The following is a 55,775-nucleotide window of genomic DNA, read 5'->3' on the forward strand; positions in this document are numbered from 1 at the left end:
GGCGGCGGTGAGTGGAACATCGAAACCAGCGGCAAAGAGGACGACATGTTCTCGCCCTTTGTGCACAAGCCCTTCCAGCAGGCCATCGATCAGGGGCTGATCCCGCCCCATCTGAATACCATTGCCGGCACCTGGGGCGCGATGCATGACACGGGCGAGCTGACCTACATGAACCTCATCCATCTGGCCGAGATTGATGGGACCGACCCCGACAGCCTGACACGTGGCGAGATCGAAGGCCGCCGTCAGACCATGCTGGCCATCGAGGCGCTGCGCCGGTTCATGCCGGGATGCGAGAACGCGCGGCTTCGGAATTTCGGGATGACCATCGGTATTCGCGACACCCGCAAGATCGATGCGGTCTACAACATGACCGAAAACGACGCCCGCCATCAGGGCCGGTTCGAGGACACGATCGGCATCTACCCCGAATTCATCGACGGCTATGGCATTCTGATCCTGCCGACCACGGGGCGGTATATGCAGGTCCCCTACCGCTCGATGCTGCCCAGGGGCGTCAAGGGCCTGCTGGTCGCTGGGCGGTCGCATGGTGCGGACCGGGTGGCCCATGCCGCCACGCGCAACATGGCCTGCTGCGCCGTCATGGGCCAGGGTGCGGGCATTGCGGCGGCCATGGCACTGAAAAGCAATCAGAGCCTGGACCAATTGAACCTGGCACCTGTTCACACGGAACTAGAGCGTCAGGGGGTCAGGATTCACTGATGGACAGGATTCCGACAATAGACATCTCGCCGCTGTCCGATCCCGGCAGCGCAGCCTTTGCCGCAACGGTACAAGGCATAATTGAGGCCTGCACAGGAATCGGGTTTCTGTCCATCACCGGGACAGGTGTGTCCCAGCAGACGGTGGATCAGGTCCGTCAGACCACACGAGAGATCTTTGCCATCAATGAAGCCCGCAAATGGGATCAGGCCATCACGCGCGAGAATTATCGCGGTTATATCCCGATGGGTTTTTTCACACCGAATGACGGATCCGGCAAAGCCGACAAATACGAGGGTTACAAGCTGCACCACGAGGTTGCCGCCACCGACCCCGTGCGCAGTGAATGTGCCCTGTACGGCCCAAATCTGTGGCCCGCCGAAGTTCCCCGCGCCAAAGAGGTCATCCTGGATTATTGGCGTCAATTGGATCAGGTCACTGATGTGTTGTTGGGCGCATTGGAATCCGGCCTGAACTTGACCTCTGGCATTTTGCGCGACGCGTTCCGCAACCCGATGACCAATATGACATTGCTGCACTATCCCCCGCAGGCCGCGGAAGAAGCGGGCTATGGCATCCATCCGCACAAGGATACGGACGCACTGACCATCATCGCGCCCGATCCGGTGGGCGGGCTCGAGGTGCAGACCCGCAGCGGCAAGTGGATTTCACCGGACTGCCCACTCGGTGGTTTCGTGGTGAATATCGGCGACATGCTGGAACTTTGGTCAGGCGGGCGATTGAAATCCACGCCACATCGGGTGGTCAACCGGTCGGGCAAGGAACGGTATTCTTTCCCTTATTTCGCCGTACCCCGCCATGACGTCATTGTTGAACCGTTGTTGCCCGCCCTGCCCGGTTTCGACCGCCCGGCGGTTCATTGTGGGCACTGGTCGGCAGAAATCTGGCGCACCAACTGGCCCGATGAAGCCGCAGAAGAAGACACCCCTGAACTGGGGACGTTGCACGATTGAAACGGGCAAAGCCCGTGCCCATGAAGCGCTTGCATCATGGGCTTTGATGCGCCAAGAACGCCTGCAAAGGCCTGAACAAGGGGATCACGATGGCTTTGCCGGTAAAGGATCAGCTGAGATACTGGGGCGTCGCCGCTGCGGTTTTTGTTTTGATCCTCTGGGCTTTGGGGGATGTCCTGCTGCCCTTCGTCATAGGCGGAGCAATTGCGTATTTCCTTGATCCCGTTGCGGATCGGCTGGAGAGGTTGGGCCTGTCGCGCATCGCAGCCACAGCCATCATCACCGTCATCGGGATTTTGGGGTTTATATTGGCGATCCTGATGGTCGTGCCCGCCCTGATTACTCAATTGCTGGATCTGATCGACGTTCTGCCTGACCTTTTCAAGCAATTGCGCGGGTTCATTGAAAAACAATTCCCGTCGCTGCTGGACCGGGAATCAAACACTCATCAGATGCTGGTGTCCTTCGGTGACATGCTGAAGTCCAAGACCGGGGATGTTCTGCAAACGGTTCTTGCCTCACTCGGGTCCGCGATAAACATTGTTGTCCTTCTGGTGATCGTGCCCGTCGTGGCTGTTTACCTGCTGCTGGACTGGGATCGCATGGTCGCTCGCATCGGAGAGCTCCTGCCGCGTGACCACGCCCCCACCATCAGGCGGCTGGCCGGTGAGATTGACGCCGTGCTGGCCTCTTTCGTGCGCGGGATGGGAACGGTCTGCCTGATCCTAGGTACTTACTATGCCGTCGCGCTGATGCTTGCCGGTCTGCAATTCGGCCTGATCGTAGGGTTCATCGCGGGGCTGGTCACGTTCATCCCCTATCTGGGCGCCCTGATCGGAGGCTCATTGGCCATCGGGCTGGCGCTATTTCAGTTTTGGGGTGATTGGGCACATGTCGGACTGATCGCGGGGATCTTTGCCATCGGGCAGGTCACCGAGGGGAATTTCCTGACACCCAAACTGGTAGGCAGCTCTGTCGGGCTGCACCCGGTCTGGCTGCTGCTGGCACTGTCGGTCTTTGGGGCCTTGTTCGGCTTTGTCGGCATGCTGATCGCCGTGCCCGTGGCCGCAGCATTGGGCGTGCTGGCCCGATTTGCCACATCGCTGTACTTGGACAGCCGACTTTATACCGGTCTTGAACGTCAGGATCAGGAAACCGAGTAAATGGCCCGACAACTCAGCTTTGATCTGCCCGCCAAAACTGCGCTCGGGCGAGAGGACTTTTTTGTGTCGCCTGCCAATGCCTTGGCCGTGGCGATGATCTCGGCCACATCCTGGCCGGGAAACAAGCTTGTTCTGACCGGCCCGGCTGGCGCGGGCAAAACCCATCTGGCGCATGTCTGGGCCGCGGAAACCGGCGGGCGCATCATTCAGGCTGCGGATTTGCGGTATGACGACGTGCCGGATCTGGCACGCAGGCCGATTGCCGTCGAAGACGTGCCCATGATCGCCGACGATCCCGACCAGCAGAAAACGCTGTTTCACCTGCATAATCTGGTTCTGGCCGAAGGGAACGCCCTGCTTATGACTGGTCGGCTGGCCCCGAAATTCTGGGAATTGCCACTGGCCGACCTGCAAAGCCGGGTCGAAGGCGCTCATCACGTGGCGCTGGATCCGCCCGACGATGCGTTGCTGGGTGCGGTTCTGGCCAAACTGTTCGTAGATCGGCAGCTGAACCCCGGCCCCGAGGTAATCGCCTATCTGGTCAAACACATGGATCGTCGATTTGAAACTGCGGCCGACGTAGTGGAGCAACTGGATCAATTGGCCCTTATGGAAAAGCGCGACATCACCCGTTCCCTGGCCGTGCGGGTTCTGAACATGAGCCCGGACGAGATCGAGACGGGTGATTGACCCGCACCCGCCAATTTCGCATCCTCACACAGCATTATCTGGAAGACACATGGATCAGACCGCTGCAACCGACATCCCTGACTGGGGACCTTTCGGAAAGCCACTGTTCGACGAGCCTGGAACCCGGGCATTGTCGCGTGTCGGAGTTGTCGATGTCGGATCCAACTCGGTCCGGATGGTCATCTTTGACGGTGCGGCCCGATCGCCGGCCTATTTCTACAATGAAAAGGTCATGTGCGAATTGGGCGCGGGCCTGTCCGAGACCGGGCGACTGAACCCGCGTGGGCGCGAACGGGCACTGGCGGCGCTGCGGCGGTTTCAGAATCTGGCGGTTGATCTGGAATTGCCGGGCCTGCATGTCGTGGCCACGGCAGCTGTGCGCGAGGCCAAGGACGGGCCGGATTTCTGCGATCAGGTCAAGGCAGAGACCGGGCTGCACGTGGAAGTCATCGACGGGGAAGAAGAAGCCCGTTTATCAGCTCAGGGAGTGCTGCTGGGATGGCCCGGAGCCTATGGCCTGATCTGCGACATCGGCGGGTCGTCGATGGAACTGGCCGAGATCGGAGACGGTCAGGTCGGCCGCCGCCTGACTTCGGCCCTCGGGCCGCTGAAACTGCGCGATATCAAGGGCGGACGGCGCGCACGCAAGGCCCATATCAAAAGCACGATGGAACAGCTGCGCGATCAAATGGGTCCGCAGCGGGATCGTCTGTTTCTGGTTGGCGGCAGCTGGCGGGCCTTTGCCCGGCTGGACATGCTGCGGCGGGGCTATCCGCTGAACGTGCTGCATGAATACCGGATGACGACAAAACAGGTTCGTGAAACGATCAAGTTCATTGAAAAGAACGATCATGAAAAGCTGCGCAGCCAGGCCGGTGTATCCAGCTCGCGGATGTCGCTCATCCCCTACGCGATGGATGTTCTGGCCCGGCTGATCCGAACGTTCAAACCGAAGGACATCGCCATATCCAGCTATGGGATCCGTGAGGGATTGCTGTATGAACAGATGTCGCAGGAGTTGCGCGACCGGGACCCGTTGATCGAAGCCAGCCTTTTTTCCGAATCCAAGGATGCCCGCCTGCCCGGATTTGGCAGAAACCTCTATGATTTCGTGATGCCGCTGTTCAAATCAGCGCCCCCCAGCAGCGTTCGACTGATCAAGGCTGCATGCCTACTGCACGATGTCAGCTGGCGTGCTCATCCCGATTACCGGGCCGAAGTCTGTTTCGACAACGTCACCCGCGCCAATCTGGGTGGCTTGAAGCATTCAGAACGTGTCTTTATCGGGCTTGCCTTGCAGCACCGGTATCGCAACAAACGCGAGGGAAACCGCTTTGCGCCCCTGTATGATCTGCTGGACGAAAAAGGCCAGAAAGACGCCGAGATTCTGGGCAAGGCCATGCGCTTTGGCGCGATGCTGTGGATGCACAATGACGCCAATATGGGGCGTCTGAAATTCTATCCCAAAAAGCGGGAGTTGGAGCTGTACCTGCCCGAAGCAGCAGCCCCCCTGTTCAGCGAAGTTGCCGAAGCGCGCCTTAATTCACTGGCGAACGCCCTGAAATCCGATACGCGCGTGATCATCAAGGGCTGACCCTCGATCCGATCAGATATCAGTTGCCCCTTCGGGCAATTCTTCACCTTCATTTTCAGGCTCTGCCGGATCCTCGGCCTGTTTCCTGCGGATGATGATATCGCCATTGGGCAAGATCTCGGGCGCTTCATAAGCGCTCCAATCCTTGATCTCGGCCCCCAGCTCGGCCAGTGCGGGGCCCATTTCCCGCAAGAACGACTGCATTGCCGGGCCAAACTCATCCGCAAGGCCCAGCAGATCATCCAGTGCCGGTTCCATTTCCTTGCGCAGACCTTCGAAAAACAGCTCGGCCCCCTGCTCCATCAGGGATTTGCTGTTGTCTTCCTGCGAAAGGGCGGGCGCGGCGATGCCGGCAGTGATCATGCTGATCAGCAAAACGTGTTTCATACCTAGAATATAGCGCCCCAGCCGCAGGCGTGAAAGGTCACAGGTCGATGTCCAGTGTGACCGGGAAATGATCCGACGCCGTCAGCAGCGCCTGTCGCAGGTCCGGTGCGGACCAACAGGCCGCGTCGCGAAACGGATGCCAAATGCGCCAGGCCGAGCGGTATGCACGCAGATCCTGGGTTATCATTATGTAATCCAGAAGAGCCTCGAGAAACCTGCCTTCTTCCGGGCGGGCAAAGCGCGCCGTGGAGGGTATCGATCCGGGGCGAAAACCATGAGCCGTCACCGCGTGCGGGTCGAACAAACCTGCCTCCAGCAAAATCTCGACCGAAGAGCGGCCGAACAGATGCTCGAACTCATCCAGCCCGGGGCCGTCGTTCAGGTCTCCCAGCAGAATGACGGGTTCCTGGCTGGCAACGTGCATCTCGACCCGCCTGGCCAGCCAGACCGCCTGCGCCAGTTGCTTGCGGCGGTTGGCAATCGAGATCCGGATCGCCTCATCCCGCGACCCGGCCCCATGCGGAGCCTTGGATTTCAAATGAGCTCCGATCAGCCGGACGTCGTGTCCCGACTGCGTCGTCACCGCCAATTCCATCGGTGGTTTGGAAAACCGCACGACATCCTCGGTCGCATCAATATCCAGATCGATTCTGAACGCACCATCGAACCGGGGGGCCAAGGGGTCGTCGATGTCACCCTTGGGATCATGGCGCACGGTGAGAATGGTCCTGTCGTAGAGCAGCGCCAGCTCTTGATGGGTGTCGTTGGCAAATCCCATCACCGCGTCAGAGATGCGCAGATCGAACGCCTCGGCAAAGGTTTGCAGGGCCCGCACCGTGTTCTGGCGTTTGCCGGTGTTCGGAGCCTCGACAATCAATACCGCATCCGCGTCAATCGCGATCAGCACTTTTGCAATCGCCTCGACCTGCTGCGCCTTGGTGACATCATGCCGACCGGACCAGGTGTCATCGACGATCAGATTGTCGTTTTGATCAAAAAGATTGGCAAACCATTCGATATTGTAGGTCGCCAGCCGCATCCTGTCAGGCCCGCGCGCCGTTGATCTCATCCCAGGCGCGGTTGATGTCGATCATCTTTTTCTCGGCCAGTCTGATCGCCTCTTCCGGGACACCGCGCGCCATCATGGCGTCCGGGTGCGTTTCGCGGACCAGCCTTCGCCAGACTTTGCGGATATCGGGCAAGGGCATGTCCTGCGGCACGCCCAGAACCGTGTAAGGATCTTTTGGCGCATCCGGCACAAATCGCGCCCGCAATGCTTTGAATTGAGCGTCGGACTGCCCGAAGATCTTGCTCACTTCCTCCAAGAACGCGTTCTCATTGGGATGGTAGAACCCATCGGCCATGGCGATGTGAAACAGCCCCTCCATCAGGTCGCAAAGCGTGGTGCTGTCTTCGGCGAACATCCGGGCGATCTTGCGGGCATAATCCTGATACCCCGCCACATCCGTGCGCGCCATGTTGAAGACCCGCGCGGCATCTTCTTCGTCTTCGCGCGCGATCTGGAACACATCGCGGAAGGCAGTGACTTCATCTCGTGTCACCTGACCGTCTGCCTTGGCCATTTTGGCGCCCAGGGCAATCACCGCAATCGTGAACGCCACCGATCGTTCCGGAGGTGTTCGCAGCTTTTCAAAAACTGCGGCCAGGCTTTCGCCTTGGGCCAGCGCGCTGAGCGCATCGGATATGCGGGTCCAGATCGACATGGGCGTACACTAGCGTCACAATTCGGGACTGTCAGGTGCGACAGATCATTCAGGTGAAAGAATTTTCTGCATCAGCACAAGATCCAGCCATTGACCCCATTTGAACCCTACTTCGGGCATGCGACCAACCTGTGAAAAGCCCAGCGCCGCGTGAAACGCCACGGCGCCCGGATTGGCCGAGGAAATGCCTGCAACCAAAACATGCACACCGTCGGTTCGTGCGGCCGCCTCAAGCGCTTGCATCAAAGCACGCCCAACGCCTTTTCCGCGCGCATCCGGTGACAGCTGGATCGAGTGTTCGCGCGTTTGCGCGTATCCGGGGCCCGCACGAAACCGGGCATAGGTGGCAAAACCAACAACTTGCCCATCATGTTCGGCGACCAGGAATCCGGTGCCCCGCGCCGTAATATCCTCGGTGATTTGCGTCGTGCTGCGCTCATCGGTCGTGAAGGTGATCAAGGACTCGCGGATGATCGCATTGGTGATCCTGGCGATTGCGGGCGCATCCGCCGCCATGGCCGGGCGAATGATCATTCCAGCACCCGGACCCCATGAGGCGTCTCGAACTCCGCCCTGAGCGCGGCCGGACCGGTGTCGAACACCACCTGATCCAATGCACCAAGATGTCTGGCCAGCGTCAACGCATCCGGGTGGTACACAACCAAACGCTGCAGCCGACAGCCGCTGTTTTGCAGCATGTCGGCCGGGTGAAGGTCGCCCTGCCATTCGATGAGTGCGGGAAACAAATTGTCGAACGGCAAGCGCCCGGTTGGTGGAACCGCCATGCGCCACCGCAGCGCGCCCCGGGTCAGGTCGATCGGTTGCCCGACACCATCGGGAAACACCGCAAGCGAAGCTTCGATATCCTCGACCCGGCAAATCCAGTTGGTCAGACGCGGGCTGCCCTCGAAACGGTCCAGATCGAACCACCGCGTTCTGCCAGGTCTTTGCGCCTGCGGGTCGATCGCAATCGCCTCCAGATAGAGCCCGCCCCTGAGGCCCAGCAACTTGTTGTATGTCCCGAACGTCTCGTGCTTGCCGCCGGGTTGCAGCGCAACGCCAAGCGCTTGTTCGATATGGGCAGATGCGTCTTCCAGCGTTTCACCCGCGACGGCCAGATGATCCAGTAACATGTGCCACCTCCTGCAAGTTTACGGCCAGACCCTTGCGGATCTGGCCGTATGTTTCCGCCAAAGAGGCGCGATCACAAGATGTTTCGACGAAAAACCCGACCTTCGTCAGCCGCGCGCTTCGCTGATCAGGCGCAGGATGTCCTGAGCGGCCTCGGGAATGTTGGTGCCCGGGCCAAAGATGGCCTTGACCCCATGATCATAAAGGAACTGGTAATCCTGCTGCGGGATCACCCCGCCGCAGATCACGATGATGTCATCGGCCCCGGCCTTTTTCAGCTCTTCCACCAGTTGCGGAGCCAGTGTCTTGTGCCCTGCCGCCTGCGAGGAAATACCGACCACATGCACGTCATTGTCCACCGCGTCCTGCGCAGCCTCGGCCGGGGTCTGGAACAAGGGGCCAACGTCTACGTCAAACCCGATATCGGCGAACGCGGTGGCAATCACCTTGGCCCCACGGTCATGACCGTCCTGCCCCATCTTGACCACCAGCAGACGGGGGCGACGGCCTTCGGCCTCGGCGAATTCCTCGATGGATTTCTGGATCGCGGCAAAGCCTTCGTCACCCTCATAGGCCGCGCCATAAACGCCGGCGAGGGTTTTCACTTCGGCGCGGTGGCGGCCGAATTCCTTTTCCATTGCCATGCTGATCTCTCCTACGGATGCGCGGGCGCGGGCGGCCTCGACCGCAGCAGCCAGCAGGTTTCCGCCCTCTTGGGCAGCCTTGGTCAAAGCGTCCAGCGCCTGTTGGCAAGCAGCCTCGTCACGGGTTGCACGGATAAGTTCTAATCGCGCGACCTGAGCTTCGCGCACGGCCACATTGTCGACGTCCAGAATATCGATCGGATCTTCCTGTTCCTTGCGATATTTGTTGACCCCGACGATCACCTCTTCGCCGCGGTCGATCATGGCCTGCCGGCGCGCGGCGCTTTCCTCGATGCGCAGCTTGGGCATACCACTGGCCACGGCCTTGGTCATGCCGCCCATTTCCTCTACCTCTTCCATCAGGGCCCAGGCTTTTTCGATCAGCTCATTGGTCAGGCTTTCGACGTAGTAGGACCCCGCCAGCGGGTCGACCACATCGGTCACGCCGGTCTCTTCCTGCAACACCAGCTGCGTGTTCCGGGCGATACGCGCCGAAAAGTCGGTGGGCAGCGCGATCGCCTCGTCCAGAGCGTTTGTGTGCAAGGATTGCGTCCCGCCCAGAACTGCGCTCATCGCCTCATAGGCGGTGCGGATCACGTTGTTGTAAGGGTCCTGTTCCTGCAACGAAACACCTGACGTCTGGCAGTGGGTGCGCAGCATTTTTGACCGTTCGGATTTCGCGCCGAACTCAGTCATGACCCGGTGCCAAAGCGTGCGCGCGGCGCGCAGTTTGGCGATCTCCATGAAAAAGTTCATGCCGATGGCAAAGAAGAACGACAGCCGGCCTGCGAACTTGTCCACGTCCATCCCGGCCTGTGTCGCTGCACGGACATATTCGCGCCCGTCGGCCAGGGTATAGGCCAGCTCCTGCACTAGGTTCGCGCCGGCCTCTTGCATGTGATAGCCCGAGATCGAGATTGAGTTGAATTTAGGCATCTCGTTCGACGTGAACTCGATAATGTCCGAGATGATCCGCATCGACGGTTCGGGCGGATAAATATAGGTGTTGCGCACCATGAACTCTTTCAGAATGTCATTCTGAATGGTGCCCGACAAAACAGATTTGTCGTGACCCTGCTCTTCACCCGCGACGATGAAACTCGCCAGAATCGGGATCACAGCACCGTTCATGGTCATCGAGACAGAAACCTTGTCCAGCGGGATGCCATCGAACAGGATCTTCATGTCCTCGACACTGTCGATGGCCACACCGGCCTTGCCCACGTCACCGACGACACGCGGGTGGTCGCTGTCATAGCCGCGGTGGGTGGCCAGATCGAAGGCAACTGAAACACCCTGCTGGCCCGCCGCCAGGTTGCGGCGATAGAAGGCGTTGGATTCTTCGGCGGTCGAAAAGCCCGCATATTGACGGATCGTCCACGGACGGCCCGCATACATCGTGGCCTTCACACCGCGTGTAAACGGACCAAAGCCCGGCAGCGAACCCATATGCGGCAAACCGGCGGTGTCTTCTTGCGTATAGAGCGGTTTGACCGCAATGCCTTCCAGCGTCTCTTTGGTCAGGTCGTCCAGCGGACGTCCGCGCAGCTCTTTCTCGGCCAGCGCTTTCCAATCCTTGGTGTCGGTCATTTCGGTTTCCTCTTGTCAATTCGGATGGCGGCAGTCGAAAGCTTCCGCATTGAGGTCTTGCGCTTGGCCGTTTCATTCAGCCGCAAGCGCGACATTTTGAGTGTTTGGTACAAATCGTCGGTCGCAATCGGTGGCACAGAGGCTATATTCGAAGGAACAGGAGGCCACATGACACGCACGCTTGCCTTTGTTTTCTTGGCACTAATCCCGATGTCTGTCTGGGCGGCGGATGGCACGGCGACGACGGATGACAGTTTTGTCCGCCCGGTAGGTGACAGCGAACTCAGCGAGTTTCTTTGGGTCAACCGACCTATCGTAGTCTTTGCCGACACGCCGGCGGACCCGCGGTTCCAGCAACAGATCGACATGCTGCTCGAAGGCGAAGCCGCAATGCGTGAGCGTGACGTGGTGGTTCTGACCGATACCGACCCATCGGCGCGGTCGCCGATCCGGTCACAGCTGCGCCCGCGTGGGTTCCAGATGGTATTCGTCGACAAGGACGGCGTGGTCAAACTGCGCAAACCTTCTCCGTGGAGTGTGCGCGAGATTGGCCGGTCCATCGACAAGACACCCCTGCGCGAACGCGAAATCCGCGAACGCCGCGAAGGCGGCTGAACGCTTTCGCCACCCCGAAAGACCCCGGCACGGAATGCCGGAGGCTTTGACTGGTATGGCAAAAGCGCAGTCATGATCACTCGAACTCGATGATCACTTCGTCCACGGCGAGGCTGTCGCCGGGGCCTGCATTGATCTTGGCAACGGTGCCCTTCCTCTCGGCGCGCAGGATGTTTTCCATCTTCATCGCCTCGATGGTGCACAGCGCCTGGCCTTCCTGCACCTCTTGCCCCACTTCGACGTCGATCTTCACGACCAGGCCGGGCATCGGGCACAGCAGCATTTTCGAAGTGTCCGGCGGCAGTTTTTCAGGCATCAGACGCGCCAGTTCGGCCTGGCGCGGAGTGCGTATCTGCACCTTGAGATCCGCGCCGCGGTTACGGATGCGGAACCCGCCCGAGATCTTGCCCACCTTCATGACCAGCGGCGCGTCATCGACCGTCATGACAGCAAGCTGATCACCCGGTGTCCAATCACCCGTCACCCGCATTTCCTGACCGTCGTCAAACCTGATCGTGGCCCCATCCTGGTCCGCGTCAACCTTGACGGGCCACTGGATCTCGCGCCCGAAGGAGACGACCCAATCGGTGCCGACCTTGCGTTCGTGATTGTCCATCCGGCCCGACACGCGGGACCGGCGAATTTCAGCGACGCGATGCATGGCCGCGCAGGACGCCGCAATCCGGCGCAGGTCTGCCTCGGCCAGTTCGACGCCCTCGAACCCGTCGGGGTATTCCTCGGCGATGAAGGCCGTGGTCATATCGCCGCTGATGAATTTCGGATGATCCATCACGGCGGACAGGAACGGCAGGTTGTGGCCAATGCCCTCAACCTCGAAACTGTCCAGCGCCACGCGCATCGCCTCGATCGCCTGATCACGGGTCGGAGCCCAGGTACACAGTTTGGCAATCATCGGGTCGTAATACATGCTGATCTCACCGCCTTCATAGACGCCGGTGTCATTTCGAACGGCAACATCGCCTTCGGGCGCATCCCCCTGCCATTTGCCGTTGGCCAGCATCGGTCCGGCTGCCGTCTCCTGAGGCGGGCGATACCGGGTCAGACGGCCAATCGAGGGCAGGAAGCCGCGATACGGATCCTCGGCGTACAGGCGGTTTTCGATCGCCCATCCGGTCAGTGACACGTCGTCCTGCGTGATCGACAGCTTTTCACCCGCTGCCACGCGGATCATCTGTTCGACCAGATCAACACCTGTGATCAGTTCGGTAACAGGGTGTTCCACCTGCAAGCGCGTGTTCATTTCAAGGAAATAGAAGTTCTTTTCACCGTCAACGATGAACTCGACTGTGCCTGCGCTGGAATAGCCCACGGCCTTGGCCAGCGCCACGGCCTGTTCCCCCATGGCCTTGCGCGTCGCTTCGTCCAGAAACGGCGACGGCGCCTCTTCCACGACTTTCTGGTTACGGCGCTGGATCGAGCATTCGCGCTCGCCCAGGTAGATACCGTTTCCATGACTGTCGCAAAGAACCTGAATTTCGATGTGACGCGGTTGGGTCACAAATTTCTCGATGAAGATCCGGTCATCCCCGAACGAGCTTGCGGCTTCGTTCTTTGACGACTGGAAGCCCTCGCGCGCTTCGTCATCATTCCACGCGATCCGCATACCCTTGCCACCGCCCCCGGCGCTGGCCTTGATCATGACAGGATAGCCGATCTGGTTCGAGATTTTGACCGCCTCTTCCGCGTCTTCGATCAGCCCCATGTATCCGGGAACTGTCGACACGTTTGCTTCCTGAGCGATTTTCTTCGAGGTAATCTTGTCGCCCATCGCCTCGATCGCGCCTTTCGGAGGACCGACAAACGCCACGCCTTCGGCTTCCAGCGCCTCGGCAAACTTGGCGTTTTCGGACAGGAAGCCATAACCGGGATGGACCGCCTGCGCGCCGCTCTGGCGGATGGCGTCCATGACCTTGTCGATCACGATGTAAGACTGGTTTGCAGGTGGCGGGCCGATATGAATGGCTTCGTCCGCCATCGACACATGCAGCGCGTTCTTGTCCGCGTCCGAGAAAATGGCGACGGTGCCGATACCCATCTTGCGGGCGGTCTTGATAACCCGGCAGGCGATCTCGCCCCGGTTGGCGATCAGGATCTTATTGAACATGGAACGTCCTTTGGCTTGGTGTTCTGGAAACGCAAAACGCCGCCGCAGGGAACAATCCCCACGACGGCGTGATGCGCGATGACGGGCGGGACGACATGCGCCCCGCAAAATATGCGTTAGTTACAGGTATTCTGCGTTTTGCAGTACAGCACGTTGCCCGCCGCACCGACTGCTGCGCCAAACAACGGGTCCGCGCTGAGGACCGCTGCCCCCACTGCCCCGGCACCTCCGCCGAGGATTGCCTGTTCGCCCGTGGTGTCTCCGCAGGCGGCCAGGCCCGCGCAGGTCGCCGCAGCAAGGATGAAGCGTGAGAATCGCATTGTATCTGCCCTTTTTGGTTTCTTGGTTCTTTAGAGGTCAGATGCGCGAAACACGCCCTGTTATTCAATATCAACGGACGCGCAGGCGAATTTTGTGCGGGATTTTGCCTTTTTTTGTCCGTTACTGGCAAAAAGAAAAACGCGGACAGGACTATGTGGGGAACACAAGCCTGCCCGCGCAAGGAAGGGGTACGGAATAGTAGGTGCATGTGCGGCGCAGGCAAAGTAGAGCCGCACGGCCTATCCAGTTTGCACAGCACAATATTGCCAGCAAACACAGGATTGTTTCCGATCGGGATTTCGGCTGGAATCTGCCCACACCGGGAAATGCCGCGCAACTTCGCGCCGATACCGGTTCGGTACTTCTCGGGCGTTTGAGGCCGCTTTGCCGTCACAGTTTCGTGACAGATCAAGCTGCTTTCCGCGCGTTTCGCGGTTGCAGCATCACGACCTTCTGCCAGCGACGGGCATACAGAACCGCCTTGCACCAATGCGTTATTCAGGCGGCTCAAGACGTCGTGTTTAAGCGCAATGGAAAACACACATTTTCTTGAAAAATCAACGCCTTCACTTCCCACTCTCGTGATTTCCCAAGGTTTGAACCTCGTGAAACGGTCCGTGTGCACACTCGCACTCAAAGGAATACCCACATGACGAAGACTAGAAAAAAGGCACTCCTGCTTGCTGCCTCCACGCTCAGTGTGACCGGCACGCTTGCCTTTGCCCAGGATGACCAAACCCAAGCCGAGCTTGACGCCTTGCGCGCCCGGGTCGAGGCGCTGGAATCTGGCAGGAACAGCCCCGCCAACGGAGACTTCCGCATCGGCAACACCGTTCTGGATGTTTATGGCTACGTGAAGGCCGACTTCTTCTACGATTTCGATTTCGATCAGGGGGATACGGCGTTCGTGAATGTCATCGGGGAACCCTCGGCTGCGACCGATGGCACATTTGGTGCCACCGTCCGCCAATCGCGGATCGGTCTGCGCACCACCACCCCAAGCGGCATCGGCGATATCGGCGGGCAACTGGAACTTGATCTGTTTGGTTCGGGCGGAACAGCCGAATTGCGTGTACGCCACGCCAATATCACCATCGGTGACAACTGGCTTATCGGTCAGACCTGGACCAACTTCATGCCGCTGGACACCTACCCGACCTCGGTGGAATTCAACGGCCCCGTTGGCATTCCTTTCGCACGGGTTCCGCAGGTTCGCTATACCAACTCTTTCGGAACGAACACGTCCTTCGCCGTTTCGATCGAAGAGAATGTCGGCGGTTCGAATTCGGATGATCCGGTTTTGACCGCATCCGCCGAGTACAATGACGGGACATATGTCGCGCGTGTGTCCGGCCTTTATGGCAAGGCGCAATCCGGCAATATCGAAGTTGATCAAACCGGGTTCACGATATCCGGCTCGGTTCGCCCGTGGCAGGGCGGCCTGTTCCAGGTCAACTATGTGAACGGCGAGGCACTCGGCCCGTACCTGATCGGCCTTGGTGATCCCATCGTGAATGGCCAGGCCAACAACGTGGATGGCTACACCATCGAATTCCGGCAGGATCTGAGCCCGAAATGGAATGTTGGCATTGCATACGGCAAAGAAGACTATGACCTGCCGACCTCGACCGGAACCCTGTCGTTCACCGAACTGGAAACGATCCACGTCAACGCATTTTACAAGGCAACCGAGGATCTGACACTTAGCGCCGAGTACATCTATGGCGAACGGAACGACGCGCCGACCGGCAGAACCTTTGACGGAAACCGCGTTCAGCTGGCCGCTCAGTTGAACTTCTGATGCCGCACACGGATCCTGCCCGGTTTCGGGCAGGGTCATCCCGGAACCGGTCTTGATGGGCTGATATGCGGCGGCTTGGATCACGATTAGCCTGTCCCGTCGATTACGTCGGGAAAGGACGCACGGGCGGCGTCCACATCGATTACTAGCATTGCGTCATAGCTGGCCGGATCAAAAGGATCTTCCGCCGGGATGACTTCGCGCCCGAAAAGCCAGCTGAGACGTCCGGCATCCAGATTGCCCCGCTCGAACGGCTGATCGCCGAAATGCGCCCAAAGGGCCTCCATGAAGGCGGCATCGGCACGTTTGTCCGCCGGTTTGCGATCCCGGAACCGTTCCCGCCGCGTAAGCGGTGTGACGCCTTTGGGATTGGCGCGGCGAATAGTGAACTGAAAATCGGTGCCTGAAAGACGCCCCGGAAACCCGCGATGTTTCAGCATGGCGACACTCCACAGCTTTGTTTTGCAGACAAAAATAGTTCGAACCCGAACTTGGATGGGATCATGTTGCGCATCTCCAAAGCCGCACCGTTGGTCTGAGAAGCTTTGACGTCATGACAGCGTAAGTTCATGGTCAAAGCCCTTCCCAGATACACCGGGACTGCTCAAGCCGGTAGGCTTCAAAATACTGTGTCGCGTCCGGAGCGGTGTCGCCAAATTCCACCGGGCGATCAGACAGGGAAATGACAACTCTGGATGGCTGCAATTCGTGCAGAGCCACATAAGGAACGGCTAGAACCTGGCACAGATGCTCCATATCCTTGGACGCCACGTCATAGCCGATCCGTCCCACTGACGCTCCGATCTTCGGGGCGACAAATCGAAAGCGCACCCAAAGCTCACCGGGGTTGTTGTCCAGCAGGACATCGCTCAGATGCACCGGCTGACCGGACGGCACCGGCAATGAACTGTCTGTCTGGGCAAAAACAGGAACGCCGAGCGCACACAACACCAGACATATGGCACGATCCCGGACCCACCGAAGGCAGGCTCCTCCTTCCGGGATCGCGCGCGCAGTGCTTTTGGCCTGCGCGGTTCTATGTCTGACGGGTCGGATCATTCAACTATTTGTCGCTTTTTGTCAATTCCGCCGCAATTTTGAGCATTTTCGCTAAAAATCGGACTGCCAGTGCCAACAACCGGGGCGGACAACGCCGCCCCGAATGGCTCAAAGCGGAATATTGTCGTGCTTTTTCCAAGGGTTCTTCAGCTGTTTGCCGCGCAAACTGGCAAAGGCTCTGGACACGCGCCGGCGGGTAGAATGCGGCATGATCACCTCGTCGACGAAACCGCGTTCGGCGGCGACAAAGGGGTTCGCAAACCGATCTTCGTAATCGGCGACATGCTGTGCGGTCTTTTCCGCATCATGCAGATCTGCCCGATGAATAATCTCGGTTGCACCCTTGGCACCCATCACCGCGATTTCGGCTGTCGGCCAGGCATAGTTGAAATCGCCGCGCAGATGTTTGGACGCCATAACAACATAGGCACCGCCATACGCCTTGCGCGTGATCACCGTGACCTTGGGCACGGTCGCCTCGCCATATGCATAAAGCAGCTTTGCGCCGTGCTTGATCACGCCGCTATATTCCTGCTGTGTGCCCGGCAGAAAGCCCGGAACATCGACAAGCGTCAGGATCGGAATTTCGAAACAGTCGCAGAACCGCACGAACCGCGCCGCCTTGCGCGAACTGTCGATATCCAAACATCCTGCCAAAACCATCGGTTGGTTCGCCACGACACCAACGGTCTGACCTTCCAGCCGAATAAAGCCGGTGATGATGTTCTTGGCGAAATCTTCCTGAATTTCGTAGAAATCGCCTTCATCGGCTATCTTGGTGATGAGTTCCTTCATGTCGTAGGGCGTGTTCGGATTGTCCGGAACCAGAGTGTCCAGCGAATCCTCGATCCGGTGAGGGTCATCAAAGAACGGACGCACCGGAGGTTTCTCGCGGTTGTTGAGCGGCAGGAAGTCCACCAGTCGGCGCACTTCTGCCAATGCTTCCACATCGTTTTCGAACGCGGCGTCGGCGACCGAGGATTTCTTGGTGTGGGTCGAGGCACCACCCAGTTCTTCGGCCGTTACAACCTCGTTGGTGACCGTTTTGACCACGTCGGGGCCCGTCACGAACATGTATGACGTGTCTTTGACCATAAAAATGAAGTCAGTCATCGCGGGGCTGTAAACCGCACCGCCGGCGCATGGGCCCATGATTACGCTGATCTGCGGAACCACACCCGAGGCCGTGATGTTGCGCTGAAACACTTCGGCATAACCCGCCAGAGATGCCACACCTTCCTGGATTCGCGCACCGCCCGAGTCGTTGATTCCGACAATCGGTGCACCGTTTTGCACCGCCATATCCATGATCTTGCAGATTTTCTGGGCATGCGTCTCGGACAGCGACCCACCAAAGACCGTAAAGTCCTGGCTGAACACATAGACCATGCGTCCGTTGATGGTGCCCCAACCCGTGACAACGCCATCACCCGCAGGTTTTTGTTTTTCCATTCCGAATTCGGTGCAACGATGACTGACGAACATGTCGAATTCTTCAAAGCTGCCCTCATCCAGCAGCAACTCGATCCGCTCTCGCGCCGTCAGCTTTCCGCGCGCATGCTGGGCATCGATCCGCCTCTGCCCGCCGCCCAGTCGTGCGTCGTTGCGGCGGTTTTCCAACTCGGAAAGGATGTCTTTCATGACGATTATCCCCTGTAAAATTTGCCGGGACCCTACCCCTTTGCGCCTCTCATCCAAAGCTCTTTTCGGCAAATTTGCAAATATTCAGCAACAACAATCTGGATAACTGTAAACTTGCAAAGTCTCTCGTTGAGATAACTGGATGGCTGGCAATCCAGAATTCCATGACTATACATGTGAACCATGCAGTTCAGCTCTCGCGCGGTTCGCCGCACACCACCCACATTGGCGACACTTGTATTGCTCGCGGGCTTGTCTGCGCTGAGCATGAACCTGTTTCTGCCGAGCCTGCCGAACATGGCAGCGTATTTCGGCGCCGATTACAAGGTCATGCAGTTGTCGATCGCGTTGTATCTTCTGGTCAATGCCGTTCTGCAAATCCTGATCGGGCCGCTCGCAGACAAGGCTGGTCGCAGGCCTGTTCTGCTGTGGGGGATCGGCTTGTTCCTGCTGGCCACGCTTGGATGCATCTATGCGCCCAACGTTGAAATCTTTCTGGCGTTCAGAATGTGCCAGGCGGTCGTGGTTGTCGGCATGGTTCTCAGCCGGGCCGCGGTAAGGGATATGTACGATCAGGATCAGGCGGCATCGATGATCGGTTACGTGACAATGGGTATGGCCGTGGTCCCGATGATCGGCCCGGCGATCGGCGGCCTGCTGGAGGAAAGCTTTGGCTGGAAAGCGAATTTCTGGCTGCCTTTCGGCCTGGGCGCCTTGACGCTTGCCTTGACCTTCGCGGATTTTGGCGAAACGTCAGCCAAAAGCGGCAAGACCCTTGTTCAGCAGTTCAAGGAATACCCTGAACTTCTGACCTCGCCACGGTTCTGGGGCTATTCACTGTCCTGCGCGTTGTCTTCGGGCACGTTCTTTGCCTATCTCGGTGGTGCGCCCTTTATTGGAACCGAGCTGTTCGGACTAAGCGCGGCACAGGTCGGCATTTATTTCGGTGCCCCCGCAGTGGGCTATTTTGTTGGCAACTTTCTGAGCGGTCGCTTTTCCGTACAGATTGGCATCAACCGGATGGTGCTGTGGGGCAGCCTGCTGAACGCCTTGGGCGTTGCGCTTTCGGCATCCTTGTTCCTCACAGGTCTGGGCACCGCACTCAGCTTTTTCAGCTTGATGACCTTTGTGGGCGTCGGAAACGGCATGGCCATTCCCAATGCCACCTCCGGCGCATTGTCCGTTCGTCCGCATCTGGCCGCAACCGCCTCAGGGCTGAGCGGCGCAATCATGCTGGGCGGCGGCGCGGGCCTGAGCGCGTTGGCAGGCACCCTGCTGACCCGGGAAACCGGCGCCATGCCCTTGCTCTGGCTGATGCTAACCTCTGCAGTTCTGGCGATTTTCGCAATTGGATCCGTCATTCGGCGAGAGCGTCAATTGGGGCTGTAACGACTTGCCCCGAAAACTTTGCAAAGTTAATCTTCCAAAACAGAAAACTTGCAAAGGCACCTCATGGCCACCCAAAAGCTCTATGCCGGCGCGAAACTGCGTGAAATGCGCACGCGACTGGCCCTTACACAACGCGAATTCGCGGCGAAACTGGGTGTTTCACTCCCATATCTGAACCAGATGGAGAACAACAACCGGCCGATCTCGACCACGGTTGTGTTGGCTCTGGCACAAGAATTCGGCATGGATGTCACCGAGCTCAGCACCGGCGACAGCGAGCGACTGGTGTCGGACATGCGCGAAGCTTTGGCCGACCCGGTTTTTGCGGATATTCTGCCGCCACTTGCCGATTTACGCCTGACGGCATCAAACGCGCCGGCATTGGCCCGCGCATTTATCGAATTGCACAAAACCTACCGGCAAACGCATGAACGCCTCGCCTCACTGGACGAAGCCTTGGGGCGAGAAGACGCCCGAATGCAGGCCAGCCCCTGGGAAGAGGTGCGGGACTTCTTCCATTATTGCGACAACTACATCGACGCCGTGGACCGGGCGGCAGAGCTGTTCGCCAATCGCGCTGAAAACCCGGGCAGTATCCGGCAGGCGGCTTTGAACAGCCTGACTGAGCGTGGCATTCAAGTGATGTTCTCTGACATCGCCCCTTTGCGCACCTATGACGCCGAAAGCAAAATCCTGCGCCTTTCCTCCCGCTCGACCCCGCAAACGCAAGTGTTTCAACTGCTGTTGCAGGTCGCATTGATCAGTCAGGACAAACTGCTGGAAGCGACACTGGATTTTGCCAAGTTCCAAAGCGAAGAGGCGCGGTCCATCGCCAAGATCGGCCTTGCCAATTATTTCGCCGGCGCTTCCTTGATGCCCTATTCCGCATTCCTGACCGCCGCTCAGGAAGATCGCCACGATCTGGAGCTGCTCAGCAACCGGTTCGGCGCATCGATCGAGCAGGTTGCGCATAGACTGTCAACGCTGCAACGCCCGGGTGCAAAAGGTATCCCGTTCTTTTTTGTCCGCGTGGATCAGGCCGGAACGATCACGAAACGGCACTCGGCCACGCGTCTGCAATTTGCACGGTTCGGTGGCGCCTGCCCCCTTTGGAACGTACATCGGGCCTTTGAAACGCCGGGACACTTCCTTCGGCAACTGGCAGAAACGCCGGATGGTGTGCGTTACATCTCGCTGGCTCGGGATGTGTCGAAATCAGGTGGTTCATTCGGCGCACCGGTCAGGCGGTACGCAATTGCGCTGGGGTGCGAGGTGCGCCACGCCCCGGCGCTTGTCTATGCCGATAACCTCGACATAAACAACGCCAGCGCTTACGAGCCCATCGGCATTTCCTGCCGCATCTGCGAGCGGCAAAACTGCCATCAGCGTTCAGTCCCGCCGCTGGAACGCCGTCTCAGCATCGACACCCATACGCGCGGCACCCTGCCCTACGAAGTCACCTGATTTCGTATGGCCAGAAATTAACCGGGGGAGCCCGACCCGGGCCGGGACAGCGAGTGCCCCGGCACTGGTGTTCAGGCCTTGGACAAAATCGCCCAGATTTCGTCTTTCAGCGCAGCCCGTTTCTTGCGTAAATCAACTTCGGCCAGGTCTTCCATAGGTTCGACATTGGTTTCGGCCCGATGCACAACGCGATTGACCTCGTGATACTCATCAGCCAGACGGGCAAAATGCGCGTCCGTTTGCTTGAGCTGGCTCATCAGTTCAACCTTGTCCGGAAACTCTTCGGCCAGTTCATGCGGGGTGTGGGACATGTCTGTTCGCTCCTTCATATGTCGTTGCATATCAGTAGTAGAAGCGTGACGCGCCGCCCACTTTGACGCGGATCAATTTCATACAGGAAAAATTCAGAATTCAGCGTCGCGCAGCACGCCAACCCGCTGCACGTGCTTCGGCAGCAGAGCAGAACCATCGCTCGCCCTTGGCTGCACTGATCCGGGTTTTGGCATAGTACCTCTGCCCCGGTTCGTGAAAGATCTTTTCGCCCTTTGACGAAACATTTCCTTTGATTAGGCATGTTTCAGAGGATTTCGGTTTCTTGCGTGCCCTGTGGACCCAAGGCACCTGTATCTGTGTCTTGTGCAATCCCCTGTTTTCAATCCTCGCGACCTGTTCGGCACCTGCATACGTGTCCGAATATTTGCGGTACGCAAAGGCCAAGCCCTGCTCTACAATCCGGGCGGCGACGTCTTCGCGCTCCACGCTGCACCGAGCAACGATGCGACCGTAGCGATCCCGATCCACCGGGACACAAGTGGTCATCCGTCCCTGAAACTGTTCCCGAACCATATGAGTGGCCCACGCCCCGCACGGCCAGCTTGATCCGTCGGAATCCTGACAGGTCTGATCCAGTTCGGGCGCATCGATACTGTGCAGCCGCACCCGTACACCACCGACATTCCAGGTGTCCGCATCGATTACGTGGACCCGACCTGCAAGTTGCTCTGCGGCATGGGTCAGACCTGGAAGCAGAAGAACAAAGGCTAAACAAATCCTTAACATGCCCCCGATATGCGCGGTATTTCACGCGCATTCAACCGGGGGCCGTTTAGAAAGGTTAACGTTGAGCGGTTGCCCAGTTGGGGTGAATCCACGGACGATCATTGGCCTTCGGCAACGGATCTTTGCCCAAAAGCGAATCCGACACTTTTTCACCCACCATGATAGACGGCGCGTTCAGGTTGCCGTTGGTGATCTGCGGAAAGACTGAACTGTCCGCAACGCGCAACCCGTCCACGCCGATGACACGGCCTTGGGGGTCGACTACCGCACTCTTGTCATCCGCGCGCCCCATCCGGCACGTACCGCAGGGGTGATAGGCGCTTTCCGCATGTTCCGCGATAAAGGCGTTCAGTTCTTCATCCGTTTGAACCGCGGCACCGGGCTGGATTTCCTTGCCCGCAAAGGGCTTGAAGGCGGCTTGTCCAAAGATTTCGCGGGTCAGTCGGATACAGGTGCGGAAATCCTCCCAATCCTTTTCATGGCTCATGTAGTTGAACTTGATCACCGGCGCGTCTGCGGCTTGGGCCGAGCGCAATGTGACCGCCCCGCGTGACGGCGACCGCATCGGGCCGACATGCGCCTGAAACCCGTGCCCCTCGGCAGCGGCCTGCCCATCATAGCGAACCGCAATCGGCAGGAAGTGGTATTGAATGTCGGGGTATTCCACGCCCGGTTTCGACCGGATGAACGCCGCGCTTTCGAACTGGTTCGATGCGCCCAATCCCGTTTTGGTAAACAGCCATTGCGCCCCGATCAGGCCCTTGCTGACCAGGTTCCAGTGCTTGTAGAGCGTGATCGGTTGCAGCGACGCCTGTTGAATGTACAGCTCCAGATGGTCCTGTAGGTTGGCACCAACCCCCGGGCGATCCGCCACGACGTCGATCCCATGCTCGGCCAGATGCGCTGCTGGGCCGATACCGGACAACATCAGCAGCTTGGGCGAATTGATCGACGATGCAGCCAGAACGACTTCGCGCCGGGCCCTGATGACTTCTTTCCTGCCGCCACGGATCAGTTCGACCCCAATGGCGCGACCGTCTTCCATGACAACCCGAGACGCAAGACCGCGCACGATATCGCAATTGTCCCGCTTGAGCGCGGGTTTCAGATAGGCATTCGCCGCAGACCAGCGCCGCCCCTTCCAGACGGTCTGCTCCATCGGGCCAAAGCCTTCCTGCTTTTCACCGTTGTAGTCACCCGTGACTTCGTAACCGGCCTGCTGACCTGCGTCCACAAAGGCCTGAAACAACGGGTTTTCGCGCGGGCCGCGCGACACGTGCAACGGACCGTCAGTGCCACGCCAAGCCGGATCGCCCCCATGGCCGCCGTCGTGCCAGGTCTCCATCCGTTTGTAATAAGGCAAAACATCCGCGTAAGACCAACCGTCAGCCCCCATCTCGGCCCAGGTGTCGAAATCGCGCGCGTGGCCGCGAACATAGACCATGCCATTGATCGAGGACGACCCGCCGATCACCTTGCCGCGCGGACAGGCCAGGCGACGGTTGTTCAGGTGCGGCTCGGGCTCGGACTGATACCCCCAGTCATAGCGCGACATGTTCATCGGATAGCTCAGCGCCGCCGGCATCTGAATGAACGGCCCCATATCGGTGCCGCCGTGTTCGATCACCAGAACCGAGGCCCCCGCCTCGCTCAGACGATATGCCATTGCGCAGCCTGCGGACCCTGCGCCGACGATGACAAAATCTGCTTCCATTTCCACAACTCCTGCCCCACCGAGAAGGTTGGATGCCTCCGGCGGGAGTATTTTCGAAAAGATGAAGAGGTTATTCGCCGCGCGGGAACCGGGCGTTTTCCTCGACGATGTTGAGATCCATGTGATTGCGCATGTAGCGTTCCGACGCTTTTTGCAGCGGCTGATAATCCCACGGGTAGTAGCCGCCCTGCCGCAGCGCTTCGTACACAACCCAGCGCCGCGCCTGGCTGGCGCGGACATCGGCGTCGAAGCGATCCAGATCCCAACGGGCCTCGGATTTGGCACACAGTGTTTGCAGCGTACCTGCGTGTTCGGGGCTGTCGGCCAGGTTGTTCAGTTCGTGCGGGTCGGCTTCAAGGTCAAACAACTGATCGGGGTCCAATGCGCAGCGATTGTATTTCCACTTGCCATATCGCAATGAGACCAGCGGCGCGTAGGATGCCTCGGCCGCGTATTCCATGGCCACCGGTGTGGTTCGTTCTTCGCCCAGTGCCAGCGGCACGAGGTTTTCGCCATCGGTCCAGGGGGCGATCTCGGCCATGTCTACGCCGGCCAACGCCCCCAGGGTCGGCGTTACGTCTATTGTCGATACCGGAGCATCTATCCGGCCGGCGGGCAGATCAGGCGAGGCGATCATCAGCGGCACACGCGCCGAGCCTTCGTAGAAGTTCATCTTGAACCACAACCCGCGTTCACCCAGCATGTCGCCGTGATCCGAAACGAACAGGATGATCGCCTCTTGCCGGGTGGTTTCCAGCACTTCGAGGATTTCGCCGATCTTGTCGTCCAGATAGGAGATATTGGCGAAATAGGCGCGACGCGACTTGCGGATATCTTCTTGGGTGATGTCGAAACTGCGCCAGTCATTGGCATCGAAGATGCGCTTGGCGTGGGGGTCCTGATTGTCATAACCCAGATCGGCGACCTCGGGCAGCAGATGTGCGCAATCTTCGTAAAGGTCCCAGTATTTGCGGCGGGCAACATATGGGTCATGGGGGTGCGTGAAGCTGACGGTCACGCACCACGGGCGGTCATCCTTGCCGCGTGCCAGATCATAAAGCTTGCCCTTGGCGTTATAGGCGACCTCGTCGTCATATTCCATCTGGTTGGAAATCTCGGCAACGCCCGCGCCAGTGACGGACCCCATGTTGTGATACCACCAGTCGATGCGTTCACCCGGCTTGCGGTAATCCGGGGTCCAGCCGAAATCGGCCGGGTAGATGTCGGTAGTCAGGCGGTCTTCGAACCCGTGCAGCTGATCGGGACCGACGAAATGCATCTTGCCCGACAGGCAGGTATAATAGCCCGCGCGGCGCAGGTGATGCGCGTATGTGGGGATATCGCTGCGAAACTCGGCCGCGTTGTCATAGACGCCGGTGCGCGACGGCAATTGACCGGACATGAAGCTGGCCCGCCCGGGCGCGCACAAGGGCGACGCCGTGTAAGCGTTGGCAAATCGGGTTGACCGTTCCGCCAGTTTCTTCAGGTTCGGAGCGTGAAGCCAATCAGCGGGACCGTCTGGAAAGAGAGTCCCGTTGAGCTGATCCACCATCAGGATCAGAATGTTCGGTTTTGTCATTTTTCAGCCTCGAGCAGAGTGTTGAGCACACGCATCGCGTGGTTCACGGCCAGTTGCGGTTCTTCAGGGGCGCTGAGTGCGGCGCGGATGTACAGCCCGTCAATCAGGGCAACCATGTTCTCGGCCGCCTCTTGCGGGTCAGCCAACTTGTGCCGCAGGGCGTGGGTCAAATTGGATTTGATGCGGGCCTGATAGATCTGCCACAGGCGCAGGGCGTCATCATTGGTCTGAGCCAGCACGTAGAAGGTCATCCAGGCCGCGATCACATCGGGTGTGAAACAAGAAGGCGCAAAACACGCCCTGACGATCGCCTGCGCCCTTTCGTCCGCCGCAGCCGCTTTCAACTCGCCCCTTGCTTCTTCGCCAAAGTCCGAGAGGATCCGGCGCATGGCGGCCAGAAAGATCTGATCCTTGCCGCCGAAATAGTGGTGCGCCAGCGCGCTGGACATGCCGGCACGTTTGGCAATCTGACTGACCGTTACATCAAGGGATTTCTTCAAGCCCAGCTCAGCGATTGTCGCGCGAACAATCGCATCCCGGCGGATTGGCTCCATTCCGACTTTTGGCATCGTTCTCCCCTTGAACAGGCGTCACGGGACCACGCTAGGGGGTTTTTATTGACTCGTCAATTAATGAAAAATCAGGGAGCGGTGTCGTTACAGCTTCGGCGCAATACTCGGAGGCGTCAAGTCCCGGCGGTTCAACACGAATTCGCGCCATGAGATAAAGCTCACGGCGGCAAGGATCAGCGTGCCGCCCGCGACAACCCAAACGTCAACGCTTTCATGGAAAACCGCAGCGCCCAGGATCGTGGCCCATATCAGCTGAAGAAACGTCACCGGCTGCGTGACGGCCACTGGCGCCGCCTGAAGCGCCAGGGTCATGAAATAGTGCCCGGCGGTCGCAAAGCTGGCCACCAGAAAAAGAACCCCGATATCCCGCAGGCTTGGCTGCGTCCAAACGGCGATCGCAAAGGGTATCAAGGCAATGGTCACCCAGATCGACAGATGTGCCACAACGACGGCGGGCGGTACGTCACGCACCAGAATCTTGGCCAATAAATACGACCCCCCAAGGGTCAGGGCCGTTCCCAGCATGGCCAGATGGCCTGATGACACTTCGCGAAACCCGGGCCGCAGGATGATCAGGACGCCAATCAGAGCGACCAGAATCGCAGCAATCCGGCGAAAGGCCAGCTTTTCGCCCAAAAACAGGGCCGCCCCCAGTGTGACGTAAACCGGTGTCATGTAATTCATGGCTGTAACTTCGGCCAGTGGGATCTGTGTCATCGCAAAGAACCAGAGCATGACCGCAACCGCATGCACGATGCCTCGCAGACCGAAAAGCGTCAGCAGGCGGGGGGTCAGATGCGTCGCCATGATCGACCGCATGGCCGGCAACAGAAACACCAACCCCAGCACATATCGCAGAAAGGCGGCCTGGATGGAATTCATCGATGTGCCCAGCGACTTCACCAGCGCGGTCATCACAACAAAGGACAAGCCGGCGGCGAACATCCAGAACATGCCGGCAAGCGGGCGGGACGATACGGTGGATGAAGTCATGTTCAAGGTTGAACACCGAAACCCGGCCGGGAACAACCCTTCACATGGTAACAAGTTTCAGCGCGATACCCAACATGACCACGCCAATCCCTGCGTCCAGCACCTGCCACGCCCTGGGGCGCGCAAAAACAGGCGACAGGATGCTTGCCCCATAGCCAAGCGAAAAGAAGAATACAAAGCTGGATGTCATCGCGCCGAGGGCGAAACCAAGCCGGTCGTCATATTGGGCCGAGATCGAACCGATCAGCACGACCGTATCCAGATATACATGCGGGTTCAGCCAGGTGAACGCGAAAACCGTCAGCAGCGCGGCCTTGAGGCTGGTTCGCCTGCCATTGCCGATTTCCATCACCGAGCCACCCAGCCAGGACGACCTAAGACTGCGCAGGCCATACCAGATCAGGAATGCCGCCCCACCGTATCGCATCACGGTTTCGAACCAGGGTGCGGCCTGTGCCAGGGTGCCAAAACCTGCCACGCCTGCTCCGATCAGGATGGCATCAGACACCGCGCAGGTAAGGCACAGAAAAAACACATGCTCGCGGCGCAAGCCCTGCCTCAGAATAAAGGCGTTCTGCGCCCCGATGGCGAGGATCAGGCTGAAACCCAGTGCGAAACCGGCGATCACGGATGTAGGCATGGTACCTCCTGCGTTGCCATTGCGTTGACTAATGGCCGCGATACGATCTATCAAATTAAAGATGTTGCCCTCAGTTAAGTTTTGCTAATGCTGCTGGACCCTCACCAATTGGCCGCTTTGTCAGCCATTCTGCGCCATGGCAGCTTTGATGCGGCGGCGGCGGAACTGGCTGTAACCCCTTCGGCGATATCCCAGCGGATAAAAGCGCTGGAGGATCGCGTGGGCGCCTCGCTCATCCATCGGGGAACCCCTTGCACCGGAACGCCAGCAGGGCAGCGCATCGCACGTTACGCCGAAGATGTCGGTCTGCTGGAGGCGCAGCTGGCTCGGGAATTGACTCTGGTACAAGAACCCGGGTCCGCGCGGGTTCGCGTTGCGGTACCCGCCGACATTCTGGCCACCTGGTTCATTGACGCGATGGCGCGGGTGCCCGACATGCTGTTCGACCTTGTGATCGACGATCAGGACCATTCGGCGGACTGGCTGAGGCGCGGCGAGGTCAGCGCCGCCGTCACCGTCGGCGGACAAACAGTGAGCGGTTGCGACGCGATTGAGCTGGGCGTGTTGAGATATCTGCCCACCGCCAGCCCGAAATTTGTCAACACCTGGTTCAAGAACGGCGTGACCGAGGAAACCCTCAGCAAAGCGCCTTGCCTTGTCTTCAACAGGAAGGACGGTCTGCAAAAAGCGTGGATCGCAAATCACACCGGCAAACATCTGTCACCGCCTTTCCACTTCCTGCCATCTTCGCAAGGGTTCGTTGATGCCGCAATCGCCGGGATTGGCTGGGGCATGAACCCCGCAGCCCTTGCGCAAGATGCCATGGAGCGTGGGCTGCTGAGCCCGATCGTTCCCGATGCGCCACTGGACATCGCGCTCAGCTGGCAGGTCGGGCGGGTTCTTGCCCCGGCGCTCAAACCCCTTACACAAGCGGTCCAGCATGCTGCGCAACGGGTTTTGCTACCATCACAAGTCAAATAGTCCGACTCATTCGATTGGAGGAACCAATGTTCTCGCGCGACACCCTCAGTTATGACCCCATTCCCCTGCCCGACCGATGCGAGATCAGTGATGCGGACATGCAGGACGCGGCTGCAGCTTTCTTTGAAAAGATGCGGCGGCGTCATACCGTTCGGGATTTCTCGACGCGCCCGGTGGCTCGTGATGTGATCGAAACCTGCCTGCGCACCGCGGGAACGGCCCCGTCAGGTGCAAACCACCAGCCCTGGCATTTTGCTGCCGTCTCGGACCCCAAGCTGAAACTGCGCATCCGCGAGGAAGCCGAAGAAGAAGAGCGTCGCTTTTACGCGGGAGGGGCGGGCGATGAATGGATCAAGGCTCTGGAACCCATCGGGACAAACGCGGTCAAGGAACATCTGACCGTCGCCCCGTGGCTGATCGTGGTCTTTGCCCAACGCTGGGGGCAATTCGAAGACGGGACGCGGTACAAGAATTACTACGTGCCCGAAAGTGTGAACATTGCCACCGGCTTTCTGCTGGCGGCATTGCATCACGCCGGTCTCAGCACGTTGACACATACCCCGAATCCGATGCGGTTTCTGACTGATGCGCTGGGTCGGCCCGCTTCAGAGAAACCGACAATGATCATAGCAGTTGGACATCCCTCGGAAACCGCGACCGTGCCGTCCGTTGCAAAGCTGAAAAAGCCCTTGGACGAGATTTCTTCCTTTTTCTGAGCGGAGCCGCATCAGCCCTGTGTGCCAGAGGCGTCCTTTCGGTCGGGCAACATTGTCAGGTAGCATGTCACGCAGGCCACCAGGCTGGCTGCGACTATGAACGCGACGGCCAATACAACCTCGTGCATATGGGCGACTGCGGCCAAGGCCGCCGAAAGCAGCACCGCCAACAAACGGGTAAAAGACTTGATCGCGGCTGATCCCTGAACGCGCTGTTCCTTGGGCGCGACGTCCAGGAAATAGAGCTTGCGCGCGCTGCTGATCCCGGTCACCGCAACGGTGACGACAAACAGCGCGATCGCGTGCAGATGCACATCGTGATCGATACCCAAGTAGTGAAATGCCAGAAGAACACCGCCGGTTGCGGCCACCATCAGTGTCCCGACCACCATTACGGCACGATGAGACTTCATGTTCACGACCTGCCACAACGGCCCGGACACAAGATAGCCCGAAGCAGATGAAACAATCATTGCGGTCAGCCCCTTGGCCGAGCCGTGATGCGCCTCGGCCGCGATCAGCGCGAAGAACGGGACAGAAAGCGAAACAGCCACCAACAACATTCGCATGACCATGTAACGCCGAAACCACGAGTATTCGAACATGCCAAGAATACCCCGGGCATTGGCCTTGAACGACAGCTTTGCTTTGGGTCCGGTCTTGTTTGCCGGCTCCGCCGAGCGGGCATTCTCTGTCATGGCCAGCATCAAAAGCCCTGACAGCATGAAAAACGCAACCGATACGCCGATCATGGTTGAATGGCGCGAAAAAGGTGGGTTTTCCTTGGTGATCTGATGCACCAGCATGGCAAGACCGATGGCACACAGGCCTCCGCCCCCAAGTTGCAGGTAATGCAGGACCATGCGCGAACGCGAGTGGACATGATCGCCCAGCAGATCGGTGAACATCAGGTTCTGCACCTCGTCCACAAGACCGATCACGAAAAAGACCGCCACGAAAACCACTGCGATCAACGGAACGACCCCGGTCGCGGCGGCCACCATTGCCAGGACCAGACAGGATCCGATGATCGCTTCGGTCAGAGCGATTGCGCGTTTCTTTTGCGATTTCGCCGCGACGGATTGCGCCAGAAAGAAATCGGAAATCATGCTGCCAATCATTCGCACCGAAACCAGCGCGCCCGCCACGAACATCGGCAATTCGAATGACACGGCCAGAAACGGCAAAACCACCGATGGGCTGCCCAGAGTCCACGCAACCTGAGACACGATACTCTGCCCAGCAAGAACCGGCACGTTTCGCTTGGCCTTTTCAGCAGTCGCATCCATCGTGGATCTTTCGGTGGCGTTGTCTCGAAAATTCCGGGTTTTTCCAGCCTATGCGTTTCGAAGGGTTCAGCCAACAACTCTTCGAAACCGTCCGAAAACGAAAAAACCCGGCGGTTGAGCCGGGTTTCGCCGTCAAGATCCGCAACGGCTCAGAGCTGTGCCATCACCTCATCCGAGGCTTCGAAATTGGTCGTGACACGCTGTACGTCGTCATCGTCTTCCAGCGCATCCACCAGCTTCATCAGCTTTTGCATGTCTTCCAGACCCAGCTCGGTCGTGGTGGTCGGCTTCCAGACCAATTTGGTGGATTCCGATTCACCCAGCGCAGCTTCCAACGCGTTCGAAACGTCGTTCAGATCCGTATCCGCACACCAGATGATGTGGCCATCCTCTGAGCTTTCGACATCTTCCGCGCCGGCCTCGATGGCGGCTTCGAAAATGGTGTCTGCGTCACCCGCCGTTGCCGGGTAAATCACTTCGCCCTTGCGTTCAAACATAAACCCGACCGAGCCCGTCTCGCCCAGATTTCCGCCGTTCTTGGAAAAGGTCGAACGCACGGTCGACGCGGTGCGGTTGCGGTTGTCCGTCATGGTTTCAACAATCACGGCCACGCCGTTGGGGCCATAGCCCTCATAGCGGATTTCTTCGTAATCGTCGCCTTCACCGGCGGTGGACTTTTTGATCGCGCGGTCAATCACATCCTTGGGAACCGAGTTCGACTTGGCCTCTTTCACGGCCAGACGCAAGCGCGGGTTCTTGTCGGGATCGGGGTCGCCCATCTTGGCGGCAACGGTGATCTCTTTCGACAGTTTGGAAAACAGTTTGGACCGCGCGGCGTCCTGACGCCCCTTGCGGTGCTGGATGTTGGCCCATTTTGAGTGGCCTGCCATAATGCGTCCTCGTCATCGTGATTGCGTGTTCGGCGCTCATATAGACGTTTGCAGGGGGCAGGATCAAGAGAGCGGCTTGCGACGGCTTCACCGGCTAGTATGGTGACGACATGACGACAGACCAGATCATTCTTTTTGCGCTTTTCATCACCGTCTTCGGAATGCTGCTGTGGGGCCGGTTTCGATACGACCTTGTGGCCTTTGCCGCGCTGATGATCGGCGTCGTGCTGGGCGTCGTGCCCGTGGATGTTGCCTTTGCCGGGTTCGGCCATCCCGCGACCATCATCGTGGCGCTGGTTTTGGTGGTTTCTGCCGGTTTAGTCCGGTCCGGAGCAGTGTTCCTGATCACCCGCACGCTGGTTGATGCCTCGCGGGGCTTGGGTGCGCATATCGCCCTGATGGGCGGGATCGGCGCGGTTCTGTCGGCCTTTATGAACAACGTGGCAGCACTGGCGCTGCTGATGCCCGTGGACATCCAGACCGCACGCAAGGCCGGACGATCGGTGGGCCTGTCGCTGATGCCGCTGAGCTTTGCCACCATTCTGGGGGGGATGGCCACACTGATCGGCACGCCTCCGAACATCATCATCGCGTCGATCCGGGCCGAAACACTGGGCGAGCCGTTTCACATGTTCGATTTTGCCCCGGTCGGTGGGCTGGCCGCAATCACCGGTCTTGCCTTTGTCGCACTGGTGGGCTGGCGCCTGATCCCCAATCGCGGACCGCAGGCCGAGACATCGGAAACCTTGGCCGAATACATCGCCGAGCTGACCGTTCCCCCGGAATCCGCCCATATCGGCAAACGGGTCAGCGAGCTTTATGAAGTGGCCGAGAAATCGGACGTGGCCATCATCGGATTAATCCGGGATGGCAAGCGTCGCTATGGCCGGTCGGCGCACGCCGTTTTGCAGGAAGGTGACGCGCTGGTTCTGGAAGCCAGACCCGAGGCGCTGGACGAGTTTCGCGCGGCGCTCAATCTCGACTTCTCGGACACGCGCCGGCAGGAGTTGCTGACGGCCGAGGGTGACGGGCTGGAAGTGATCGAAGTCGTCGTGCCGGAAAACGCGCGCATCACAGGTCGCACGGCACAAGGGCTTGGGCTGGCCTGGCGGCAAAGCACCGTTTTGATGGGCATCTCACGCCAGGGGCGCAGGATTACCGAACAGGTCCGCAAGACCGAGGTGGAACCGGGCGATATCCTGCTGCTGCTCTGCCCTCGCGACCGCGCTGCGGATGTTACGGAATGGCTGGGTTGCCTGCCCCTTGCCGGACGCGGGCTGAACGTTACTGCAAACGACAAGGCATGGCTGGCCATCGGTCTGTTTGCCGCAGCTGTTTTGGCCGCAAGTGTTGGGTTGATCTATCTGCCCATTGCTTTGGGGCTGGTCGTGATTGCCTATGTGCTGACCAAGATCATGCCGATCACCGACATTTACAGTCACATCGAATGGCCGGTGGTCGTACTGCTGGGCTCGATGATCCCGCTGGGCAGTGCCTTGGAGACCTCGGGCGGCACCGAACTGATCGCAAACGCCCTGATCCAGCTGACCGATGGCCTGCCCGCTTGGGCCATTCTGACCGTATTGATGGTTGTCACGATGACTTTGTCGGACGTGTTGAACAACACCGCCACCGCCATTGTCGCCGCGCCGGTCGGGATACAAATGGCGCGCACGCTAGAGGTGTCACCCGACCCGTTCCTGATGACCGTGGCCGTTGCGGCCTCGGCTGCGTTCCTGACCCCTATCGGGCACAAGAACAACACGCTGGTTCTGGGGCCCGGAGGCTATCGATTCGGAGATTACTGGCGCATGGGATTGCCGCTGGAAGTGCTGATCATAGCCGTTTCTGTTCCCGCCATTCTTGTGTTCTGGCCGCTGTGACGGGTAAAGGCTGCGCATGAAACCGTTTTTGATCCTGCAACTGCGCCCCGAAACAGATGCGTCCGATGCCGAATATGCCTCGATCCTGAACCGGAGCGTGTTGTCTCCTGAACAGACGCATCGCATCCGTTTGGATTGCGACGACCTGCCAGAAGGGTTGGATGTCACGGACTATGCCGGTGTCATCGTAGGCGGCGGACCGGGATGCGTCAGTGACGACCCGGCGACCAAATCCCCGCTGGATGCCCGGATCGAGGCTGCGATCATGGGGTTGATGCCACAGATCATCGCGCAAGATCACCCGTTCATGGGCTGCTGCTATGGCCTTGGCATTCTGGCGGCGTATCTGGGCGGCGACGTCAGCAAGGCGCGGTATGGCGAACCCGTTGGGCCATCCACGTGCCATTTGACCCCGGAAGGGCAGCGGGATCCGTTGACCGCCGGGTTGGAACCCACCTTCGACGCTTTCGTTGGCCACAAGGAAGCGGTTCAGGCTCTGCCGAAAGGATGCGTTCACCTTGTCGCGTCAGACCCCTGCCCGTTCCAGATGATCCGTTGGGCGCAGAACGTATACGCCACGCAGTTCCACCCCGAAGCAGACGCCAGGGATTTTGAACAGCGCATCAATATCTACAAGAACCACGGCTATTTCCCGCCTGAAGACGCGCAAAAACTAATCGACCACTGCCATTCGGCCGATGTCACGCAGCCGGGCGAGATCCTGCGCCGGTTCGTCCGACGATACGAATGACCCAACGGCGCGGTTGCCTGCGCCTTGCCCCCTCGCATAGGCTGATCTGACGCAACTTTGGGAGGAGTTGTCCTTGGATTTGCTTTTGAATGTCGGCTTGCCGGTGTCGCTTGCCATTATCATGTTGTCTCTTGGCATCGGGCTGGAGGTGGCAGACTTCCGTCGTGTCCTGAGCCGGCGACGCGCCTTTGCCATCGGGGCGGCAAGCCAGATTGTTCTCTTGCCAGTCGCGGCCTTCGTGACGGTCACAATCTTTGCATTGCCCCCCGAGATCGCGGTTGGTTTCATGCTGCTCAGTTTTTGCCCGGGCGGCGTAACCAGCAACATCCTCTCCAAGCTCGCCAAAGCCGATGTCGCACTTTCGGTCAGCCTGACCGCCGTGATCAGCCTTTTGTCGATGGTGACCGTGCCAATACTGGCCGCGTGGTCGATCGCGCATTTCATGGGCGACGAAGCCCCCGAGGTTTCGATCACCGGGCTGGCTGTTGCATTGTTTCTGATAACAACGCTTCCCGTGGGCATCGGGGTCGGAGTTCGCAACTTTGCAACAGGGTTTGCAAACCGCGTAGAGCCGGGATTGTCGACGCTCGCGACCGTTTTGTTCGTGCTGATCGTTGCCGCGGCACTGGCCGGGAACTGGCAATTGTTCGTCGACAATCTTGGCATCATGGGCGCAGGCTTGATTTCTTTGAATATCGCCCTGTTGTTCATCGGGTTGGGGCTGGCGCGGATATCAAACCTGTCCTGGAATGAGTGCAAGACGATCTCGATCGAAACCGGAATTCAAAACTCCACGCTGGGCATTACACTGGCGGCGCTGATCACGAATACCGAAAGCGGGTTCAGCCCGCTGGCCCTGCCCTCGGCGGTTTATGGCATTACGATGTATGCCGTGGTTCTGCCGTTTCTTGTCTGGTTCCGCAGGCGCTGAAAGGACCGTTATGACAAACAACACTGCTGATGCGATCGTAATCGGTGCTGGTCTGGCCGGATTGGCCGCCGCAGCCGAACTGGGCGACCGAGGCAAAAAGGTAATAATACTCGATCAGGAACCAGAAGGTTTTCTGGGCGGTCAGGCCTTCTGGAGCCTGGGTGGCCTGTTCATGGTCGACACGCCGGAACAACGCCGCATGGGTATCCGCGACAGCCACGATCTGGCGCTGCGCGACTGGATGGGAAGCGCACAGTTTGACCGCGAAGAAGACACCTGGCCCCGCAAATGGGCCGAGGCCTACATCGAGTTCGCCGCCGGTGAAATGCGCCCCTGGCTGCATGACATGGGCCTGCGCTGGTTTTCGGTCGTGGGCTGGGCTGAACGTGGCGGGTCTTATGCAAACGGGCATGGCAATTCCGTCCCGCGCTTTCACATCACCTGGGGCACCGGACCCGGCGTGCTGGAGCACTTCATCCGCCGGGTCCGCGACCATGTCAGCGCCGGCCTGATCCAGCTGAAGTTCCGCCATCAGGTCAGCCATATCATCATGCAGAACGGCGAGGCCAAGGGCGTCTCGGGCGAGGTTCTGGCCGATGACGCGGCCCCACGCGGCGGCAAGACCAACCGTGACGAGGTGGGCGAGTTCGAGGTCTATGCACCATCCGTCATCGTCACCTCGGGCGGGATAGGTGGCAATTTCGAGATGGTGCGCCAGAACTGGCCCCGCGACCGCCTGGGCGAACCGCCCAAGGACATGGTGGCGGGTGTGCCCTTCCATGTGGATGGTCGGATGATCGCCATCAGCGAAAAGGCCGGTGGCCATGTCATCAACGGCGACCGTATGTGGCATTACACCGAAGGTGTGTGCAACTGGGATCCGATCTGGCCCGCCCATGGCATTCGCATTCTGCCCGGCCCCAGTTCAATGTGGTTCGACGCCAAGGGAAACCGTCTGGAACCGCCCTGCCTGCCGGGATTCGATACGCTGGGAACGTTGAAGGAAATCCTGAAAACTGGATACGAATACAGCTGGTTTGTTCTGACCCAAAAGGTCATCAAGAAGGAATTCGCTCTGTCCGGGTCCGAACAGAACCCCGATTTCACCTCGGGCAGCTGGAAAGAGGTGATCCGTCAGCGCATTCTGTCCGGTTCCAAGGCAACTGCACCGGTCGAGGCGTTCAAGGAACACGGCGAGGATTTCGTCGTGGCCAACACGCTGACCGAACTGGTGAGCGGCATGAACCATCTGGGCGGGGGTCTGATCGACGAGGCGCATCTGCGCGCCCAGATCGAAGCACGGGATTCACAGGTGGACAATCCGTTCTCAAAAGATGCGCAGATGATGGCGATCCTGGCGGCGCGCAACTATCGCGGCGACAAGCTGATCCGCACCGCCAAACCGCACAAGTTCCTGGACCCAAAGAACGGCCCGCTGATCGCAGTCAAGCTGCACGTGCTGACCCGCAAGACACTGGGCGGTTTGCAGACCAATCTGGACAGTCAGATGATCGGCGCCGACGGTCAGGTTGTGCCGGGCCTGTTCGCAGCCGGCGAAGTCGCCGGATTCGGTGGCGGTGGTTATCACGGTTACAACGCGCTTGAGGGAACCTTCCTGGGCGGCTGCATCTTTTCGGGTCGCAACGCCGGGCGATCGAGGGCCATCGCGTGACAGCCCTGCCCTATTACTTGCGCATCATTTTGATCACCGGCTCACCCTGAGCATCCAGCAAGGCCAGCGCGTTGCCTTGCATCGCGAAGGTCGTGACACTTTGCATCGCCTTGAGAAACTGCCGCTCGACCTCATCCAGCGGGGGTGGGCAAGCCATGAGCGTTGCAGCCATATTGTCCGGGAACGCAATCCGATTGTCAGAAATCTCGGCCTGGCCACTGAACCGGTTGCAACCGCCGCTGCCTGAAAATGCCCCGCCCTGCCCAAAAGCAAGTTCAGGACGTTTCTCTGTCTCGACAGCCGCACCATTGAGGCCCGAAGCGACCCATTCGGTGTTTTCCAGCATCGCGGCACCTTGGTGTTGCACCTGTATCATCAGCAGGTCAGCAGAATTCTCGGCCCCATGTGTCAGTACCGGATAAACGGTATCCGTGGTGAACAACAGCTTTTGCCCCTGCATGACCGAAGCACGCACGGCGTATCTGCGCCCGTCCTGAATCAATGCGTCATCATAGGTCAGTTCGAACTGCGCCGGCACACCGGTCAAGGCATATCTCTGCGCGGCAAGCGTTTCGGCCGGCGCATCCGCCAATGAGATATCCTGAAGCTCGACGAACAAGGTCGTGTCAGGCGGAAGCGCAATACGCTCTCGGTAGGTTGCAGTTCCTTCGACGGTTCCGGCAAGCGATGCGCCGCTCAAAACGGTGGCGAAAGCAACCGCAGGAAACATGGTGCGGCCGAATGTCAGCATGGCAGTACCCCTTGAAGTAATATTTCTACAAAAGATTGCTGTTCATCCGACATTTACAAGTACGCCGCGGATAAAGCGGCAAATCTGTGCCGATGTCATAACGGCCAGATCAACGGGATCAGCAGAGACGCCAACAATCCGACCGTCAGGTTCAGCGGCACACCGACCTTCATGAAGTCGGTGAACCTGTAGCCCCCGGGGCCATAGACCATCATGTTCGTCTGGTATCCGATCGGAGTAGCAAAAGATGCCGAAGCCGCCACCATGACCGCGACGACCAGTGGGCGCGGATCTATTCCGACCGCCTGAGCCAGACCGATGGCGATCGGGGTGACCACAACCGCCACGGCGTTGTTGGAAACCAGTTCCGTCAGCACCGAGGTCAGCAGGTAAATCGCCCAGATAATGAGGAATGGCGGCAAGACACTGAGCCCCGGCGCAACGGCCTCGACGATCAGAGAAACCGCACCCGAGCTGTCAAGCGCAGCCCCTATGCCCAGCATCGCGAAGATCAACGCCAACAGGCGACCTTCCACAAAAGAAAACGCCTCATCCGCATCGATACAGCGGGTCAGCAGAACCACGGCGCAGGCCACAATCGACAACAACAGGATGGGCGCAATGCCCAGCGCGGCAAGGGCAACAATCCCTACAAGAGCCCCAATCGCAATCGGCGCATGGCTGCGACGGAAGGCACGAGCCGATGGCTGGGTGACGTCCACCATGTCCATTTCCGCCGCCAGCCGCTGGATATCCGCCGGGGCACCTTCCAAAAGCAGCGTATCCCCAACCCTGACCACCAAGTCATCCAGCTGACGGCCGATATTCTGGTTGCGACGGTGCACCGCCAGCACGTAAACGCCATAACGACGCCGAAGCCGCATCATCCCAAGGGTCCGCCCCACCAGACGGCATCCGGGCGTGATCAGCACCTCAACCGTCTTGGTTTCAACGGCAGACACCTGGTCCACGCGCTTGAGTTCCTTGTTGCTTTGCAAGCTCAACAACTCGGTCATCTCGGTTCGCAACACGACACGGTCGCCGACCCGCAGTTCGACGCCCTTGAGGTTTCGCCGCAGGGATTCATCCCCTCGGAGAACATCGATCAAGCGTACACCCGGCCGCTTGAACAGTTGAACTCCTGTCACTTCGCGCCCGATCAGGTTGCTGTCCGGCGGAATGACGGCCTCGGTAAAGAACTTCATCTTGGACCGATCACTGAGCAGCGACGCCATGCTGTCCCGCTCGGGCAACAGTTTGGGCGCGATGAACCGCAAATAGATCATGCCGTAGATCACCAGCGCGATCCCCAGCGGCGTGACTTCGAAAATCGTAAAGGGTTTCATCCCCTGCGCGCGGGCCACACCATCGACCAGCAGGTTGGTGGACGTGCCGATCAATGTAAGCGTGCCGCCCAGAATGGCTGCATAACTCAGCGGAATCAGCAATTTGGACGCGGGAACATTCAGGGTGCGGGCGATTTGCACAAAGACCGGTATCATCACCACGACCACTGGCGTATTCGAAACCACCGCCGAGGCCAGCACGACAAACCCCATGAGCAACGCGATGGCGATACGCGGATTCACCTGAGCCTGCTTTTGCGCGGTCGAGGTGAACGAGTCCAAGGCTCCGGTCCGCACCAAAGCACCCATGATGATGAACATCGCGGCAATCGTCCAGGGTGCCGGGTTGGACAGAACTGCAAGCGCGTTTTGATAGGGCAGAATGCCGGTTACAAGCATCAGTGAGACACCGCCAATGGCCACGACCTCGGTCGGATAAACCTCGCGCAGGAACATGATGAACATGCCCGCAACGATGACCAGCGCCAGAACCGCGCTTCCTGTGTCTGTCAGTGAAAGGAAATTCATTCGTGGTATTCTGTCCGAACCCGGGCCCAAGCGCCTGATGACATGCAGTTTCACGCATTGCGCCCGACAGAGCAAGCCTGACGATGATTACTCGGGCCCGGCTTGTTCCAGACGCCCTCCGACGCGCACCATACGCACGGTTTTGGCCTGTCCGTCACGATCATCGGTTTCCACGAACACGCCGCTTAGTGTGGCCTCGCCGTTTGCAGGAGTAAAGCGCGCCTTGGGCATACCGGTGATGAACCGTCGCATGGGCTCCTGCTTGTCCATGCCGATGACCGAATCGTAATCTCCGCACATGCCGGCATCGGTCAAATAAGCGGTGCCGCCCGGCAGAATCTGGGAATCAGCCGTCGGGACATGGGTATGCGTTCCCACCACAAGGCTTGCACGTTTGTCGCAGTAGTGCCCCATCGCCATCTTCTCGGACGTCGCCTCGCAATGCATGTCCACGATGATCGCCTGCGCCTGTCCGCCTCTGGGATGGGATTTCAGGATCGGTTCGATAGCCGAGAACGGATCGTCGAACGGGCGTTTCATAAAGACCTGACCCAGCACCTGAACCACCAGAACCTTGCGCCCCCCCGGGGCCGTGAACAGCCGATGACCCCGCCCCGGCGCGCCCTTGGCGAAGTTCACGGGTCGTACGATGCGCTGTTCCTTCTCGATGAATTGCAGCATGTCTTTCTGGTCGAACGCATGATCGCCCAGCGTCAGGCAATCCGCTCCGGCGTCGAGCAACAGCCTGGCGTGATCTCCGCTCAGCCCCATGCCGTTCGACGCGTTTTCGCCATTGACCACGACAAAATCCAGCCGCCATTCGTCGCGCAGGCGCGGCAAATGCTGCTGAACGGCCGCGCGGCCCGCGCGCCCCATGACATCACCAAGAAACAGAATCCTCATGATCCGGGTCGTAGGGGCTGTACTGGGCAATAACAAGGCGGAAGCGTGAAATTAACGGCAGACTTGGGGGTTGAAATCAAATTCTGCCGTGGCAATGTTTCGATACGTCTCTTGAATACAGAAGGAATTCTGCGTGAAGTCGTCAATTGTTCTGACCGGCTGCCTTTTGGCTGCAACTGCTGCCGCTGCCGAAGGCACCAAGACATCCATGCCCAACCCCGCCGCGACCTTTTGCATTGAAAACGACGGGACCTACCAGCTTCGTAAAAACGAAGACGGCAGTGTCTATGGCGTCTGCATCCTGAAGGACGGCACCGAGGTGGATGCCTGGGACTATTTGCGCAGCCATTTCGAACAGTAGCAGCTAGAAGGTCAGCACGCGGCTTTCCGTGACAACCATGTCCAGCGGTTGGTCGGTTGGCTCGAGCGGCAGGTCCGCAGCCTCTTGCGCATCAAAAGCAAACCCGATGGCAAGCGTCGGGCGTTTGGCGCGCAAGCCTTCCAGCGTTCGGTCATAAAACCCGCCGCCATACCCCAGGCGGCCACCATTTGCGTCGAAGGCGACCAGTGGAACGATCAGAATTTCGGGGTCGAAATAGTCATCCACCTGGGGCACTTTTGCACCGAACGGGCCATCCTTGAGCACACCGTCCGGCGTCCAGCGAGAGAATTTCAGCGGCTGACCGGCTGCCTGGATGACAGGCACACCCACCGGGCCATAAGCCGATGCTTCGGCCATCGCGGGCACCGGGTCGATCTCGGTCCGGATCGGCATGTAACCTGACAGGGGCACGCCGCGATGGCCTGCCAGAACCTCGGACAAGCGCCCGGCTGCACCCGGCAGGCGCGCATCAAACGCGGCCTTGCGGCGGGCAAAGGCCGCTTTGCGCGCCGCGGCTTTGATGTCGGTCAGATCGGTCACAGTAGCACCACGCTGGCAAGCCCAAGAAATATGAAGAAACCCATGACATCCGTCGTGGTTGTCACAAAGGTTCCCGATGCCAGCGCAGGGTCGATGCCCAAGCGGTCCAGCAAGACAGGTACTACCGTACCTGCGAACCCGGCGATGATCATATTCACGACCAAGGCCGCCCCGATCACGACACCCAGCAGCGGGGAATCGAACCACAGCATCCCGACGGTGCCCAACACGATGGCAAAGCACAGCCCGTTGAGCATGCCAACCAGCAATTCCCGTCGGATCACTCGCATAACGTTTGCATTAGTCAGGTCGCGCGTCGCCAGCGCACGCACGGCCACCGTCAGCGACTGCGTGCCCGCGTTACCGCCCATCGACGCGACAATGGGCATCAGGATTGCCAGAGCAACCAGTTGATCAATCGCAGCCTCGAACTGAGAAATCACCAAAGAGGCACAGATCGCTGTGCACAGATTCACCGCCAACCAGGGCAACCTTCGCCGGCTGGTCGCCGCCACGCTGTCAGACAGCGAGCTTTCGTCGCCAACACCGGCTAGACGCAGGATATCCTCTTCATGCTCTTCATCCAGAACGACCATCGCGTCGTCAATGGTGATGACACCGACCAAACGGCCATCCGCGTCCACCACCGGGGCCGAGATCAGGTGATATTGGTTGAAGGCATAAGCCACGTCTTCCTCATCCTGATCGACGGGGATGATGTGAAACTCCTCTTCTGCCAGATCAATCAGCGACACTTCACGCCGCGCCGCCATAAGCTTGCCCAACGTTACCTGAGCAACCGGTTTCATGCGCGGATCGACCAGAACGACGTGATAGAACTGCTCGGGCAAATCGTCATTGGCGCGCATGAAGTCGATGGCTTGCCCAACGCTCCAATGTTCGGGCGCCATGACGACTTCCCGCTGCATGAGACGACCGGCCGAGTTCTCGGGGTAGGACAGTGCCTGCTCGGCTGCGATCCTTTCGGAATCCTCCAATGCGTCCAGAATGGTTTCCTGCTGCGGTTCCTCAAGGTCTTCCAGCAGGTCAACGACATCGTCGCTTTCCATCTCGCGCACGGCTTCGGCCAGAACATCCGGGTTCAGAACCGAGATCACCTCTTCACGAACCGATTCATCCAGTTCAGACAGGATGTCGCCGTCGAACTCTTTGTCGTACAGGCGGATCAGGCGCGCCCGGTCAAACGGATTGATCTGTTCAAGAAGGTCTGCAATGTCGGCCGAGTGCAGCGGCTCCATCAACTCAACCAGCTTGTCGCGGTCGTCTATATCCACCGCGTATAGGATCGCCGCAACTGCCTTGGGGTCCAACGCATAGGCGTCTTCATCCCGGGGCTGATCGTGTCCGGCTTCGTCTCTGCCTGTCGTCATGCTCTGCCCCTTTTTGCAATTGGCCCCTAAATAGAAGAAGCAGCTACCGGAAAACAATGACAATGCGCCGATTTACCCACTTCTTTCGTCCGCCTATGCTGGTGTGCGGTTCCAAACAGGTGGAGAACAGGGAAAATGGCGCAAAAGACGCTTTTGAAAGGACGTGTTCTGAGTTTCACAGGATCACCCTTCGACGGAGAGCCGACCGAGGCGACCCGGCTGGACGAAGCGGTCGTGATCGAACACGGGCGAATTGCAGAGGTCGGCACCGCCGACGCGCTGAAAAAAGCCCATCCTGACGCAGTCACGAAGGATCACGGAACGCGCCTGATCATGGCTGGGTTCGTCGATCCGCATGTGCATTATCCACAGACGGCGATGATCGCCAGCTGGGGCAAACGGCTGATCGACTGGCTGAACACCTACACCTTCCCGGAAGAGATGAAGTTCGGCGATTTCGACTATGCGACCAAGATCGCCAATCGGTATCTGGACCTGACGACCGCCCACGGCACCACGACCATGTGCAGTTTTTGCACGATTCACCCTGAAAGCGTGGATGCCTTTTTCACCGCGGCGCAACAGCGTGGGCAGCGTGTCGTCGCCGGCAAGACCTGCATGGACCGGAACGCGCCCGAAGGTCTGCGCGACACCGCGCAGACGGCTTACGACCAATCCGCCGCCCTGCTGGAAAAATGGCATCGCGTCGACCGCTTGTCCTATGCGATCACGCCGCGCTTTTCACCGACTTCAACCCCGGAACAGCTCGAGGCCATGGGCGCGCTTTGGGCCGAGCATCCCCATTGTCTTATGCAAACCCACCTGAGCGAGCAAACGGATGAAATCGAATGGGTTCGATCCCTGTTCCCTGAAGCAAGGGATTATCTGGATACCTACGAGAAATTCGGCCTGTTGGGCCAGAACGGCCTGTATGGCCATGTCATCCATCTGGAAGACCGGGAGCGGGATCGGCTGCGCGAAGTCGATGCCTCTTTGATCCATTGCCCCACGTCGAACACCTTCATCGGATCGGGATTGTTTGACATGAACGGGCTGATCCATGATGGCCACCGGATCGGTCTGGCCACGGATACCGGCGGCGGGTCCAGCTTTTCGATGCTGCGCACCATGGCCGCCGCCTATGAGATCGGCCAATTGCGCGGCCGCCCGCTGCATCCGGCGCAATTGCTGTGGTTGGGTACGGTCGGATCCGCCCGGAGCCTGCGCATGGACGACTGCATCGGAAACATAACCCGGGGGATGGAGGCGGATCTGGTCGTGATCGACCTCGCCTCGACCCCCGCCATCGCCCAGCGCGAGGCCCGTGCAGAAGATGTTTGGGAAGCGATCTTCCCAACCATCATGATGGGTGATGATCGCGCCGTGGCAGAGGTCTGGATCGGCGGGCGGCGGGCGGCTTAAGCCTGCAACGCCCGGGCCAGCGTGTTCTGACGCTCGATCACGCGGGGCAGGTCGATGGTCGTTATGTGCCCGTCACGTACGATCTGGCGGCCTTCGACGAACAGGTGTTTCACCGACATCGGCCCCGCCAGAAGCAGAGCCGCCGGATCCCAACTGCCCGCGCTTTCGATGCCGCAGGTATCCCACACCGCAATATCGGCACGTTTTCCGGGCATCAGCCGTCCACAATCGGGACGTCCCAACACATCCGCGCCGCCGCGCGTCGCGATCTCGAGCGCTTCGCGGGCCGACATGGCATCTGCACCATTGGCGACCCGTTGCAGCAACATGGCCTGGCGCGCCTCAAGCATGAGGTTGCCATTGTCATTGCTGGCCGATCCATCCGCGCCGAGGCCGACCTTGACACCCACATCGCGCATCGCCCGCACCGGCGCGATACCCGATCCGAGGCGGCAATTTGAACAGGGGCAATGGGCCACGCCTGTTTCCGAGCGCGAGAACAGATCAATCTCGGCCCCGTCCAGCTTGACGCAATGGGCGTGCCAGACATCCGGGCCGGTCCAACCCAATTCCTCGGCATATTGCCCTGGGCGGCAGCCGAATTGCGCCTGCGAATAGGCAATATCCTCATCATTCTCGGCCAGATGGGTATGCAGCATCACGCCCTTGTCCCGCGCCAGCAACGCCGCATCGCGCATCAGGTCCCGGCTGACGGAAAACGGTGAACACGGGGCAAGGCCAACGCGGCACATCGACCCCTCCGACTGGTCGTGAAACGCATCCACGACACGTACCATGTCGTCCAGAATGGCGGCCTCCTTTTCCACCAGATGGTCCGGCGGCAGACCGCCATCGCTCTCGCCGATGCTCATCGCGCCGCGTGTCGGATGAAACCGCATCCCTAGCTCGGACGCGGCCGCGATCGTATCCTCAAGCCGCGCGCCGTTGGGATAGAGGTAAAGGTGATCGGAACTGAGCGTGCACCCCGACAGCGCCAGTTCGGCCAAACCGATCTGGGCCGAGGTGAACATTTCCTCCGGCCCGAAACGCGACCAGATCGGATAGAGCGTTTGCAGCCAACCAAACAGCAACGCATCCTGCCCGCCCGGCACCGCCCGTGTCAGGGTTTGGTAAAGATGATGGTGGGTATTCACCAGGCCGGGCGTCACCAGACAGCCCGAAACATCATGCACCTCACCCTGTGTTTCCAGTCCCTGCCCGATCCGGGCAATCTGCCCGTCGCGGACCAAAATATCGGCCTTGGACAATTCCTGCCGGGACTCGTCCATCGTCAGGATCAGATCAGCATTCTTGAGTAGGATTTCCGTCATTTCGCGCTCCTGCATCTGCCCGTCTCATGCAAGAAGTGCGTCGGCCGGTGGAAAACGGGCGCAAGAGCCGGCCATCACCGGTGTAGTTGCCTTTGATGCGCCGGGCAACAGAATTCAGAATTGGCGGAGTATCTCAAGCGCCGCGGCGTGAAGGTCAGCGTTTGCCGCAGCCAGGGCCCGGCCGCCTTGATGTGCGGGGCCGCCCTGCCAATCGGTCACGATACCGCCGGCCGCCTGAATAACGGCAATCGGCGCTTGGATATCATAGGAGTTCAAGCCCGCCTCGATCACCAAATCCGCCTGCCCGGCGGCCAGAAGCGCATAGGCATAGCAATCCATTCCATAGCGCGTCAGCTGCACCTGCTCGGACACGGCCTGAAACCCTGCGCGGTCCTTCGGGGTTCCAACTTCGGGGAACGTGGTAAACAAGGTCGCCTGATCCAGCGCCCTGGTATCGCGCGTTCGCATTCTTCTGGTGCCCTGCGGACCGGTCATGTGAGCACCGGAAGACGATCCGACAAAGCGCTCTCCGATGTACGGCTGGTCGATCACACCCATAAAAGGCCCGTCCTGATCACTCAGCGCAATCAGAACACCCCAGGTTGGCGTGCCGCTGATAAACCCTCGGGTCCCATCGATGGGGTCCAGTACCCAGGTGCGGCCACTGGTGCCCGTATGCGCGCCGAACTCCTCGCCCAGCACACCGTCATCCGGGCGCCGCCGCGCCAGAACGTCCCGCATCGCCTGTTCAGCGGCACGATCCGCCACTGTGACCGGGTCGAACCCGTCGGCCAGCTTGTTCGCGGTTTCCAGATTTGTTTGACGAAAAAAGGGGAGTATGGCCTCACGCGCAGCTTCGGCCATTTCTTCGGCAATTTCGATATCGCTCTGTGTCGTCGGTTGCATGACCCTGAGGTGCGAGCAATCCGCGACAAAGTCAAGTCAGTCAGGCAACGTCGCTGAGAACCCGCGCCAGCTCGAACAGGCGGCGACGCTGGTTTTCCGGAATCGCATAGTAAGAGCGCACCAGATCCAAAGCCTCTTTGTCACCCATCAGGTCGGCAGGGACGGATTTCTTGTCCGCATCGCCTTTCTGGGCTTCTTCCAGACCTTCGAAGAAAAAGCTGACCGGAACATCCAGCGCCTCGGCGATGTCCCACAGGCGGGATGCGCTGATTCGGTTGGCACCGGTCTCATATTTCTGGATTTGCTGAAACTTGATACCAACTTGCTGCGCCAACTGCTGCTGGGTCATCCCAATCAGCCAGCGGCGATGCCGAACGCGCTTGCCCACATGGACATCGACGTGATGAGTCATTGGTATTCTCCTATACTACACAAACATCTGCACGGGATTTTGCGACGTCCGATATCGCAGTTTTAGAGAGCTCCCCTTAACCGCTCCCTAATACGGACTGTACCGCCCCCCGTTTACAGCACTGATTGTTTATAATGCCGGTTTTGAGATTTTTTTCAAGCTGGTTGAGTCGAATGCCCGTGACAGGGATTTGTGGTTGTATTACCCAAAGCCTTTACAGAACCGTATTCCTGCAACTGAATCCTTCTTCAAAATCGGGGGCCTTTTGCGCCCGCGCAGCAAACGGATTGACTTTTCTGACGGCACACGCGCCTATGTCGGAAACTCTTGAGGAACAATATGCGGGCCTATTGCATTCCATCCGACGGGGCGTCTGCCCAGCTTTGTGACTTGAAAATACCCGAGCCGGGCGAAGGTCAGGTGCGGGTCGCGATAAAAGCTTGCGGCCTGAACTTCGCCGATCTGCTGATGCAGACGGGGGCATATCAGGACACGCCACCTGCCCCATTCACCCTGGGCATGGAGATCGCCGGTATCGTGGATACAGTCGGGCCCGGCGTTTCAACGCTCAGCCCAGGCGACCGGATCGCAGTCTATTCCGGTCAGGGTGGGTTAGCCGAATACGGTGTATTCGACGCGGATCGTGCGATCGTGCTGCCGGACGACACCGGATTCGAAGACGCCGCCGCCATCCAGATCGCTTATGCCACCAGCCACATGGCCCTTGATCACAGGGCACGCCTGCAACCGGGTGAAACCCTTCTGGTCACCGGCGCAGCGGGAGGTGTCGGCCTGACTGCCGTCGAAATCGGCAAACTCATGGGCGCCACGGTCATCGCGCAGGCGCGCGGCGAGAACAAGCTTGCCGTTGCCCGTGCCGCTGGTGCCGATCATCTGATCGATGCTTCCGAAGACCTGCGCGAGCGGGTCAAATCGCTGGGTGGCGCGGATGTCGTCTATGACGTCATCGGCGGGGATGTGTTCAAGGCCGCGTTCAGGGCCACCAATCCCGAAGGGCGTTTGCTGCCCATCGGATTCGCCGGGGGCGACATCCCGCAGATTCCGGCCAATCATCTGCTGGTCAAAAACCTAACCGTGATCGGGGTGTATATCGGCGGCTATCTGAAGTTCCGCCCCGAAGCTGTGCGCAACAGTTTTGACACCCTATTCAAGTGGCATTCAGAGGGCAGGATAAAACCGCACATCAGTCACGTCCTGCCCCTTGAAGATGTCGCGCATGCAATGCAGTTGCTGAAAGAGCGAAAATCCACGGGCAAGATCGTGATCACGCCTTGATCGCGATCATCCAACCACGGCCCGCAACTGGGTACCGCCCAGCAATCTGAAGTTCTGACGCACCAACTGTGCCAGAGCTTCGACAACCGCATCCCGGCCCTGCTCGCCACCGTAGAGGTTGATCATATGCGCAGGTAAATCCGGCAGGGCCCCACCCGAGTCGATCTGTTCAAGATGTGCGGCCTCGGTTCCGTCCAGCATTGCGTGAACCGCAAGATCAGCACTGACCGTGGCTTCTATGGTACGGTCGTTTTCGGTTTCCACGGACAGCTCCCACGGTATTCCGGCCGCATCCAGCGCCGATATGACCTGCGGTCTGAACAAGCAGCGCCGCCCCAGCGCCAGAGGCAACGGACGCTTGCGCCATGCGGACCCGCCCGGCGCGCCGATCCAGCGCAACGGCAGCTCTGCGATGGTCTCTGCGCCAGCGGCCGAAGACGGTTCGGTCGTCAGGATCACATCACATTCGCCCCGCTTATACATGTCTTTCAATTGCAGTGAATAGGACGACACCAACTGCACCCTGACGCGGGGAAAATCGGCGTTGAACCGTTGCAGGACCCGGGGAATCGCGGGGTAGACGATGTCATGGGGAACGCCCAGAACCACTTCGCCCTCAAAGGCCTGATCGGTGAGTTTTGAGATTACCTCGTCATTCAGGGCAATCATGCGGCGCGCGTAGGCCAGCAGCTGCTCACCGGATGCGGTCAGGGCAATTGTCCTGCCGCTTCGGTCCAGCAACTCCAGGCCCAGCAGCTCCTCCAGCCGCTTCAGCTGCATGGACACCGCAGACTGCGTCAGGTGCAGAAATCCGGCGGCGCGGGTTACACCGCCCTGATCCGCCACCGCCACGAAAGACCGCAGGGTTGTAATGTCCAGATTTCGCATCTTCACGATTCCTTATGCGTTCCATCAAAAATATTCGTTTTTAAAATGTGTCACACTCACCCATATCAATCAAGGAAATTGATAACAGCCAGCAAAACCATCGAGAATACAGAAAGGACAAGCTATGACGCAACTCGCAATCCATAATCCCTGCAAACCGGCCAAACGTTCCCTGGTGTCCCTGATCTCTCAAGCGTTCGAACTGTCCAGACAGCGGCGAAATCTGGCACAACTGGATGCTGCCGTGCTGGACGATATCGGAGTCACCCGCGAGGAAGCATCCGCAGAAGCAAAACGCTTTTTCTGGGATGCACCTCAATTCTGGAAAAGGTGACTATGACTCTCATATTTTTATGGCGATGGGCGACCTTGAGTCGCCTGTTGGCATTTTTGTTGCGTCTTTTATTCGGTTTTCGCCCGGAATCTCTTGAAACACAGCCCCTTGTTGCCGATATTTAGATGGAAAACCGCCCCGCTCTGCCGGGGCGCTCTAACTTGACGACTAGGGAGACCCTTTGATGGCACAATTCGACACGATCCGGACGGCATCCGGCGCGCGCGCCGCCGAGATTGATCAGGGCCTGCGCGCCCACATGAACAAAGTCTACGGCACCATGTCCGTCGGCATGCTGATCACGGCACTGGCGGCATGGGCTATTGCCGGTCTGGCAGTAACCAGCGATCCAAGCAACGCGGTTGCTCAGATCGGCGCTGACCGCTATCTGACGAGCTTGGGCGGCGCGCTGTTCCTGTCGCCGCTGAAATGGGTGGTAATGTTCGCTCCGCTGGCCTTCATCTTGTTTGGGTGGGGTGCCCTGATGCGCCGTGGCTCAGCCGCGACCGTTCAGCTTGGCTTCTTCGTCTTTGCCGCCGTGATGGGCATCTCGATGAGCTCAATCTTTCTGGTCTTCACGCCCTACTCGATTACCCAGACCTTCCTGGTGACGTCGATCGCCTTTGCTGGCCTCAGCCTTTATGGCTACACCACAAAGCGGAACCTCAGCGGAATGGGCACGTTCCTGATGATGGGTGTGATCGGTCTGCTGGTTGCGATGATCATCAACCTGTTCCTGCAATCCGGCGTAATGATGCTGGCCATCTCGGCCATCGGCATCCTGATCTTTGCCGGTCTGACCGCGTTCTATACCCAGGACATCAAGAACACATACGTCGCCCACGCTGCACATGGCGATCAGGAATGGCTGGACAAAGCCGCCTTCGACGGCGCGCTGAGCCTGTATATCTCGTTCCTGAACATGTTCCAGTTCCTGCTGATGTTCATGGGTCAGCAAGAATAAGCCTTGCCGACAACCGAATTGGTTCAGGGCCGGTCCACGACCGGCCCTTTTCTTTTGCGCGACGGATTTCTTTTGCCCGGAAATGAAAAACCCCGCCGTCGAGGCGGGGCTTTGAGATACTGGAACGTAATCGGGATCAGCTACAGTTCAGCGGTATGGCAAAGCCGGAACTTTTCTCGGAGGTTCCTTTGCGGAATACACCGCCAGCTGGCAGACAGCCGGTAAAACGCTCTGTTTCTTCCGCAAAGCCTACACCGATCGAATTGTCGACCTTCACACTGTTCGAACTCGTGCGCAGCACACCAAATATGGTGCCGTTGACACTGACAGTGCTGAGGAACAAGTTTGTGTCGCTTCCTTGCAGTTGAACAGCAGTGTTTGGCGTCTGCCCGCCATTGTCTATTGCAACCGAAGCCACCTTGGACGGCTCAACCTCATCACTCAAAAGCGTGACTGTCCGCAGTTCCGCCAGCTCTGCCGGAACGTTGGTCGCGTCTGGCAGAAAGGCGACGGCACCGGGTACGTCCGAAATCGTGCGCGGTTCGCCATCGATTCCAGTAAACCCGACACCTTCGCGGTTAAACGGGTCTTCACAGGCCGCTAGGGTCAGAACGGCAATTGTGGATAACAAGATTTTTTTCATGGCGGTCAACATTTTGTGGCGGTTTGCTGAAGCGTACTTGCAGGTTCCCATAAAAAGCAAGCCGCAGGGGATGCGATTGTCCCAAACGCTGATGCGCCACTGCAACGGACTGCCGCAGCTTGCCATCCGCTGAAATCAGGAAACCGGAACTGAAAAAGGGCTCTGTGCAACAGAGCCCTTTTCCGGAATTTCCATATGGAATGGCAGATTACTTGATCTTGCCTTCCTTGTACTCGACATGCTTGCGAACGACCGGGTCGTATTTACGAATGGTCATTTTCTCAGTCATGGTGCGCGCGTTCTTCTTGGTCACATAGAAGTGGCCCGTGCCCGCGGTCGAGTTCAGACGGATCTTGATTGTCGTCGGCTTCGCCATGGTTATCTCCTGCGTCCGAAAAGGCAGGGGCCTTTCGGTTGAATTCCTATGAGCGTGCGCTTTTACGCGCTGCACCGCCTATGTCAAGGCCAATCGGATCATACAGGCACAGGAATCTGGTGCAGGTTCAACTAGGCAGGGTAGGCGCGCCCATATACGTGTGAATCTGGTCTCTTTCCGCGTCGGAAAGACCCAGAGCGGTGGACAATTGCCGCAGGTAAGATGCCTCGCGCGCGTTGTCCAGACGGATCGCAGCCAGGGAAGTTGCATAGATCTGCGTCTTGAGCGGCGCACCAGAATCAGCCGCCAATCCCATGACGTCAATCGGTGCGTTCAGCTGCTCTTGCACGAATGCGCGCTCTTCCTCGCTGACATCATCGCCCAATTCACCCAGGATGATTTCCTTTTCCTGTTCGTCCAGTTCACCATCTGCCTTGGCAGCCTGAATCATTGCGCGCAGCATGAGTTTTGCCTGCTCTTCCATCGCTGCACCCGCGGGCGTGCCGCCGAACACGGTTTCCATCATGTCACCTGTGTGTTGATTGGCAGTTTTGGCGGCCCCTTGCATGGCGTTCAACAACCCACCCAAACCAGCGGCTCCGGCTGTGCTGCCGCCAACCCCCATCTTGCTCATCATGTCCTGCAAGCCTGACGCGCCACCGGGCAGGCCAAATTGTTCTGCCATTTTGCCCAGCTGATCCGCGCCAAAACCACCGCCGGCGCCTTGCATCATGTCTTGCAGCCCAGCCATGCCGCCCATCTTCTGATATTTTTCCATACCCTTGGCCGCAGCAAAACCAATGGCCACGGACGCCAGTGTTTTCATAAAGCTCATAATCAACCTCCCATATCTTCAAATTGGTTCCGAAAGTCTAACAGCCGAATGCAATCCCGAATACCGTGCTCAACCTGAACGCGACCGGCCCATAGCCCGGCACATGATAAAGCCCAAAGATGGCATGTAATTTGCGGTCTTGTTTGTACATATCACGGATTCGTGATAGGTTCGCCCATCCAAGAAGCCGAATTCAGGCTCGAAGGCCGAGGCAGCGTGAATGGGGTCAACCCGCAACGAGCAGAGTTGTTTTATGCGACTTTTCTTGGGGGGCTATCATGACAGAATGGGCTATTCAGGCCGAAGAACTGGCCAATTGCAATTGCAACTTCGGTTGCCCGTGTCAGTTCAGCGTACTGCCGTCACACGGCAATTGCGAGGCGGTTGTCGTCTTTGACATTCAAAGCGGTCACTACGGTGACACTGATCTGGGCGGTCTTCGGGCGGCAGGGGTCTATCATTGGCCGGGACCAATTCATGAAGGTAACGGTCAGATGCAGCTGATCATTGATGAAAGCGCAACAGCTGAACAGCGTGCCGCGTTGCAAGCGATCATGACCGGTCAGGATACGGATGAAATGGCCACGTTCTGGTATGTCTTCAGCGCCATGGCGCCTTTGAAACATGAAACGCTGTTTGTTCCGATTGAACTGGACTGGAACCGTGACGAGCGCAGCGGATACGCCAAGGTTGCCGGAGTTTTCGATGTTGAGGTCAATCCGATCCCTCATATCGTATCGGGCGCACCTCACCGCGCGTCGATACAGTTGCCGAACGGCTTTGAATACCGCCACGCCGAGGCGGCATCGGGCAGTGCGACTACAACGGGTGGTCAGATCCGGCTGACCTTTGACGCAACCCATGCTCATCTGGCGCATCTGAACATCTCGGGCCATGGCGTCTTGGGCGCATAAGCAGAGAACACCCATGACCAAGCAGAACGCATCGCCCCGGGGCGGGACGGTTGAGTGGTTGCTGAGACAGGACAGCGCGATTGTTCTGGGAAGCGTTCTTCTGATCATCCTCGGTGCAACCTGGTACACGATAGCTGGCGTCGGGATGAACATGTCCGCGGTCGAGATGACCCGGATGGCCGGCCCTGTCGGAGATCCCATGCAAATGGGCCCGGCAGCAGCGTGGAGCGCAAGCTATGCCTTGCTGATTTTTCTGATGTGGTGGGTCATGATGATCGCCATGATGACCCCAAGCGCTGCGCCTGCCGTTCTTCTGTTCATCGCGGTCAAGCGGACAGGGCCTGAAAAGCACCGGACGGTTGCGTTCAGCCTGTGGTTTTTATCCGGCTATCTGGTGGCCTGGGGGGCGTTCAGCCTGATTGCAACCGCATTGCAATGGGGGTTGGAACAAATCGGGTTGTCCGACGGGCCGATGATGACGATCAGTTCGGGTGTCTTCGCAGGCAGCGTTCTGCTGGCGGCTGGCGCCTATCAGTTTTCAGCTTTGAAAAACGCATGCCTGCGCCACTGTCAGAGCCCCGCACGTTTCCTGGCCGATCACAACCGACCCGGAACATTCGGTGCTTTCCGCACCGGTATCCTGCACGGCACGTATTGTCTGGGATGCTGCTGGGCACTGATGCTGCTGCTTTTCGTCGGAGGGATCATGAACCTCTACTGGATTGTCGGAATTGCCGCCTATGTCGCGCTGGAAAAACTTTTGCCCGGGGCCCGGTGGCTTGTGCCGGTAACAGGTTTTGCGCTGATCGGCGCTGGCCTCTGGTTCATCACGGCACCGTTGTTTTCCGGCACCTGATTTTGAACGGCCCCGGGGTCGGCTGACTTGAAGATCCAAAAACGATTTGACGCAACAGGAGGTATCAATGCCCATTTTCATTACTTACGCATCTTACTCGCAAGCCGGTGTCAAAGGCATGTTGCAAAAGCCCGAGAACCGCACCGGTCCGGTGAAGGCTCTGCTGGAAAAAGTAGGCGGCAGGCTGCTGTCCTTCTACATGACAACCGGCAGCAACGACGTGGTTGTGATCAGCGAAGCCCCAGATGGGACAGACGCCGTGGCCGTTGGCATGGCTGTCGCCGCGTCGGGTGCAGTGACGAACATCGAAACCGTCCGCGCCTGGACCGCAGACGAGTTCACGTCGATAACAGAGAAAGCGGCGGCGCTGACCGGTTCCTACACGCCGCCCGGAGGATAGGCGAATACGCGCGGAGGGCCTGTAAGCCGGATCTTGTTCCGGGGTTACCCCCTTCGATGACCATTCCTCTAGGCCGTGCATTGCTGCGCGGCTCAAGCTGCCAACCCGGTCCCTCTCGGCCAAGACGTGCCTAGCGGCGGTATCGGCTTGCGCCGACCGGCCCGCGCCGGGACCCTATTTGGCATTGCTCCCGGTGGGGCTTGCCGTGCCGCCCCTGTTGCCAGGGGCGCGGTGGGCTCTTACCCCACCGTTTCACCCTTACCCTGAACCAAAGTTCCGGGCGGTCTGATTTCTGTGGCGCTTTCCGTCGGGTTACCCCGCCCGGGCGTTACCCGGCACCGTTGTCTTGTGGAGTCCGGACTTTCCTCTCGGGCCTTGCGACCCCAGCGGCCATCCGGCCCTCCGCGCGTGGGTTGGGTAGGCTCTGCGGTCGGCGGCGTCAAGGGTGGATGGTTCAGAGAAGGGGCCAGCCCCTTCTTGGCCTGCGGCCAATTCAACCCCGGGATATTTTCAGCCAGATGAAGGGCGGATCAGGAGTGCGGGATCAACGGTGCAAGGTCGGCTTGCTGCAAAGGCCCCCTGCCCCATGGGCGGTATCGAAGGCGGACGGCATGCAACAGCGTATCATCGTCTACATCAGCGCTGAAACCGGCAGCCTGAGCCAGATTTCGGAACTGGCCCTTTGATGCAGTTTGCGGACCAGCGGCATATCCGCGGGGCGTGGCCAGCAAGTTGCGCTCGAGCCGCAACCAGTCAAATCGCGGACCGGGGTCAAATTTGCGCCCAGGCGCCATGTCCGAATGGCCGATAACACCGTTTGGCAAGATGGCCCAACGGTGCATTATCTGGCGCAACAGCTGTTCCAGCCGATGCATCTGGGGTTCGGGGAACGGATGCTTGCCGGCGTTGTCCAGCTCGATGCCTATGGAACGAGAGTTGATGTCGGTCTGGCCGTGCCATTCTCCGGCACCCGCGTGCCAAGCCCGGTCTTCTTCGCGCACCATCTGCCACAGCGTGCCATCATTGCCGATCAGGTAATGGGCCGAGACCTCGGCCTTTGGGTCGCACAGACGATCCAAAGCCGCCTGCGCGCTGTCCATCGCCGTGTAATGGATCACGATCAAGGATGGTGTCAGACCATCTCGGCGCTCACCAAAATTGGGTGACGGATGCCAGATCGGGTTCAGGGGGTCAGTTGCTGACGGCACTGCGGAACGGGCTCGGGTCCCAGCCACACGCATAGCCATCCCCATCCGGGTCCAGACCTTTGCGGTCGCGCTGGGGGCCGCCATTGGACAGAAACTCGATCTGAGCCTGATCAGGGGATGGGAATTGCGCGCAGTTCCTCTGAGCCTTGGCCTGAAGGTTGAAACCGGACCGGCTGTAAAGTTGCACACCTACCGGATTGGACGTGCTCAGTGCATATTGCACGATGTTTGTCTGGCCGCTCGCCGTGCGCTCGGGCACTGCCGTCGGGGCCACGAGTTCATACGTCTGGCGGTTCTGCTCGACCCGGGCGGCGTCGGATTCGATGCTGCGGCGTTCGGACACGGCGGCAAAATCCTGTTCATCCGAAATCGCGCCAGTGTTCGCCACGGGAACCGCCGTAACCGCGGCTGGGTTTTGGCCAGATGTGCTGGCCAATGCCGCCG

Annotated in this window: 58 protein-coding genes and 1 other RNA gene (2 of these 59 only partly in view); 24 read left to right on the forward strand and 35 right to left on the reverse strand. The window is 59.1% G+C overall.

Annotated features, from left to right (window positions below):
* From GS620_RS11995 to GS620_RS12015, 5 genes are all read left to right on the forward strand, one after another.
* On the forward strand, nucleotides 1-723 hold the 3' portion of the coding sequence (locus GS620_RS11995; protein WP_371809803.1) for an FAD-dependent oxidoreductase. Its footprint begins 642 nt before the window's first position; only the last 723 of its 1,365 coding nucleotides appear in the window; its start codon lies beyond the left edge, outside the window; the stop codon is at nucleotides 721-723.
* Nucleotides 723-1,697, forward strand: coding sequence for an isopenicillin N synthase family oxygenase (locus GS620_RS12000; RefSeq protein ID WP_171205389.1), 975 nt, complete (start codon nucleotides 723-725; stop codon nucleotides 1,695-1,697). Before GS620_RS11995 ends, GS620_RS12000 begins: the two co-directional genes overlap by 1 nt.
* 89 nt (nucleotides 1,698-1,786) lie before the next feature.
* A complete protein-coding gene (locus GS620_RS12005) occupies nucleotides 1,787-2,860 on the forward strand; it encodes an AI-2E family transporter (protein WP_152458709.1) in 1,074 nt (357 codons plus the stop codon).
* Nucleotides 2,861-3,550, forward strand: coding sequence for a DnaA ATPase domain-containing protein (locus GS620_RS12010; protein WP_171616044.1), 690 nt, complete (start codon nucleotides 2,861-2,863; stop codon nucleotides 3,548-3,550). It abuts the gene before it with no gap.
* Between the two features lie 49 nt (nucleotides 3,551-3,599).
* Nucleotides 3,600-5,144: a Ppx/GppA family phosphatase gene (locus GS620_RS12015; protein ID WP_152458711.1), complete on the forward strand. Its 1,545-nt coding sequence runs from the start codon at nucleotides 3,600-3,602 to the stop codon at nucleotides 5,142-5,144.
* 12 nt (nucleotides 5,145-5,156) lie between these two features.
* Here GS620_RS12015 and GS620_RS12020 read toward each other — a convergent pair whose 3' ends face one another.
* From GS620_RS12020 to scpA, 6 genes are all read right to left on the reverse strand, one after another.
* Nucleotides 5,157-5,531 (reverse strand): hypothetical protein, encoded by a 375-nt coding sequence (locus tag GS620_RS12020; RefSeq protein WP_171616046.1) that lies wholly within the window; start codon nucleotides 5,529-5,531, stop codon nucleotides 5,157-5,159.
* Nucleotides 5,532-5,568: 37 nt separating this feature from the next.
* Nucleotides 5,569-6,570, reverse strand: a complete 1,002-nt coding sequence (locus GS620_RS12025; protein WP_171616047.1) for an endonuclease/exonuclease/phosphatase family protein — start codon at nucleotides 6,568-6,570, stop codon at nucleotides 5,569-5,571.
* A 4-nt stretch (nucleotides 6,571-6,574) separates the two neighbouring features.
* Complete coding sequence (locus GS620_RS12030; RefSeq protein ID WP_171114829.1) at nucleotides 6,575-7,255, reverse strand: molecular chaperone DjiA; 681 nt, start codon at nucleotides 7,253-7,255, stop codon at nucleotides 6,575-6,577.
* Nucleotides 7,256-7,300: 45 nt separating this feature from the next.
* Complete coding sequence (locus GS620_RS12035; RefSeq protein ID WP_171616048.1) at nucleotides 7,301-7,789, reverse strand: GNAT family N-acetyltransferase; 489 nt, start codon at nucleotides 7,787-7,789, stop codon at nucleotides 7,301-7,303.
* On the reverse strand, nucleotides 7,786-8,388 hold the full coding sequence (locus tag GS620_RS12040; RefSeq protein WP_171616049.1) for a VOC family protein: 603 nt from the start codon (nucleotides 8,386-8,388) through the stop codon (nucleotides 7,786-7,788). The genes GS620_RS12035 and GS620_RS12040 overlap by 4 nt, the downstream gene beginning before the upstream one ends.
* Nucleotides 8,389-8,493: 105 nt before the next feature.
* Nucleotides 8,494-10,620, reverse strand: a complete 2,127-nt coding sequence (scpA, locus tag GS620_RS12045) for a methylmalonyl-CoA mutase (protein ID WP_171616050.1) — start codon at nucleotides 10,618-10,620, stop codon at nucleotides 8,494-8,496.
* Between the two features lie 168 nt (nucleotides 10,621-10,788).
* Between scpA and GS620_RS12050 the strand changes: the two genes are divergently transcribed.
* On the forward strand, nucleotides 10,789-11,235 hold the full coding sequence (locus GS620_RS12050; protein WP_171616051.1) for a DUF4174 domain-containing protein: 447 nt from the start codon (nucleotides 10,789-10,791) through the stop codon (nucleotides 11,233-11,235).
* A 76-nt stretch (nucleotides 11,236-11,311) separates the two neighbouring features.
* On the opposite strand, the gene GS620_RS12055 is transcribed toward GS620_RS12050, so the two are convergent.
* Both GS620_RS12055 and GS620_RS12060 read right to left on the reverse strand, forming a co-directional pair.
* On the reverse strand, nucleotides 11,312-13,360 hold the full coding sequence (locus tag GS620_RS12055; RefSeq protein ID WP_171616052.1) for an acetyl/propionyl/methylcrotonyl-CoA carboxylase subunit alpha: 2,049 nt from the start codon (nucleotides 13,358-13,360) through the stop codon (nucleotides 11,312-11,314).
* A 116-nt stretch (nucleotides 13,361-13,476) separates the two neighbouring features.
* Nucleotides 13,477-13,680 (reverse strand): hypothetical protein, encoded by a 204-nt coding sequence (locus GS620_RS12060; protein WP_171616054.1) that lies wholly within the window; start codon nucleotides 13,678-13,680, stop codon nucleotides 13,477-13,479.
* Nucleotides 13,681-14,330: 650 nt separating this feature from the next.
* On the opposite strand from GS620_RS12060, the gene GS620_RS12065 reads away from it, so the two are divergent.
* Nucleotides 14,331-15,482: a DcaP family trimeric outer membrane transporter gene (locus GS620_RS12065; protein ID WP_171616056.1), complete on the forward strand. Its 1,152-nt coding sequence runs from the start codon at nucleotides 14,331-14,333 to the stop codon at nucleotides 15,480-15,482.
* A gap of 86 nt (nucleotides 15,483-15,568) precedes the next feature.
* On the opposite strand, the gene GS620_RS12070 is transcribed toward GS620_RS12065, so the two are convergent.
* The 3 genes from GS620_RS12070 to GS620_RS12080 all read right to left on the reverse strand — a co-directional run bounded on the left by GS620_RS12070 (nucleotide 15,569) and on the right by GS620_RS12080 (nucleotide 18,182).
* Entirely contained in the window at nucleotides 15,569-15,922 is a 354-nt protein-coding gene (locus GS620_RS12070) for a hypothetical protein (protein ID WP_152458722.1), read from the reverse strand.
* Nucleotides 15,923-16,055: 133 nt separating this feature from the next.
* Nucleotides 16,056-16,541: a DUF6497 family protein gene (locus GS620_RS12075; RefSeq protein WP_171114817.1), complete on the reverse strand. Its 486-nt coding sequence runs from the start codon at nucleotides 16,539-16,541 to the stop codon at nucleotides 16,056-16,058.
* Between the two features lie 108 nt (nucleotides 16,542-16,649).
* Nucleotides 16,650-18,182, reverse strand: a complete 1,533-nt coding sequence (locus GS620_RS12080; RefSeq protein ID WP_171167142.1) for an acyl-CoA carboxylase subunit beta — start codon at nucleotides 18,180-18,182, stop codon at nucleotides 16,650-16,652.
* A gap of 183 nt (nucleotides 18,183-18,365) precedes the next feature.
* Between GS620_RS12080 and GS620_RS12085 the strand changes: the two genes are divergently transcribed.
* Together GS620_RS12085 and GS620_RS12090 are read left to right on the forward strand one after the other, a co-directional pair.
* The gene (locus GS620_RS12085) at nucleotides 18,366-19,571 is read left to right on the forward strand and encodes a multidrug effflux MFS transporter (protein WP_171616058.1); all 1,206 of its coding nucleotides are present in this window, start codon (nucleotides 18,366-18,368) and stop codon (nucleotides 19,569-19,571) included.
* 63 nt (nucleotides 19,572-19,634) lie between these two features.
* A complete protein-coding gene (locus tag GS620_RS12090; RefSeq protein WP_171114811.1) occupies nucleotides 19,635-21,035 on the forward strand; it encodes a short-chain fatty acyl-CoA regulator family protein in 1,401 nt (466 codons plus the stop codon).
* A 71-nt stretch (nucleotides 21,036-21,106) separates the two neighbouring features.
* Here the strand turns inward: GS620_RS12090 and GS620_RS12095 are convergent, their stop codons facing one another.
* The 7 genes from GS620_RS12095 to GS620_RS12125 form a co-directional block, all read right to left on the reverse strand.
* Nucleotides 21,107-21,346, reverse strand: coding sequence for a YdcH family protein (locus GS620_RS12095; protein ID WP_152458727.1), 240 nt, complete (start codon nucleotides 21,344-21,346; stop codon nucleotides 21,107-21,109).
* Nucleotides 21,347-21,446: 100 nt separating this feature from the next.
* Nucleotides 21,447-22,094 (reverse strand): thermonuclease family protein, encoded by a 648-nt coding sequence (locus GS620_RS12100; RefSeq protein WP_171616060.1) that lies wholly within the window; start codon nucleotides 22,092-22,094, stop codon nucleotides 21,447-21,449.
* 55 nt (nucleotides 22,095-22,149) lie between these two features.
* Nucleotides 22,150-23,808, reverse strand: coding sequence for a choline dehydrogenase (betA, locus tag GS620_RS12105; RefSeq protein ID WP_171616062.1), 1,659 nt, complete (start codon nucleotides 23,806-23,808; stop codon nucleotides 22,150-22,152).
* A gap of 70 nt (nucleotides 23,809-23,878) precedes the next feature.
* Nucleotides 23,879-25,387, reverse strand: a complete 1,509-nt coding sequence (betC, locus tag GS620_RS12110) for a choline-sulfatase (RefSeq protein ID WP_171616064.1) — start codon at nucleotides 25,385-25,387, stop codon at nucleotides 23,879-23,881.
* Nucleotides 25,384-25,956, reverse strand: a complete 573-nt coding sequence (betI, locus tag GS620_RS12115; protein WP_171231213.1) for a transcriptional regulator BetI — start codon at nucleotides 25,954-25,956, stop codon at nucleotides 25,384-25,386. The genes betC and betI overlap by 4 nt, the downstream gene beginning before the upstream one ends.
* 87 nt (nucleotides 25,957-26,043) lie before the next feature.
* A complete protein-coding gene (locus GS620_RS12120; RefSeq protein WP_171116467.1) occupies nucleotides 26,044-26,952 on the reverse strand; it encodes a DMT family transporter in 909 nt (302 codons plus the stop codon).
* A 40-nt stretch (nucleotides 26,953-26,992) separates the two neighbouring features.
* Nucleotides 26,993-27,592 carry a LysE/ArgO family amino acid transporter gene (locus GS620_RS12125; protein WP_171616066.1) on the reverse strand — a complete coding sequence of 200 codons (600 nt, stop codon included), beginning with the start codon at nucleotides 27,590-27,592 and terminating at the stop codon, nucleotides 26,993-26,995.
* Nucleotides 27,593-27,679: 87 nt separating this feature from the next.
* Between GS620_RS12125 and GS620_RS12130 the strand changes: the two genes are divergently transcribed.
* Complete coding sequence (locus GS620_RS12130; protein ID WP_171616068.1) at nucleotides 27,680-28,573, forward strand: LysR family transcriptional regulator ArgP; 894 nt, start codon at nucleotides 27,680-27,682, stop codon at nucleotides 28,571-28,573.
* A 26-nt stretch (nucleotides 28,574-28,599) separates the two neighbouring features.
* Entirely contained in the window at nucleotides 28,600-29,289 is a 690-nt protein-coding gene (locus GS620_RS12135) for a nitroreductase family protein (protein ID WP_171616070.1), read from the forward strand.
* A gap of 11 nt (nucleotides 29,290-29,300) precedes the next feature.
* Here the strand turns inward: GS620_RS12135 and GS620_RS12140 are convergent, their stop codons facing one another.
* Complete coding sequence (locus tag GS620_RS12140; protein ID WP_171616072.1) at nucleotides 29,301-30,578, reverse strand: permease; 1,278 nt, start codon at nucleotides 30,576-30,578, stop codon at nucleotides 29,301-29,303.
* A 149-nt stretch (nucleotides 30,579-30,727) separates the two neighbouring features.
* A complete protein-coding gene (locus tag GS620_RS12145; RefSeq protein ID WP_152458737.1) occupies nucleotides 30,728-31,468 on the reverse strand; it encodes a YebC/PmpR family DNA-binding transcriptional regulator in 741 nt (246 codons plus the stop codon).
* Nucleotides 31,469-31,578: 110 nt separating this feature from the next.
* On the opposite strand from GS620_RS12145, the gene GS620_RS12150 reads away from it, so the two are divergent.
* The 4 genes from GS620_RS12150 to GS620_RS12165 all read left to right on the forward strand — a co-directional run bounded on the left by GS620_RS12150 (nucleotide 31,579) and on the right by GS620_RS12165 (nucleotide 36,705).
* Complete coding sequence (locus GS620_RS12150) at nucleotides 31,579-33,351, forward strand: SLC13 family permease (protein ID WP_171616074.1); 1,773 nt, start codon at nucleotides 31,579-31,581, stop codon at nucleotides 33,349-33,351.
* Between the two features lie 16 nt (nucleotides 33,352-33,367).
* Nucleotides 33,368-34,102: a glutamine amidotransferase gene (locus GS620_RS12155; RefSeq protein WP_171616076.1), complete on the forward strand. Its 735-nt coding sequence runs from the start codon at nucleotides 33,368-33,370 to the stop codon at nucleotides 34,100-34,102.
* 73 nt (nucleotides 34,103-34,175) lie between these two features.
* A complete protein-coding gene (locus GS620_RS12160) occupies nucleotides 34,176-35,033 on the forward strand; it encodes a bile acid:sodium symporter family protein (protein ID WP_152458740.1) in 858 nt (285 codons plus the stop codon).
* Between the two features lie 10 nt (nucleotides 35,034-35,043).
* On the forward strand, nucleotides 35,044-36,705 hold the full coding sequence (locus GS620_RS12165; RefSeq protein WP_171616078.1) for an FAD-binding dehydrogenase: 1,662 nt from the start codon (nucleotides 35,044-35,046) through the stop codon (nucleotides 36,703-36,705).
* 13 nt (nucleotides 36,706-36,718) lie between these two features.
* On the opposite strand, the gene GS620_RS12170 is transcribed toward GS620_RS12165, so the two are convergent.
* The 3 genes from GS620_RS12170 to GS620_RS12180 all read right to left on the reverse strand — a co-directional run bounded on the left by GS620_RS12170 (nucleotide 36,719) and on the right by GS620_RS12180 (nucleotide 40,233).
* On the reverse strand, nucleotides 36,719-37,456 hold the full coding sequence (locus GS620_RS12170; protein ID WP_253283895.1) for a YbaY family lipoprotein: 738 nt from the start codon (nucleotides 37,454-37,456) through the stop codon (nucleotides 36,719-36,721).
* Between the two features lie 95 nt (nucleotides 37,457-37,551).
* Entirely contained in the window at nucleotides 37,552-39,330 is a 1,779-nt protein-coding gene (locus GS620_RS12175; RefSeq protein ID WP_171205366.1) for an SLC13 family permease, read from the reverse strand.
* Between the two features lie 87 nt (nucleotides 39,331-39,417).
* The gene (locus tag GS620_RS12180) at nucleotides 39,418-40,233 is read right to left on the reverse strand and encodes a TIGR00282 family metallophosphoesterase (protein ID WP_171616080.1); all 816 of its coding nucleotides are present in this window, start codon (nucleotides 40,231-40,233) and stop codon (nucleotides 39,418-39,420) included.
* Nucleotides 40,234-40,366: 133 nt separating this feature from the next.
* Here GS620_RS12180 and GS620_RS12185 point away from each other — a divergent pair, with 133 nt between their 5' ends.
* Nucleotides 40,367-40,594 (forward strand): DUF333 domain-containing protein, encoded by a 228-nt coding sequence (locus GS620_RS12185; protein ID WP_224853568.1) that lies wholly within the window; start codon nucleotides 40,367-40,369, stop codon nucleotides 40,592-40,594.
* Between the two features lie 3 nt (nucleotides 40,595-40,597).
* Here the strand turns inward: GS620_RS12185 and GS620_RS12190 are convergent, their stop codons facing one another.
* Together GS620_RS12190 and mgtE are read right to left on the reverse strand one after the other, a co-directional pair.
* Nucleotides 40,598-41,155, reverse strand: coding sequence for a 5-formyltetrahydrofolate cyclo-ligase (locus GS620_RS12190; protein WP_171114779.1), 558 nt, complete (start codon nucleotides 41,153-41,155; stop codon nucleotides 40,598-40,600).
* Nucleotides 41,152-42,546, reverse strand: a complete 1,395-nt coding sequence (mgtE, locus tag GS620_RS12195; RefSeq protein WP_171616082.1) for a magnesium transporter — start codon at nucleotides 42,544-42,546, stop codon at nucleotides 41,152-41,154. Before mgtE ends, GS620_RS12190 begins: the two co-directional genes overlap by 4 nt.
* Before the next feature lie 135 nt (nucleotides 42,547-42,681).
* Here mgtE and guaD point away from each other — a divergent pair, with 135 nt between their 5' ends.
* Nucleotides 42,682-43,968, forward strand: a complete 1,287-nt coding sequence (gene guaD, locus GS620_RS12200; protein WP_171616084.1) for a guanine deaminase — start codon at nucleotides 42,682-42,684, stop codon at nucleotides 43,966-43,968.
* On the opposite strand, the gene GS620_RS12205 is transcribed toward guaD, so the two are convergent.
* From GS620_RS12205 to GS620_RS12215, 3 genes are all read right to left on the reverse strand, one after another.
* A complete protein-coding gene (locus tag GS620_RS12205) occupies nucleotides 43,965-45,299 on the reverse strand; it encodes an 8-oxoguanine deaminase (protein WP_171616086.1) in 1,335 nt (444 codons plus the stop codon). The genes guaD and GS620_RS12205 overlap by 4 nt on opposite strands.
* Nucleotides 45,300-45,413: 114 nt before the next feature.
* Complete coding sequence (hisN, locus tag GS620_RS12210; protein WP_171329555.1) at nucleotides 45,414-46,205, reverse strand: histidinol-phosphatase; 792 nt, start codon at nucleotides 46,203-46,205, stop codon at nucleotides 45,414-45,416.
* 40 nt (nucleotides 46,206-46,245) lie between these two features.
* Nucleotides 46,246-46,617, reverse strand: a complete 372-nt coding sequence (locus tag GS620_RS12215; RefSeq protein WP_152458749.1) for a helix-turn-helix domain-containing protein — start codon at nucleotides 46,615-46,617, stop codon at nucleotides 46,246-46,248.
* A 339-nt stretch (nucleotides 46,618-46,956) separates the two neighbouring features.
* Between GS620_RS12215 and GS620_RS12220 the strand changes: the two genes are divergently transcribed.
* Nucleotides 46,957-47,913 (forward strand): NADPH:quinone oxidoreductase family protein, encoded by a 957-nt coding sequence (locus GS620_RS12220; protein WP_171616088.1) that lies wholly within the window; start codon nucleotides 46,957-46,959, stop codon nucleotides 47,911-47,913.
* 6 nt (nucleotides 47,914-47,919) lie between these two features.
* Here the strand turns inward: GS620_RS12220 and GS620_RS12225 are convergent, their stop codons facing one another.
* Entirely contained in the window at nucleotides 47,920-48,801 is an 882-nt protein-coding gene (locus GS620_RS12225) for a LysR family transcriptional regulator (RefSeq protein WP_171114768.1), read from the reverse strand.
* Nucleotides 48,802-48,925: 124 nt separating this feature from the next.
* On the opposite strand from GS620_RS12225, the gene GS620_RS12230 reads away from it, so the two are divergent.
* Both GS620_RS12230 and GS620_RS12235 read left to right on the forward strand, forming a co-directional pair.
* Complete coding sequence (locus GS620_RS12230) at nucleotides 48,926-49,135, forward strand: DUF1127 domain-containing protein (protein WP_171114765.1); 210 nt, start codon at nucleotides 48,926-48,928, stop codon at nucleotides 49,133-49,135.
* A gap of 184 nt (nucleotides 49,136-49,319) precedes the next feature.
* Nucleotides 49,320-50,099, forward strand: a complete 780-nt coding sequence (locus GS620_RS12235; RefSeq protein WP_171114763.1) for a Bax inhibitor-1/YccA family protein — start codon at nucleotides 49,320-49,322, stop codon at nucleotides 50,097-50,099.
* Between the two features lie 136 nt (nucleotides 50,100-50,235).
* On the opposite strand, the gene GS620_RS12240 is transcribed toward GS620_RS12235, so the two are convergent.
* Nucleotides 50,236-50,742: a hypothetical protein gene (locus GS620_RS12240; protein WP_171114761.1), complete on the reverse strand. Its 507-nt coding sequence runs from the start codon at nucleotides 50,740-50,742 to the stop codon at nucleotides 50,236-50,238.
* Here GS620_RS12240 and GS620_RS22215 point away from each other — a divergent pair.
* Nucleotides 50,741-50,875 carry a hypothetical protein gene (locus tag GS620_RS22215; protein ID WP_256369215.1) on the forward strand — a complete coding sequence of 45 codons (135 nt, stop codon included), beginning with the start codon at nucleotides 50,741-50,743 and terminating at the stop codon, nucleotides 50,873-50,875. The genes GS620_RS12240 and GS620_RS22215 overlap by 2 nt on opposite strands.
* A 75-nt stretch (nucleotides 50,876-50,950) precedes the next feature.
* Here the strand turns inward: GS620_RS22215 and rpmG are convergent, their stop codons facing one another.
* Both rpmG and GS620_RS12250 read right to left on the reverse strand, forming a co-directional pair.
* Entirely contained in the window at nucleotides 50,951-51,118 is a 168-nt protein-coding gene (gene rpmG, locus GS620_RS12245) for a 50S ribosomal protein L33 (protein ID WP_037309480.1), read from the reverse strand.
* Nucleotides 51,119-51,245: 127 nt separating this feature from the next.
* Nucleotides 51,246-51,953 carry a DUF533 domain-containing protein gene (locus tag GS620_RS12250; protein ID WP_171329552.1) on the reverse strand — a complete coding sequence of 236 codons (708 nt, stop codon included), beginning with the start codon at nucleotides 51,951-51,953 and terminating at the stop codon, nucleotides 51,246-51,248.
* 278 nt (nucleotides 51,954-52,231) lie between these two features.
* On the opposite strand from GS620_RS12250, the gene GS620_RS12255 reads away from it, so the two are divergent.
* The 3 genes from GS620_RS12255 (at nucleotide 52,232) to GS620_RS12265 (ending at nucleotide 54,123) form a co-directional block, all read left to right on the forward strand.
* Entirely contained in the window at nucleotides 52,232-52,867 is a 636-nt protein-coding gene (locus GS620_RS12255; RefSeq protein ID WP_171167099.1) for a DUF1326 domain-containing protein, read from the forward strand.
* A gap of 13 nt (nucleotides 52,868-52,880) precedes the next feature.
* A complete protein-coding gene (locus GS620_RS12260; protein ID WP_171167097.1) occupies nucleotides 52,881-53,723 on the forward strand; it encodes a DUF2182 domain-containing protein in 843 nt (280 codons plus the stop codon).
* Between the two features lie 67 nt (nucleotides 53,724-53,790).
* Nucleotides 53,791-54,123, forward strand: coding sequence for a GYD domain-containing protein (locus GS620_RS12265; RefSeq protein WP_152458759.1), 333 nt, complete (start codon nucleotides 53,791-53,793; stop codon nucleotides 54,121-54,123).
* A 6-nt stretch (nucleotides 54,124-54,129) separates the two neighbouring features.
* On the opposite strand, the gene rnpB is transcribed toward GS620_RS12265, so the two are convergent.
* From rnpB to GS620_RS12280, 3 genes are all read right to left on the reverse strand, one after another.
* Nucleotides 54,130-54,529, reverse strand: an RNA gene (rnpB, locus tag GS620_RS12270) — RNase P RNA component class A.
* Between the two features lie 124 nt (nucleotides 54,530-54,653).
* The gene (locus tag GS620_RS12275; protein WP_253283897.1) at nucleotides 54,654-55,364 is read right to left on the reverse strand and encodes an N-acetylmuramoyl-L-alanine amidase; all 711 of its coding nucleotides are present in this window, start codon (nucleotides 55,362-55,364) and stop codon (nucleotides 54,654-54,656) included.
* Nucleotides 55,315-55,775 carry the 3' portion of a hypothetical protein gene (locus tag GS620_RS12280; protein WP_171362448.1) on the reverse strand. Its footprint extends 244 nt past the window's final position, so the window shows 461 of its 705 coding nt (coding positions 245-705); the start codon falls outside the window, past its right edge; its stop codon occupies nucleotides 55,315-55,317. The genes GS620_RS12275 and GS620_RS12280 overlap by 50 nt, the downstream gene beginning before the upstream one ends.

The organism is Ruegeria sp. HKCCD6428, from assembly GCF_013110595.1.
Lineage (GTDB): Bacteria > Pseudomonadota > Alphaproteobacteria > Rhodobacterales > Rhodobacteraceae > Ruegeria.

Bases quoted from the DNA above. Each gene is read 5' to 3' on its own strand.
- GS620_RS12000 (WP_171205389.1), top strand. From the start codon at position 723: ATGGACAGGATTCCGACAATAGACATCTCGCCGCTGTCCGATCCCGGC.
- GS620_RS12005 (WP_152458709.1), top strand. From the start codon at position 1,787: ATGGCTTTGCCGGTAAAGGATCAGCTGAGATACTGGGGCGTCGCCGCT.
- GS620_RS12010 (WP_171616044.1), top strand. From the start codon at position 2,861: ATGGCCCGACAACTCAGCTTTGATCTGCCCGCCAAAACTGCGCTCGGG.
- GS620_RS12015 (WP_152458711.1), top strand. From the start codon at position 3,600: ATGGATCAGACCGCTGCAACCGACATCCCTGACTGGGGACCTTTCGGA.
- GS620_RS12020 (WP_171616046.1), bottom strand. From the start codon at position 5,531: ATGAAACACGTTTTGCTGATCAGCATGATCACTGCCGGCATCGCCGCG.
- GS620_RS12025 (WP_171616047.1), bottom strand. From the start codon at position 6,570: ATGCGGCTGGCGACCTACAATATCGAATGGTTTGCCAATCTTTTTGAT.
- GS620_RS12030 (WP_171114829.1), bottom strand. From the start codon at position 7,255: ATGTCGATCTGGACCCGCATATCCGATGCGCTCAGCGCGCTGGCCCAA.
- GS620_RS12035 (WP_171616048.1), bottom strand. From the start codon at position 7,789: ATGATCATTCGCCCGGCCATGGCGGCGGATGCGCCCGCAATCGCCAGG.
- GS620_RS12040 (WP_171616049.1), bottom strand. From the start codon at position 8,388: ATGTTACTGGATCATCTGGCCGTCGCGGGTGAAACGCTGGAAGACGCA.
- scpA (WP_171616050.1), bottom strand. From the start codon at position 10,620: ATGACCGACACCAAGGATTGGAAAGCGCTGGCCGAGAAAGAGCTGCGC.
- GS620_RS12050 (WP_171616051.1), top strand. From the start codon at position 10,789: ATGACACGCACGCTTGCCTTTGTTTTCTTGGCACTAATCCCGATGTCT.
- GS620_RS12055 (WP_171616052.1), bottom strand. From the start codon at position 13,360: ATGTTCAATAAGATCCTGATCGCCAACCGGGGCGAGATCGCCTGCCGG.
- GS620_RS12060 (WP_171616054.1), bottom strand. From the start codon at position 13,680: ATGCGATTCTCACGCTTCATCCTTGCTGCGGCGACCTGCGCGGGCCTG.
- GS620_RS12065 (WP_171616056.1), top strand. From the start codon at position 14,331: ATGACGAAGACTAGAAAAAAGGCACTCCTGCTTGCTGCCTCCACGCTC.
- GS620_RS12070 (WP_152458722.1), bottom strand. From the start codon at position 15,922: ATGCTGAAACATCGCGGGTTTCCGGGGCGTCTTTCAGGCACCGATTTT.
- GS620_RS12075 (WP_171114817.1), bottom strand. From the start codon at position 16,541: ATGATCCGACCCGTCAGACATAGAACCGCGCAGGCCAAAAGCACTGCG.
- GS620_RS12080 (WP_171167142.1), bottom strand. From the start codon at position 18,182: ATGAAAGACATCCTTTCCGAGTTGGAAAACCGCCGCAACGACGCACGA.
- GS620_RS12085 (WP_171616058.1), top strand. From the start codon at position 18,366: ATGCAGTTCAGCTCTCGCGCGGTTCGCCGCACACCACCCACATTGGCG.
- GS620_RS12090 (WP_171114811.1), top strand. From the start codon at position 19,635: ATGGCCACCCAAAAGCTCTATGCCGGCGCGAAACTGCGTGAAATGCGC.
- GS620_RS12095 (WP_152458727.1), bottom strand. From the start codon at position 21,346: ATGTCCCACACCCCGCATGAACTGGCCGAAGAGTTTCCGGACAAGGTT.
- GS620_RS12100 (WP_171616060.1), bottom strand. From the start codon at position 22,094: ATGTTAAGGATTTGTTTAGCCTTTGTTCTTCTGCTTCCAGGTCTGACC.
- betA (WP_171616062.1), bottom strand. From the start codon at position 23,808: ATGGAAGCAGATTTTGTCATCGTCGGCGCAGGGTCCGCAGGCTGCGCA.
- betC (WP_171616064.1), bottom strand. From the start codon at position 25,387: ATGACAAAACCGAACATTCTGATCCTGATGGTGGATCAGCTCAACGGG.
- betI (WP_171231213.1), bottom strand. From the start codon at position 25,956: ATGCCAAAAGTCGGAATGGAGCCAATCCGCCGGGATGCGATTGTTCGC.
- GS620_RS12120 (WP_171116467.1), bottom strand. From the start codon at position 26,952: ATGACTTCATCCACCGTATCGTCCCGCCCGCTTGCCGGCATGTTCTGG.
- GS620_RS12125 (WP_171616066.1), bottom strand. From the start codon at position 27,592: ATGCCTACATCCGTGATCGCCGGTTTCGCACTGGGTTTCAGCCTGATC.
- GS620_RS12130 (WP_171616068.1), top strand. From the start codon at position 27,680: ATGCTGCTGGACCCTCACCAATTGGCCGCTTTGTCAGCCATTCTGCGC.
- GS620_RS12135 (WP_171616070.1), top strand. From the start codon at position 28,600: ATGTTCTCGCGCGACACCCTCAGTTATGACCCCATTCCCCTGCCCGAC.
- GS620_RS12140 (WP_171616072.1), bottom strand. From the start codon at position 30,578: ATGGATGCGACTGCTGAAAAGGCCAAGCGAAACGTGCCGGTTCTTGCT.
- GS620_RS12145 (WP_152458737.1), bottom strand. From the start codon at position 31,468: ATGGCAGGCCACTCAAAATGGGCCAACATCCAGCACCGCAAGGGGCGT.
- GS620_RS12150 (WP_171616074.1), top strand. From the start codon at position 31,579: ATGACGACAGACCAGATCATTCTTTTTGCGCTTTTCATCACCGTCTTC.
- GS620_RS12155 (WP_171616076.1), top strand. From the start codon at position 33,368: ATGAAACCGTTTTTGATCCTGCAACTGCGCCCCGAAACAGATGCGTCC.
- GS620_RS12165 (WP_171616078.1), top strand. From the start codon at position 35,044: ATGACAAACAACACTGCTGATGCGATCGTAATCGGTGCTGGTCTGGCC.
- GS620_RS12170 (WP_253283895.1), bottom strand. From the start codon at position 37,456: ATGCTGACATTCGGCCGCACCATGTTTCCTGCGGTTGCTTTCGCCACC.
- GS620_RS12175 (WP_171205366.1), bottom strand. From the start codon at position 39,330: ATGAATTTCCTTTCACTGACAGACACAGGAAGCGCGGTTCTGGCGCTG.
- GS620_RS12180 (WP_171616080.1), bottom strand. From the start codon at position 40,233: ATGAGGATTCTGTTTCTTGGTGATGTCATGGGGCGCGCGGGCCGCGCG.
- mgtE (WP_171616082.1), bottom strand. From the start codon at position 42,546: ATGACGACAGGCAGAGACGAAGCCGGACACGATCAGCCCCGGGATGAA.
- guaD (WP_171616084.1), top strand. From the start codon at position 42,682: ATGGCGCAAAAGACGCTTTTGAAAGGACGTGTTCTGAGTTTCACAGGA.
- GS620_RS12205 (WP_171616086.1), bottom strand. From the start codon at position 45,299: ATGACGGAAATCCTACTCAAGAATGCTGATCTGATCCTGACGATGGAC.
- hisN (WP_171329555.1), bottom strand. From the start codon at position 46,205: ATGCAACCGACGACACAGAGCGATATCGAAATTGCCGAAGAAATGGCC.
- GS620_RS12215 (WP_152458749.1), bottom strand. From the start codon at position 46,617: ATGACTCATCACGTCGATGTCCATGTGGGCAAGCGCGTTCGGCATCGC.
- GS620_RS12220 (WP_171616088.1), top strand. From the start codon at position 46,957: ATGCGGGCCTATTGCATTCCATCCGACGGGGCGTCTGCCCAGCTTTGT.
- GS620_RS12225 (WP_171114768.1), bottom strand. From the start codon at position 48,801: ATGCGAAATCTGGACATTACAACCCTGCGGTCTTTCGTGGCGGTGGCG.
- GS620_RS12230 (WP_171114765.1), top strand. From the start codon at position 48,926: ATGACGCAACTCGCAATCCATAATCCCTGCAAACCGGCCAAACGTTCC.
- GS620_RS12235 (WP_171114763.1), top strand. From the start codon at position 49,320: ATGGCACAATTCGACACGATCCGGACGGCATCCGGCGCGCGCGCCGCC.
- GS620_RS22215 (WP_256369215.1), top strand. From the start codon at position 50,741: ATGGCGGTCAACATTTTGTGGCGGTTTGCTGAAGCGTACTTGCAGGTT.
- GS620_RS12240 (WP_171114761.1), bottom strand. From the start codon at position 50,742: ATGAAAAAAATCTTGTTATCCACAATTGCCGTTCTGACCCTAGCGGCC.
- rpmG (WP_037309480.1), bottom strand. From the start codon at position 51,118: ATGGCGAAGCCGACGACAATCAAGATCCGTCTGAACTCGACCGCGGGC.
- GS620_RS12250 (WP_171329552.1), bottom strand. From the start codon at position 51,953: ATGAGCTTTATGAAAACACTGGCGTCCGTGGCCATTGGTTTTGCTGCG.
- GS620_RS12255 (WP_171167099.1), top strand. From the start codon at position 52,232: ATGACAGAATGGGCTATTCAGGCCGAAGAACTGGCCAATTGCAATTGC.
- GS620_RS12260 (WP_171167097.1), top strand. From the start codon at position 52,881: ATGACCAAGCAGAACGCATCGCCCCGGGGCGGGACGGTTGAGTGGTTG.
- GS620_RS12265 (WP_152458759.1), top strand. From the start codon at position 53,791: ATGCCCATTTTCATTACTTACGCATCTTACTCGCAAGCCGGTGTCAAA.
- GS620_RS12275 (WP_253283897.1), bottom strand. From the start codon at position 55,364: ATGCGTGTGGCTGGGACCCGAGCCCGTTCCGCAGTGCCGTCAGCAACT.